The following is a 54,561-nucleotide window of genomic DNA, read 5'->3' as shown; positions in this document are numbered from 1 at the left end:
TGGCGAAGGTCGCCATGGGCGGCACGACGACGACGAGAGCCTGCGGCAGGATGACGCGCCCGTACGTCTGGAGACGGGGGAGCGCCAGAGCTCGGGTCGCCTCCCACTGGCCGACGGGCACCGCGTTCAGGCCGGCACGGTAGACCTCGGAGAGGTGGGCCGCGTAGATGAGGCCCAGGCCGACGACGGCGGCCTGGAAGGTCGTGAGCCGCACCTGGTCGCTGCTGAACAACGAGTAGTAGATGAGGAAGAGCCAGACGATCGGCGGGACGGCCCGCAGCACCTCCACGATCACCACTGCCGGCATCCGGACCAGCCAGAACGGAGAGCGACGCAGGATCGCCAGCGGCAGCCCCAGGACGGCCGCGATGGCGAAGGAGGCAAGGGTGATCTCGATGGTCTGGGGGATGCCCGCCGCCAGCTCTCGAAGGATCGTGTCCACGCCTAGCGGTTCCTGACCGCGTTGAGGAAGCGCTGGGTCCGTGGGTGCTGCGGATCCCGCATGAGCTTGCCGGCGGTGTTCTGCTCGACGACGCGGCCGTCGGCCATGAAGACGACGCGATCCGCCACGTCCTCGGCGAAGTGCATCTCGTGGGTGACGACCAGCATCGTCATGCCTTCGGCAGCGAGGGTGCGCATCGTGGTCAGGACCTCGGCGCCGAGCTCCGGGTCGAGGGCCGAGGTCGGCTCGTCGAACAGCATCACCTTCGGGTCCATCGCCAGGGCGCGCGCGATGGCGATCCGCTGCTGCTGACCGCCGGAGCACTTGCCGGGCTTGACGTGCGCGTGCTCGGCGAGGCCGACATGGGTCAGCTGCGCCAGGGCGCGCTCGCGCGCCTGCTCCTTCGGGATCCCCAAGGTGTGGACGGGGGCGAGCATCACGTTCTGCAGGGCCGTCAGGTGGGGGAAGAGGTTGAACGACTGGAACACCATCCCCACCTCCCTCCGGAGCAGGTCGAGCGTTCGACGGGAGCCGCCGACCTCGACGCCGTCCAGCAGGATCCGGCCCTTGCTCGCCGGTTCGAGGAAGTTGATGGCGCGCAGCAGGCTGCTCTTCCCGGCGCCGCTCGGGCCGATCAGCGCGACGACCTCGCCGGCGGCGACGTCGAGCGAGACGTCGTGGACGACCTCGTGGTGCCGGTAGGCGACGCACACTCCGTCGAGCGTCAGCAGCGGGCCGGACGCGAGGCTCCTGGCCGTCTGGTGCTGCGAGTGACTCATGAAGCTCCGCCTTCCCGACGTGATCTGGTCACCAAGTATGGGAGGGCGTGACAGCCGTTGCTATCGGCAAAAGTCAGCTACTTCGGCGGGGGTTGTCGACGATTGTCGATCCACCGCGATCAGCCGTCGGAACCCCTCCGGTCAGCCGTGCGAGCTTCAGACCGAGGTGCAGCGTGAGGCGATCCCCGCCGTCGTCGAGGTCGAGCCCGGTCACCTCCTCGATCCGCGCCAGCCGCTGGTACAGGGTGGCCCGATGGATGTGGAGGGCTTCGGCGGAGCGTCGCATGCTGCCCGCCAGATCGAGGAAGGTCTCCGCGGTGGCGAGGAGGACGTCACCGTTCCTGCTGGCTGCCAACCGGGCGAGGGGCATCGCAGGTGCGCCCAGGGCGAGCTCCTGCGGGTCCAGGCGGGCGAGCAGGCCGTACACGCCCAGCGAGTCCCAGGTCACCACGTCGTCCGTGCGGGACAGGAACCGCGCCGCGCGGACCGCGACCACGGCCTCCTGGTAGGACCGATGCGCATCCGTCAGTCGCGATCGTCGGTCGCCGACGCCCACCATGGCGCTCGTGCGCGTTCGCTCGGCTGCGTTGGCCATCAGGCGGTGCATGACCTTGTCCGGCTCCTGCGCAGCGCCTTCGGACGGATGGGCGACGAGGACGACGAGCTCGTGGGATCTCGGCAGGCACAGGATGGCGGGGGTCGTGCTCATGCTCGTGCCGTGCTGCGCCGTCTGGAGGAGTGCGTCGGACAGGCCTTCGCCGGTCGGATCCCTGGGCGCGATGATCCCGATGGTGACCTCCGTGTCCGGTGGCACCAGCTCCTCGTCGAGGGCCTCGTGCGCGGCCGCGGCACGCGTCGGCTCGTCCGCGGAGATCAGGTCGCGGAGCAGCGAGCTCGCCCGAGCCTGTCGGCGCTGCAGGAACAGCTCCCGCCGGTAGAGGATCATCCCGGTCTGATCGGCGACGAGCGCTGTGTCCCTCAGGTCCTCCGCGGTGATGCACTCGTCGTCGATGAGCCACAGATATCCGAGCAGCACGCCGGCGCAGCGCACGGGCGCGCAGATGCGCGGCTTCGCTCCCAGCCCGACGGGCGGCTCGATGCGTCGAGGGCCGTCGAGGTCCGCGATTCCCAGGGCGAGGACCTGGGCCTGGAGCTCCGGATCGACGCCCCTGCCGAGGATGGACTGCACCCGGACGGTGTCCTCGTCGCCGAAGTGTCGACTGGCGGCGATCAGGTTCAAGGCGACGTCGTCGAGGGCGACCGATCGCTGCAGGCGCTCAGCCAGCAGGTCGATGAGCTCTTGGAGGCTCTCCGACTTCTGCAGTGACTCCGCGCCCATCGACATCGGCCCGAGCCTACCGAGATGGAGGGGCCACCTCGTCCGCTCGAACCTCCTCGGGGAGTCAGGAGGGTTGGAGGGCCCAGACCTTGAGCCGTGAGTACCCCTTCACCGAGACCCGTCGCAGCCTCCGGAACCGGTACGACGCCCCGCGGGTCTCGTCGTCGTCGTGCTCCACGGTGCGGCCGGTGAGCGCCTCGTAGGTGCCGAGGTCGACGAGCACCGAGCTGGGCCGGGCGACGGAGGTGAGCCGGGCGGCGATGTTGACGACGGGACCGAACACGTCGCCCAGGCGGGTGACCACCTCGCCGTACGCGATGCCGGCGCGGACGGCCGGGAACGGGTCGTCGGGGTCGGCGCCGCGGCGGGTGAGCTCGAGGGCGATGTCGGCCATCGCCTCGGGGGAGTCGGCGACGATGAGCAGCTCGTCGCCGATGTTCTTGATGATCCGGCCGCCGCGGTCGACGGTGAGGCCGAGCACGGCGGACTCGAAGGACTCCAGCCAGGTCACCAGCTCGCGGTCGGTGAGGGTGCGCGAGCGGGAGGTGTAGCCGACGATGTCGACGAAGCAGACGGCGAGCGTCGCGGTCGGGCCGGAGGAGCGCTCGGCGAGGAGGCGCGCGCCGGCGCTGAGCAGGTGGCGGCGCCAGACGTAGCTCTGCAGCTCCTCGACCCGCGGCAGGGTCTCGTCGGAGATCGCGAGCAGCCCCTCCGTCAGGTCGGCGCCGGCCTCGGCGGCGACGGACGCGAGGAGCGCGACCTGCCAGTCGGCGAGCCGCGCGAAGCTGCGGCCCCAGGTGCGGACCAGGCCGTCCTGCCGCTCCTGGCTGAGGATGCCGAGCCGGATCAGGTCGCTGGTGAGCTGCAGCGCGCGGACGTCGGCGCTGGTGAAGGCCGCCTCGTCGTCGGGGACGTGGGCGAAGCCGAGCAGGTGCCACAGCTCGTCGGCGGTCTCCAGGGGTACGCCGGCGCGCTCGGCCACCTCCTGCTGGGTGAGCCACGGCGCCTCGCCGAGCAGGTGCTCCTCGAGCGCGTCGACGACCCCGCCGTCACCGGCAGGGTCGTCGGCAGCGGTCACGACGGTGCGGGCCCGGGCTCAGGCCGGGTCGCCGAGGCGCGACTGCGCGACCTCGACGAGCGCGTCGTGGAACGCCGGCCACTCGGCGTCCAGTTCGCGCAGGGTCTCGTCGGTGAGGTGGATCGTGTCGAGCGGCGTGAGCGCGACGATGGTGGCGTTGCGCAGCTTGTGGCCGACGATCGCGGCCTCGCCGACGATGTCGCCGGGACCGAGCTGCGCGATCTCGGCGCCGTCGCGCCGGACCGAGACGTTGCCGGCGAGGATGATGTACGCCTTGTCGGCGGGGGTGTCCTCCCAGATCGGCGACCAGCCCTCGGGGAGCTTCACCCGCCGCCCCGTCGCGCTGATCCGCGCGATCTCCTGAGGCGAGAAGTGCTCGAAGAACGTTGCCATGCTGACCCTTTCGCTGTGCCCGGCGCAGGCCGCCCGGCTCACCTTCTCTCTCCCCGACCTTCGTCGCCGACCCTAGTAGGCGCGGAGCCGAAGCGGGAGACACCTGTCACAACGTGTCAGGGATAGCCGGGTTATCCGGCGGCGCCGAGCGGGTCGCGGAGCACGGGGCAGCTCAGGCACCGGGGCCCGCCGCGACCGGACCCGAGCTCGGAGCCGGCGATGCGCAGCACCTCGATGCCGGCCTCCTCGAGCCGTGCGTTCGTGGCGTCGTTGCGCTCGTACGCCACCGCCACGCCGGGCTCCAGCGCGAGCGTGTTGTTGCCGTCGTCCCACTGCTCGCGCTCGGCGGTCACCGGGTCCAGGCCGGTGTCGATGCGGTGCAGCCGCTCGATCCCCATCGCCTTCGCCGCGGCGGCCAGGAACGGCTCGGGCGGGGCGACGACGAGCTCCGGCGAGCCCGGCTCGCGCGCCGTCACGGCGTACGCCGTCAGGGTGTCCGCGACGCCCGGGTACATCACGACCCGGTCGACGTCGACCATCGTGCAGACGGTGTCGAGGTGCATCGTCGCCCGCTCCTGGGCGATCGGCACTGCCAGGACGGTCGTCGCGAGCCCGGCCGTCAGGAGCTGCCGGGCGAGCCGCTCGGCGCCGGCGGGCGTGGTCCGCTCCCCGACGCCGAGCGCGACGACCCCGGGGGCGAGGAGCAGGACGTCGCCGCCCTCGACGTGCTCGTGGGCGTGGCCCTCGATCCGGCGGCCGCCGGCGAAGCGGGGGTGGAAGCGGTAGACGAGGCCGGTGAGCTGGGACTCCCGCCGCCGGGCGCGCATCGCCAGCGTGGTGACCAGCACGCGATCGGGCAGCCACACCGAGGAGTCGCGGGTGAAGAGCAGGTTGGGGAGCGGGTCGACGAGGAAGGCCTGCGGCGGGAGGAGCGAGGTGACCAGGCTGTGCACCGCCCGCCCGCCGCGCAGCTCGTCGTTGCGGATGCCGGCGACCAGCAGCCGGGTCAGCTCCTCGGGCGCCGCCTCGCCGAGGACACCGCGCAGGTGGTCGCGTACGGCGTCGCCGAGTGCCGGGCCCGCGGAGCCGTCGGTGGTCGTCTCGATCACGTGGTCGCGGGCGTCCGGATCGGCGAGGGTCTCGGCCAGCAGGTCGATCAGGTGCAGCACCTCGACGCCCCGCCCCGCAGCACCTCCGCGAAGGCGTCGTGCTCCTCCTGCGCGCGGGCGACCCACGGGATGCCGTCGAACAGCAGCCGGTCGTTGTTGCCCGGCGTGAGCCGCTCGAGCTCGGGGCCGGGCCGGTGCAGGATCACCGTCCGCAGCCGGCCGACCTCGCTGTCGGCGCCGTACTCCCGAGACTGCGACATGGTGGGTGCCATGGTGGGTGCCCTCAGCCGCGGAACGGGTCCGCGGGGTAGACGCCGAGCACCTTGATGTCGGTGGTGAAGAAGGTCAGCTCCTCCAGCGCCCGCTTGAGGCCGGGGTCGTCGGGGTGCCCGTCGACCTCGGCGAGGAACTGGGTCGCGGCGAACTCCCCGCCGACCATGTAGCTCTCCAGCTTGGTCATGTTGATGCCGTTGGTCGCGAACCCGCCGAGCGCCTTGTAGAGCGCGGCGGGCAGGTTGCGCACGTTGAAGACGAAGCTGGTGACGACCGGGCCGTTGCCCTGGGGGGCGGCCACGAAGTCCGGTGAGAGGACGACGAACCGCGTGGTGTTGTGGTCCTCGTCCTCGACGTCCTCGCGCAGGATCTCCAGCCCGTAGATCTCGGCGGCGAGCGGCGGCGCGATGGCGGCCTGGGTCGGGTCGGCCGCCTCGGCGATCTCGCGGGCGGCGCCCGCGGTGTCGCCGGAGATGACCGGCGTGAGCCCCAGCTCGCGGATGACCTTGCGGCACTGGCCGAGCGCGTGGACGTGGCTGTGCACGGTGCGGATCGTGTCGGCGGACGCCCCCGGCATCACCATCAGGTGGAACTGGATGCGCAGGAAGTGCTCGGCGACGATGTGCAGCCCCGAGTCGGGGAGGAAGTGGTGGATGTCGGCCACCCGGCCGGCGATCGAGTTGTCGATCGGGAGCAGCGCCAGGTCGCAGTCGCCGCTGGCGACGGCGGCGAAGACGTCCTCGAACGAGGCGCACGCCACGGCCTCCGCCTCCGGGTAGTGCTGCTTGCACACGATGTGCGAGTTGGCGCCGGGTTCCCCTGGTACGCGATGCGGGCCATGGGCCAAGGGTAGGGCGTGGGCGCGGCGGCCCGGCGTCCCGGATCCGGACGGGACGAGACACTAAGGGAAGCCTTCCCTTAGGGTGGCCCCTCGTGACCGCCGCCCTCACCGACCCCGGCCCGCCCGATGTGCGGGTCGGGCTGTCCCGTCGCCTCACCGCGACGGTGGTCGCCCTCGCCGGCGTCGCGGTCGCCTGCCTGGTCAGCCTGATGATCGGCAACCAGGCGCTCAGCCCGGGCACCGTGCTGCGGGCGCTGTGGAGCGACGAGAGCTCCGGCGCCCGCGACATCGTCCGCGGCCTGCGGATGGACCGCACGATCATCGGGGTGGCCGTCGGGCTCGCCCTCGGCGCCGCCGGCGCGCTGATGCAGGCGCTCGCCCGCAACCCGCTGGCCGACCCCGGCCTGCTCGGCGTCAACGCCGGGGCGGCGGCCGCGATCGTCACCGGCATCGCGGTCCTCCACGTGGAGAGCCCGCACGTGCAGATCTGGTTCGCCTTCGCCGGGGCCGCCGCGGCGTCGCTCGCCGTGTACGTCCTCGGCTCGGGCGGCCGGTCGTCGACGACGCCCCTGCGCCTGGCGCTCGCGGGCGCCGCGCTCAGCGCCGTGCTGGCGGCGTACGTCAACGGGATCGCGCTCTCCAGCCAGCCGGCGTTCGACAAGATGCGCTTCTGGCTGGTCGGCTCCCTGGTCGGGCAGGACCTCTCCGTCCTGGTCGACGCGCTGCCCTTCCTCGCCCTCGGGCTGGTCGCCGCGCTGGTCATCACCCCGCCCTCAACGCGATGGCGCTCGGCGAGGACTCCGGCCGCGCGCTCGGCGTCAACATCGGGCGGCTGCGGCTGGTCACCGCCGCCGCGATCACCCTGCTCTGCGGGACGGCCACCGCCATCGCCGGGCCGATCGTGTTCCTCGGGCTCGTCGTCCCCCACATCGCACGGTTCGTCGTGGGGCCGGACCAGCGGTGGGTCGTACCGCTGTCGATGCTCTACTCCGCGATCCTGCTGCTCCTCGCCGACACCGTCGGTCGCGTCGTCACCCGCGACGAGGTGGAGGCCGGGATCATGACCGCCTTCCTCGGGGCCCCGGTCTTCATCGCCCTGGTCCGCCGTCGTCGGCTGGCCCACCTATGACCGCCCAGGCGGGCCCCGCCCGCTGCCGCTGCGTGCCTATCGGGCGCGCGGGGTGTCGGTCGTGGTCACCCCGCGCTACCTGCTCGTCTGCCTCACCCTCGTCGTGCTCGCGCTCGTCGCCGGCGTCGCGGCGGTGCTCGTCGGCGAGGTCCAGATGTCCATGTCGCGGCTGTGGGTGACGATCCACGGCGACGGCAACACGCTCGAGCAGTACCTCGTCTTCGACTCCCGGCTGCCGCGGGTGGTCGGCGCCGTGGTCGTCGGCGCCGCGCTCGGGCTGTCCGGCTCGATCTTCCAGACCGTCTCGCGCAACCCGCTCGGCAGCCCGGACGTGATCGGCTTCGAGACCGGCGCCTCGACCGGCGGCCTGATCGCGCTGCTGGTCCTCGGCACCGGCTTCGCGGGGCCTCGGTCGGCGCCGTCACCGGCGGGGTGGCGACCGCGATCGTCGTCTACTGCCTCGCCCTGACCAACGGCGTCGACGGGCTGCGGCTGGTCCTCATCGGCGTCGGCACCGGCATGCTGCTGCTCTCGGTCAACTCGATGCTGATCGTCAAGGCCAACATCTACGACGCCCAGTCCGCTGGTGGCTGGCTGGTCGGCACCCTCGCCGGCGCGGGGTGGGACGAGCTGAAGTGGCTGGCGCTCGGCATCGCCGTCCTGGGCGCGGCCGCCCTGGGCCTCTCCCGTGCGCTGCTGCTCTCCGAGCTCTCCGACGAGAGCGCCGCCGGCCTCGGGCAGCGGACCGGGCGGGTGCGCCTGGCGGCGATCGTCGTCGGCGTCCTGCTGAGCAGCCTCGCCGTGGCGGCTGCGGGACCGATCGTGTTCGTCGCGCTCACCGCGCCGCAGATCGCGCGCCGGCTCACCGGGGCGAGCGGACCCAACCTGCTCGCCTCCGCGCTGACCGGGTCGCTGCTGCTGGTGCTGTCCGACCACGCCGCCCGCGAGCTGTTCCAGCCCCGCCAGGTGCCGGTCGGGGTCGTCACCGGCTTCCTCGGCGGCATCTTCCTCGCGTGGCTGCTGACCCGCGAATGGCGAAAGGGACGTGCATGAGCACTCACGAGCAGCGGCTCTGGACCGAGGGGGTGACCCTCGGCTACGACCGCCGGATCATCAGCGAGGACCTCACCGTCGTCATCCCCGACGGCTCCTTCACCGTCATCGTCGGCGCCAACGGCTGCGGGAAGTCGACGCTGCTGCGCGGCCTGGCCCGCCTCCTCAAGCCGGCCCACGGCGTCGTCCACCTCGACGGGCGATCCATCGCCGGCTACCACTCCAAGGAGGTGGCCCGCCGCCTCGGCCTGCTGCCCCAGGCGCAGGTGGCACCGGACGGCATCACCGTGGTCGACCTGGTCTCGCGCGGCCGCTACCCGCACCAGAGCATGCTCCGGCAGTGGAGCCGCGAGGACGAGGACGCCGTCCGGGAGGCGCTCGCCGTCACCCACACCACCGACCTCGCCGGGCGGCTGGTCGACGAGCTCTCCGGCGGCCAGCGGCAGCGGGTCTGGCTGGCGATGGCGCTGGCCCAGCGGACCGAGATCCTGCTCCTGGACGAGCCCACGACGTACCTCGACATCGCCCACCAGGTCGAGGTCCTCGACCTGTGCGAGGAGCTCACGAGCGAGCGCGGCTACACGCTGGTCGCGGTGCTGCACGACCTCAACCTCGCCTGCCGCTACGCCTCGCACCTGATCGCGATGAAGGACGGCTCGGTCGTCGCCGAGGGACCTCCCGCGGAGATCGTCACCGCCGACCTCGTCGAGGAGGTCTACGGCCTCCCCTGCGTGGTCACCACCGACCCCGAGACGGGCACCCCGCTCGTCATCCCCAGGAAGCTCCGGCTCGGCAGCACGCGCGCCGGTGATGCGTCGACATCCCCGTCGACCGGACAACAGGAGGAAATCCGATGAACCGACGGCTCGCCACCCGGCGCATGCCCCTCGCGGCCGCGACCGCGGTCGCCCTGATCGCCACCCTCACCGCCTGCGGCGAGGGCGACACCAACACGGCCGACGCCAAGAAGGACGAGGTGGGGAGTGCCAGGCGCCCGAGCCCGCCGGCACCTTCGAGTACACCGACGCGCGCGACAAGACCGTCACGCTGGACACGGTGCCCACCAATGTCGTCGCCCAGAGCAGCGTCGCGGCGGGCCTGTGGGACGCCGGCTACCAGGTCGACGGCGTGTACGGCGAGCTCGGCGACGACCCCGGCTCGGTCTTCCAGCGCGGCAACGTCGACCTGTCCAAGGTGGAGAAGATCGGCAGCACGTACGGCGAGTTCGACGTCGACGCCTACGCCAAGCTGCAGCCCGACCTGCTGATCGACTACTCCTTCGGCGGCGTGCTCTGGTACGTCCCGAGCAAGCAGGAGAAGCAGATCGAGAAGCTGGCCCCGATCATCGGCGTCAACGGCCAGCCCAAGGACATCGACGAGGCCATCGGCCTGTTCACCGACCTCGCCGCCAAGCTCGGCGCCGACACCACGTGCAACGAGGAGCTCAACGCGGCGAAGGAGACCTACCAGGAGGGCCTGAAGAAGGTCGGCGAGAGCGCCGGCGACCTCAAGGTGCTCATCGCCTCCGCGGCCGAGGACTCCCTCTACATCGTCAACCCCACCGACCTCCCGGAGACCCAGACCTTCGAGCAGGCCGGCGTGGACCTCATCGAGGCACCCGACCCCGACACCGGCAACGTCTTCACCCAGCTCAGCTGGGAGAAGGCCAGCGAGTTCGCCGACGCCGACGTGATCCTGCTCGACGGCCGCAACACCGAGGACGTCAAGAAGAAGCTCGAGACGATCGACACCTGGGCCAACCTGCCCGCCGTCCAGGCCGGCCAGGTCTACACCTGGTACGCCGGCGCGCCGTACTCGTACCAGTCCTACACCAAGATCCTCGACGAGCTCGCCGACGACCTGGCGAAGTCGCAGGACCTCGGCTGATCCGCAGCACCCTCCCGACGGATCGGCCCGGCCCGGCGCGTGCGAGCGCGCCGGGCCGTCGGCCTGTCGGCGATCATCTAGCGTTGCGGGCATGGCCGTAGCGCTCGCGATCCTCGCCCTCCTCGTGGCCCTCGCCGCCCTCGGCCTCGCCCTGCGGAGCGGCCGCCCGGCGCCGGGCGCGACCGCCGACGACCTCCCCGCGGACGCCGCCGGCCTGCGCCGCGAGGTCGCCGCGCTCCGCGCCGAGGCTGCCGGCGCCCTGCGCCATCTCGCCGTCGTCCGGTACGACGCCTTCGACGAGATGGGCGGCCTCCTGTCCTGGTCGCTCGCCCTGCTCGACGACGCCGGCGACGGCGTCGTGCTCACCTCGATCCGCGGCCGCAACGAGGCGCGCACCTACGCCAAGTCGGTCGCCGGCTGGAGCAGCGACCAGGAGCTGTCGCCCGAGGAGTCCGAGGCGGTCGCCCACGCCCGCCTCGCCCGCTCCTGAACCGCGCCCCATGCGTATTCGTCGTCGATCACGGCATTCAGCGACAAATACGCATGGGGCGCGGTGCCTACACCGTCCGCGGCACCCGCACCAGCACCCGGCCGTGGATGCACTCCATCCGCAGCTCCGAGCCGAGCCCGATCGTGTCGCCGTCGAGCTGGCGCGGCACCTCGCCCGACGCGCGTACGACGACCTTCCGGCCGGTCATCCGGGCCACCGACTCGCCGGCGTTGCGCTCGCGCCGGGTCACGACGCGCAGCACCAGCGGGATCCAGCTCAGGAACCGGCGCGGGTACAGCAGCACCACGTCGAGCTGGCCGTCGTCGATGGTGGCGTCGGGGAGCAGGTTCATGCCGCCCTGCAGGCTGCCGACGTTGCCGATGACGCAGGTGCGGGCGCGGTGCTTGGTGAACGGGCTGTCGTCGACGGAGACCTCCAGCCTCATCGCCGGGAACATCAGCCCCTTGAGGGCGGCGAGCACGTAGGCCAGCCAGCCGACCTTCTTCTTGAGCTCCTCGTTGACGCCCTCCATGATCGCGGCGTCGAAGCCCATCCCGGCCATGACCATGAAGTGCGTGGGCTCGATCCCGTCGCCGTCGACCTCGACCATGTCGATGGCCCGGTCCTGGCCGGTGAGCGCGATGTCGATCGCGGCCCGGATGAACAGCGGGATCTCCAGGTTGCGGGCCAGCAGGTTGCCGGTGCCCGCGGGTACGACGCCCACCGGGATGCCGGTCCCGGCCAGCTCCGCGCACACCTCGCGCACGGTGCCGTCGCCGCCGCACACGATGACCAGGTCGGCGCCGTCGACGGCGGCCTGCTCGGCCTGGCCGGTGCCGGAGTCCTCGACGGTGGTGAGATACCAGCGCGGCTCGTGCCAGCCGGACTCCGCCGCCAGCTGGGTCACCAGCGCCTGGAACTGCTCGACGGACTCCACCTTGATCGGGTTCAGTACGACGGCCAGGTTGCGCGCCGACGGGAACGGCTCGGGCAGCGGCTCGGCCTTCAGCGCGTGGCTGCGCGGCAGCGGGTTGTAGAGCGCCACCCCGAGCAGCAGCACGCCGACGCCCAGCAGGGTGCCGCCCACGACGTCGCTGGGGAAGTGGCGGCCGAGCAGGATCCGGTCCGCGGCGACGAGGGCCCACATCAGCACCGCGAGCGTCGAGAGGAGCCGGCGGATCGCCGGTCGTCGTACCAGCATGACGGCGAGCAGCACCACCAGACCGCTCATCGCGGCCGCGGCGGAGGTGTGGCCGGAGGGGAAGGCGTTGGAGTGCAGGAAGTACTCCGGGTCCTGCCAGATCGGCCGGCCGCGCCCGACCAGCACCTTGGTGCCGTAGGTGAGCAGCGCGGTCGCCGCCATCACCGCCGCGACCAGGATCCCGGCGCGGCGGTGGCCCCGTACGAGCAGCACGACGGCCAGCACGACGGTGATCCCGGTCATCGCGGGGGTGCCGAAGGCGATCTCGATCGCGCGCAGCGGATGCTCCAGCCAGGCCTGGCCGGCGGCCCACTCGCGGGCGGACTCGCCGTGGGCGTCGAGGTCCAGCAGCCACGACCACCCGGCGGAGACGGCGCCGGCCACGCCCGCGAACAGCGCGAGCAGGATCAACGAGGCCAGGAGCGGGGTCCGCCGGGGTCGGTCGAGCACTCCCGGAGGATAGGTCAACCGCTGTCGGGACCGCGCAGCGGCGGCGCGGCGAGCGCGGAGCGTCTCAGGCGCCGATCGTCCCCGGCGCCGGCTCGTACGGCGTGAAGAACGGGTTGGCCGGAGCGCCCTCGACGGTGAGCACCAGCGCCGGGACGGCGACCCCGTCGAGCTGCTCGCGGATGATGTCGGCGTGGCCCGCGTGGCGGGCGAACTCCTCCACCTGGTGCAGCAGGTAGAAGCGCAGGTGGATCGGCTGCGGCTCGAACCGGCCGTGCCAGGGCTCGGCCGGCGCCAGCACCTCGGCGCCGGGATCGGCGTCGGCCAGCGCGGCGAGCAGGTTGGCGCGGGCCGCATCCCAGGCGGCGAGGACCTCGACCGTCGTCTCGTCCTCGGCGAGCCGGAACTGCGCCAGGTAGTCCGCCACGCCGGCCTCGCTGGTGTCGTGCGCCGCCGCCTCGCCGCGCAGGCGCCCCAGCGCCCCTCGCATCCCGTGGAGGGTGTGCTTGAGCAGGCCGCCGATCGACAGCTCGCTGCGACACGGCGTGGCCCGGGCCTGCTCCTCGGTCAGGCCGTACGCCGCGGCCCGGATCGCGTCGAGCTGCTGGTCGATGTAGCGGGTCAGGCTGGTGATCTCGTCGTCGAGGGCGGGTGCGTACATGGGATCGCTCCTGTTCGTCGGGTGGTCCCGAACCTACGGCCGGGCACCGACACCGACGCGCCACGCGCCCCGGCTACCGTCGGGGTCATGACCTCCCCCTCATCCGAGCCCTCCTCTGAGCCCTCCTCTGAGCCCTCCTCTGAGCCCTCCTCCCCGCCTTCCTCGGCGACCCTCGGCCGCTCCGGCCTCGTCGTCTCCCGCGTGGGCCTCGGCTGCAACAACCTCGGCCGCCCGGGCGCCGCCACCGAGTCGCAGGAGGGCAGCGACCGGGTCGTCGGCGCCGCGCTGGACGCCGGGATCACCTTCTTCGACGTCGCCGACACCTACGGCGCCACACCCGGCCTCGCCGAGGAGCGGCTCGGGGCGGCGCTGGGCTCGCGCCGCTCCGAGGTGGTGGTGGCGACCAAGTTCGGCATGGACATGCGCGGCCACAACGGCCCGGACTTCGGCGCCCGCGGCTCCCGGCGCTACCTCCGCACCGCCGTCGAGGCCTCGCTGCGGCGGCTCGGCACCGACTGGATCGACCTCTACCAGTTCCACACCCCCGACCCGCGCACCCGATCGAGGAGACCCTGTCGGCCCTCGACGACCTCGTCCGGTCTGGGAAGGTGCGCTACCTCGGGCACTCCAACCGGGCCGGGTGGCAGATCGCGCAGGCCGAGTACGTCGCCCGCGAGCTCGGCGTCGAGAGGTTCGTCTCCGCGCAGAACCACTACAACCTCACCGACCGCCGCGCCGAGCTCGAGGTCCTCCCGGCCTGCCGCGCGTTCGAGATCGGCGTGCTGCCGTACTTCCCGCTCGCCAACGGCCTGCTCACCGGCAAGTACTCCTCCGGCTCCGCCCCCTCCGGGTCGCGGCTCTCGCGCACCCGCCAGCACCTGCTGGAGGATGCCGTCTCGCCGACGCTCAAGGCCTACTCGGCGTTCGCCGCCGCGCGCGGGGTCTCCGAGGTCACCGTGGCCATCGGCTGGCTGCTCGCCCAGTCGCCCGTCGCCTCCGTCATCGCCGGCGCCACCTCGCCCGAGCAGGTCGCCGCCAACGCCGCCGCCGACGCCTGGGTCCCCACCCCCGACGACCTCGCCGAGCTGGACGCGCTCTTCCCCGCTCCGGACCCGATCGCGCTGTTCTGAGGATGCAGGAATCACCGCTTAAGAGGTGCTTCCTGCACTTCTTGCCCGTTGCAACGGGCAAGAAGTGACAGTTTCGCCACTGAAGCGGCGATTCCTGCAGCACCGCCAGACCCAAACCGGGGCGCGGCGACGCGGACCCGGCGGATAGCCTGAGCGGCATGATCGACCCGCGCATCCTCCGCGACGAGCCCGACCGCGTCCGTGCCTCGCAGGCGAAGCGGGGCGCGTCCCCGGACGTGGTCGACCGTGCGCTGGAGGCCGACGCGGCCCGTCGTACGGCGATCGCCGCCTTCGAGGAGAAGCGCGCCGCCCAGAAGAGCTTCGGCAAGCAGGTCGCCCAGGCGCAGGGCGAGGAGAAGCAGGCGCTGCTCGCGCAGGTCAAGCAGCTCGCCGCCGAGGTCAAGGATCTCGAAGCAGCACAGACAAGCGCCGACGAGGCCTGGACCGACGCCCTCAAGGCGATCCCCAATGTCGTCGCCGACGAGACCCCGACCGGCGGCGAGGACGACTTCGTGGTCCTGGAGACCGTGGGCACCCCAGAGACTTCGCGAAAGAGGGCTTCGAGCCGCGCGACCACATCGAGCTCGGCCGCATCCTCGGCGCCATCGACCTGGAGAGAGGCGCCAAGGTCAGCGGCAGCCGGTTCTACTTCCTCACCGGCGTCGGCGCCCAGCTCGAGCTGGCGCTGGTCAACCTCGCCATGGAGCAGGCCCGCGACGCCGGCTTCACCCAGGTGATCGCCCCTCCCTCGTCAGAAGGGAGGCGATGGAGGGCACTGGCTACCTCGACCAGGGCGGCGGCGAGGACATCTACCGGATCGAGGGCGAGGAGATGTACCTCGTCGGCACGTCCGAGGTGCCGATGGCGGCGTACCACTCCAAGGAGATCCTCGACGGTACGACGCTCCCGAGGAGGTACGCCAGCTTCAGCCCCTGCTTCCGCAAGGAGGCCGGCTCGCACGGCAAGGACACCAAGGGGATCATCCGGGTCCACTGGTTCGACAAGGTCGAGATGTTCGTCTACGCCACCCTTGAGGACGCCGCCGCCGAGCACCAGCGGCTGCTCGCGTGGGAGAGGGAGTTCCTCGACAAGCTCGAGCTCGCCTACCGCATCGTCGACATCGCCGCCGGCGACCTCGGGTCGAGCGCGATCCGCAAGTTCGACTGCGAGGCGTGGATCCCGACCCAGGGCAAGTACCGCGAGCTCACCTCGACCTCCAACTGCACCGACTTCCAGACCCGCCGCCTCGACACCCGCGGCCGGTACGGCGACCGGACCGGCCCGGTCGCCACGCTCAACGGCACCCTCACCGCGATCACCCGCGCGATCGTCGCCGTCCTCGAGACCCATCAGCAGGCCGACGGCTCGGTCCGGGTCCCGAAGGCGCTGCGGCCCTTCCTGGGCGGGCTCGAGGTCCTGGAGCCCGTCACCCGATGAGCGCTCCGATGATCGCTCCGGCGAGCGACTGGCAGCCCCGCCTCGTCGCGCTCGACATCGACGGCACCCTGCTCAAGTGGGTCGCCGGCCTCGGCATGAGCCACGAGGAGGTCACCCCGGCCGTCCACGACGCCGTCCAGCGGGTCCTCGACTCCGGTGCGCACGTCGTCCTCGCCTCCGGCCGCGCGCCCCACAACATGACCGTGGTCGCCGACATGCTCGACCTCCACGGCCACGGCGAGCAGCTGTGGATCGTCGCCGCCAACGGCGCGGTCGTGCTGCGGTACCCGCCCGCCGAGGTCGTCCACGAGGTCACCTTCGACGCTCGCCCGGCCGTCGCGGCCGTCCTCGAGCAGCACCCGGACGCGCTGGTCGCGGTCGAGGAGCGGGGGATCGGCTACCGCGTGTCCGGCCCGTTCCCCGACGGCGAGCTCGGCGGTACGACGATCGTGGCCGCGGTCGAGGACATGGTCGCCGAGCCGGTCAGCCGCGTGATCATCCGCGACCCGAAGGCCACCGCGGAGGACTTCGTGCAGCTCGCCGCCAACCTCGGCCTCCACGGCACCGACTACGTCGTCGGCTGGACCGCCTGGCTCGACCTCGCGCCCGTCGGCGTCTCCAAGGCGTCCGGCCTGGAGTACGTCGCCCAGCAGCTCGGCGTCGACCGCGCCGACGTGCTCGCCATCGGCGACGGCCGCAACGACATCGAGATGCTGCAGTGGGCCGGCCGGGGCGTGGCCATGGGCCAGGCCGTCGACGAGGTGAAGGCGGTCGCCGACGCGGTCACCGACTCCGTCGACGTCGACGGCGCCGCGGTCGAGATCGGCCGCTGGTTCCCCGTCGCCGGATCTGGTGGGATGGACGGGTGAGACGCCTGCTTCCCGCCGCCCTGCTGGCGGCGTCCGCGCTGCTCGCCCTCCCCGGTGCCGCCGCCGGCACGGCGAGCGGCCTGCCCGCCGACTGCGCCGGCCTCGACCTCACCGACGAGGTGGCGGTCGACCAGCGGGCCGCGGCGTCCGACGACGTGTTCGTGGCCCGGGTCGACGCGGCCGCGCCGGTGAGCGGCTCCGGCCGGGTCGGGTACGGCGTGACGGTGGAGCGGTCCTACCTGGGCGACATCGCCAAGGGCCAGCAGGCCGCGGTGACCATCGACTGGCCGGTCGGCGCCCAGCCGGGCGTGCAGCAGGGGTCGTCGTACGTCTTCTTCACCGAGGACACCGTCGACGGCATCGTCGCCGACGCCTGCGGCGGGACGGTGCTGCTGCCGAAGGGCCTCACGCCGAAGATCGCGGACTCGCTGGAGCAGTTCCTCGCCTCCGTCGAGCCGCCGCCCGCGCCGACCCCGACCCCTGAGCCGGTGCGCTTCCACGAGCCCGCCGACCCGCTGGGCGACCCGCCGCAGATCGGACGGGTGCTCGCGTCGGGCGCCGCGATCAGCCTGATCGGCCTCCTCGGCCTGCTGCTGGTCTCGCGGCTCGGCCGACGTCGCTGAGCTCCGGCCGGCGTTACAGGTACATGCCGCCGGAGGACGACTGCTCGCCGCCCTCCTGCTCGGCCGTGGCCTGCGGGGCGCCGGGGGCGCCGGGCCCGCCCGGGGTGCCGGGCCCGCCGAGGCTCATGCCGGGCGGCAGCGCGCGGCGGATCTGCTCGAACTGGGCGCGGGCGGCCATCTGCTGGGCGTAGATCGCGGTCTGGATGCCGTGGAACAGCCCCTCCAGCCAGCCGACCAGCTGGGCCTGCGCGATCCGCAGCTCCGACTCCGAGGGGGTGGAGTCCTCCGTGAACGGCAGCGACAGCCGCTCCAGCTCCTCCACGAGCTCGGGGGCCAGGCCCTGCTCGAGCTCGGCGATCGAGGAGCGGTGGATGGCCGCGAGGCGGCTGCGGCTGGCCTCGTCGAGGGGCGCCGCCTTCACCTCCTCGAGGAGCTGGCGGATCATGCTGCCGATGCGCATGACCTTGGCCGGCTGCTCGACCAGGTCGGTCAGCGCCCGCTCCCCGTCGTCGTCGCCGTGGTCGGCGGACCCGGCCTGCTCGACGGCCGAGGCCGGCACGGTGCCGATCGGCTGCCCGTCGGGCCCGACCACGACGATCTGCTCTTCGCTCCCGGAGGCGTTCTCGGTCATGCGCCCCAACCTACCGTTCGGGGGTCAGCAGCACCTTGCCGACCGCCTCGCCCGACTCGATCATCCGGTGGGCGTCGGCGACGTCGTCCAGGGACAGGACGGCGGACACGACCGGCCGGATCGTGCCGTCGGCCACGAGCGGCCACACGTTCTCGACGACCGACGCGCAGATCCGGGCCTTGCCCTCGACCGGCCGGGAGCGGAGGGCGGTGGCGATCACCGCGCCGCGCTTGGACAGCAGCTGGCCGATGTTCAGCTCCGCCTTCGCCCCGCCCTGCATGCCGATGATGACGAGCTTGCCCTCGTCGGCGAGCACGTCGACGTTGCGACTGAGGTACTTGGCCCCCATGTTGTCGAGGACGACGTCCGCGCCCGCGCCGCCGGTCGCCGTACGCACGACCTCGACGAAGTCCTCGTCGCGGTAGTTGATGGCGACCTCGGCGCCGAGCTCGCGGCAGCGGGCGAGCTTCTCCTCGCTACCCGCGGTCGTGAAGACCCGCGCGCCGGACGCGGCGGCGAGCTGGATCGCGAAGGTGCCGATGCCGCCGCCCCCGCCGTGCACCAGGAAGGCGTCGCCGGGACGCAGCCCGGCGACCATGAACACGTTCGACCACACCGTGCACGCCACCTCGGGCAGCGCCGCGGCGGTGACCAGGTCGACGCCGTCGGGGACCGGCATCACCTGCCCCGCCGGTACGACGACCCGGCTCGCGTAGCCGCCACCGGCCAGCAGCGCGCACACCTCGTCGCCCACCGCCCAGCCGTCGACGCCCTCGCCGAGCGCCGCGACCGTGCCGCTGCACTCCAGGCCGATCACGTCCGACGCGCCGGGCGGCGGCGGGTAGTAGCCCTGGCGCTGCAGCAGGTCGGCCCGGTTCACGGCCGTGGCGGCGACGTCCAGGAGGATCTCGCCCGGCCCGGGGGCTGGGTCGGGCAGCTCGGTGACGACGAGGGTCTCGGGCCCGCCGGGGGCGGTCTGGGTGACGGCGCGCATGCCCCTAGTCTGGCCGGTCCGCGCGCCCCATGCGTTCTCGTCCCGAATTAGGGCGTTCCGCGACGAATACGCATGGGGCGCGGGGATCAGACCAGGGAGTCCTCGTCGTCGTACTCCGCGGCGGCGAGCTCGTCGACCTCGACGTCCTCGACCTCGACGTCCACTGCGCCCGCGGGCCGGTCCCAGGACTCCGCGAGCGTCTGCGCCTTCGCGGCGAGCAGCTCGACGGCGTCGGGGTCGGCGCCCTGCTCGCCGGCGGCGAAGCCCAGCAGGAAGGCGGTCACGGGACCCGCGGCCGGGTGGACGTTCTCGTGCGTGATCCCGGCGAGGTCGCCCAGCAGGCCCTCGTCAGCCTCGGCCTCGATGTCCAGGGCGTCGCACAACTCGTCGATCCAGTCGTGGAGGTTCACCCGACCAGAGTGATACGACCGCCGGTCTCTGACAAGGCCTGGCGGTAGTCCGGGATCACTCCAGAGACGGTCCCTCGGAGGCGACGTCGCGCAGGTCGCTCCAGGTGTCGATGTCGCGGGCCTCGCCGCCGGCCGGCGCGACCTCGACGAGGTCGAGCGGCTCCAGCAGCGCGCGGACCGACAGGCCGTGCTGCCCCTCGTGGTCCGGACGTACGGCGTCCAACCGCGCCGTCTCCACCACGAACGCCAGCTGCCGGCGACCGGCGCCGTCCGCCAGCACCGCGCCCTCGTGCCCGACCGCCGCCTCGTGCAGCCGCCGGAAGGTGCCGGGCGTGAGCCGCGGCATGTCCACCGCGAGCACCGCGATGGTCGGGAACGTCCGCAGCAGCACGTCGCGCCCGGTCAGCAGGCCCGCCGCGGGGCCGCCGTACCGGGGCTCCTCGACGACGAAGGTCACCGGCCGCTCGGTCGGCACCTGGTGCCCGACGACCACCACCTCCCCGGCGTCGACGACCGCGTCGAGCGCGTGCTCGAGCAGGGTCCGGCCGTCGACCTCGATCGAGGCCTTGTCGAAGCCGCCCAGCCGGCTGCCCCGGCCGCCGGCCAGCACGACGGCGGCGAATCCGGACAGTCCGAGCTCGATGACCACCCCAGAAGTCTCCCAAACCGGGGCCTACGCTGGCACCGTGACGACCCCCACGCTCCGCCTCGCCCTGGTGCAGGCCGCGTCGGCGCTCGACCCCGCGGCCAATCGCGACGCGCTCGCCCGGCTGGCCGCGGAGCACGCCGGCGACGCCGACCTCGTGGTGTTCCCCGAGGCCTTCGCCCGCGACTTCGGGGAGGCCGGCTCCGACATCAGCGCGTACGCCGAGCCGCTCGACGGCCCGTTCGGCGCCACCCTCGCCGATGCCGCGGCCGCGCAGGGCACCACGGTCGTGGCCGGCATGTTCGAGCGCGGGCCGGACGCCGAGCGGCCCTACAACACGCTCCTGGTGCGGGGGGAGGCGACGGCGTCGTACCGGAAGGTGCACCTGTACGACTCCTTCGGCTACCGCGAGTCCGACCGCCTCACCGCCGGCCCGCTCGAGCCGGTCGTCGTCGACCTGCACGGCTGGCGGGTCGGGCTGATGACCTGCTACGACCTCCGCTTCCCCGAGCTCGCCCGGGCGCTGGTCGACCGCGGCGCCGAGGTGCTCGTCGTACCTGCTGCGTGGGTGGCCGGCTCGCGCAAGGTGCACCACTGGCGCACCCTGCTGACCGCGCGCGCGATCGAGAACACCGTGTACGTCGCCGCCGCCGGCCAGCCCGCCCGGCGCTACTGCGGGCACTCGCTGGTGGTCGACCCCTTCGGCGAGGTGCTCGCCGAGGCCGGCCCGGGGAGCCCCGACGAGCCCGAGGTGGTCCGGGCCGTCGCGGAGCGGTCGGTGCTCGAGGAGGCCCGTCGGGTCAACCCCTCTTTGGAAAACCGTCGTCTGTGCTGATTGCCCGAGCGCGTCTCCGGCGACGCGAAAGCCAACAAGTTCCCGGAGGTCGCCTCCCGCCGCGCTGCCGGGCGACGAGTAGGCTGCTCCTCCGTGTCCCGTGCCCCCTCCCGTGTCCCGCTCGAGCAGCGCATCGGTGAGTTCGGGGCCTCGCGGGCGCCGCTGGTGACGTGGTTCACGCTGGTCGTCCTCGCCACCGCCGCGCTGGTCTGCGCGATGGTGCCGGTCGGCCCCGAGTGGCTCGGCACCGCCGGCGCGGTCACCGTCGCCACGACGTTCACCTGGGGCCTCGCCGCGCGCACCGGCGGCCGGTCGCTCGTGTTCGCCCCGCTCGCCCTGGGCTGCGGCCTGGTCGCCGTCGCGAGTGACAACGACCTGCTGCTGACCGGGGCCGCGGTCGGCACCTCGGCCGTCGCCGCCGTCCTCGGCGTGATGATCACCGTCCCGGCGGCCGGCATCGCCACCGCCGCCAGGGAGTGCGTCGTCGGCCTGCTCGTCGCCGGCGTCGGCGCGATGGCGACCGTCGGCTTCGAGCCGGCGATCCAGAAGGAGCGCTTCGAGTACGTCGGGCTCGGGCTCGCCTTCGTCGGCGCGAGCGTCCTCGTCCACCGCCTCGGCGCCGGCTTCCACGGCCTGGGCCGCCGGGGCCTGGTCATCGTGGGGATCGGCGCCGTCGTGCTCGCCATGACCCTGCTCTACGCCGAGCTGCTGCGCCGCTACGGCTCCACCGGGCTGGTCGACCAGCTGCTGGACTGGGTGTCGTGGAGCCGGGAGAACCTCGGCGCGTTCCCGCGCCCGATCGCCACCGTGCTCGGCGTACCCGCCCTCGCCTACGGCTGCCACATGCGGGCCCGCCGCCGCCAGGGGTGGTGGGTGTGCGCCTTCGGCGTCGCCGCCACCTCGCCCACCGCGACCGCCCTCGCCAACCCGGCCGTCTCGGTCGAGGAGGCCACCCTGTCGGTGGTCTACGGGCTGGTCGTGGGCCTGGTCCTCGGCTGGCTCCTCATCCGCCTCGACCTCGCGCTGACCGGCAACCGGGGCCGGCGCAGCCGGGTCGCCGAGCAGGCGGCCGCCGTGCGACCGGAGCCCGGGCGGTTCGCGCCGCTGTTGTGAGGCGGTCCCGTCGCGGCTGGCGGAGAGGGCGGGATTCGAACCCGCGGTAGGTCTCCCTACGGCCGCTTTCAAGGCGGCTCCGATCGGCCACTCCGGCACCTCTCCCAGGCCCGGTACGACGCATCCGCCGGCCGGGCACCCGCCCGAGTCTAGTGGGGGCGCACCCCGCCGCTTTGCCCCGTCCTCACCCGGCGTTGAACAATGCGGCCCATGAGCAGCGCCCAGCCGAACCGGGTCACCGACTACCGTCTCGCGCCGCCGGTGACGGCGCGGTTCGTCGGCGCCTACCTGGTCCTGCTCGCCGTGCTCCTGCTCGTCGTCACCGCGGTCGTGGTCGCGGCCGACCTCAACGCCGACCTGCTGGTCCTGGTCCTCGGCGCCGGCCTCCTGGGCCTGATCGCGCTGGCCTGGTGGCTGCGGTCCCGGCTGGTCGTCGTCCGGCTCACCGACGCCGGCTACCGGGTGCGGGCGATCCGCGCGGCCGGGGCGACCGAGGCCCGCTGGAGCGAGGTGGAGGACGCCGTCGCCGCCGCGCCGTCCGGGATCGACTGCCTGGTGCTGCGGCTGCGCGACGGGCGCAGCACGACCATCCCGGTGCAGCTGGTCGCCGGCGACAAGGACGACCTCGCGCGCGACGTACGGGATCACCTGGAGCGTGCCGCCCGCTGACCCGCGGGCCGATTGGGACGCATCCCGGCGGTCCTTGTAGCCTTGCCTCGCTGGCCGGTCCGCGACCGGTGCGGTGGAGGAGGCGTCGCCTAGTCTGGTCTATGGCGCCCGCCTGCTAAGCGGGTTTGGGGCTACAACCCCATCGAGGGTTCAAATCCCTCCGCCTCCGCCAAATGAATCAGGTTGGAACCCTCGGTGAGCGAAAGCTCGCCGGGGGTTCTTTCGCTTCCGGTCCCGGCGGTCTCGGCGCCGCTTAGGGCCGCGTGGGCGCCGTCGGGGGCTTGGGTGGCGAGGACGGCCCCGATGAGGGGGTTCAGGGGCCCGTGGGCCGTGACCGGGCCCGTGGCGGCGTCGTCGGGGCGGCTGTCGACCTCGAATGGCCCGAACACGGCGGTGTTGAGGAGTTGGCGGGCCTGGTCGCCCACGCTGGCGTAGAGCCGTTCGGCGTGGCGGAGTAGGTCGATGACTTGTTCGAGCCGGTTGTTGACTTCGTCGGTGGTGGTCTGGGTGGTGTCGATGAGGCGTTTGGCGTCGGTGATCTCGGCCGCGATCTGGGCCTGGCGCTCCTTGAGGACCTCGACGGGCAGCGCGTCGGCCATGTAGGCATCGAGCAGCTTCTGGCGGTGGCGTTCGAGTTCGGCCAGGCGTCGTCGTTGATCGGCCAGGAGTCGTGCTCCGGATTCGGCACTGCGGTGTAGGTCGTCTCGTGCGCGGGTGCTGAACTCGGTGATCTGGTTCTCGGTGAACCGGACGGCTCTCCAGGCGCGGGTGATGGCGTCCTCGACCTCGGCCACTGCTAGGTACGGCAGGTCGCAGTCGGTGCGTCCCGTGTGCCGGCCGAGGCAGAAGAAGTAGTCGTAGTCCCCGCCCGGCCTTTGGCGGTGCCGTAGCCCATGCGTCCGCCACAGCGGGCGCATTGCAGGCTGCCTTTGAGGTAGTGCTGGTGGCGCCAGGACCGGTCGCCGGCGATGCGCCGGTTGGCAAGGATGTCCTGGACCTGCTGCCAGGTGGCTTCGTCGATCAGTGGTTGGTGGGCGCCTTCGTAGAGCACGCCTTTGAACAGCAGCATGCCCTTGTAGTAGGACTTGGTCAGGAGCCGATGCACCTGGCTGCTGTTGAGAGGCTTGCCCACGAGCTTGGCGGTGGTGCGGGACTTGAACCCGCGTTCTTCGAGCGCGTCACGCAGGCTGGAGATGGACCAGTCGCCGGTGGCGTACTGCTCGTAGGCCCACACCACGTGCGGGGCGCGTTCGGGGTCGATCTCGACGGTGCGGACCTCAATGCCGTTGACCCGTTGGGTGACATTGAGATAGCCGAGGGGTGCGACGCCGTTGGTGCCACCGCGGCGGACCTTCTCGGCCATCCCCTTCTTCGCCTCGTGGGAGAGGTTCTTGGAGTAGTGCTCGGCGATGGTGGCCATGATGCCGTGCAGCAGCGACCCGGACGGTGAGTCGTCGATCTGTTCGCTGGCCGACACCAGCGTGGTGCCGGCCACGGCGAAGATGGTCGCGATCTCGGCGTCGTCGATGCGGGACCTGGCGAGTCGGTCGAGCTTGTGGACGATGACGTAGGAGATGTCGCCCTCCCGGACGCGGGCGAGCATGCGTTGCAGGCTCGCCCGGTCGGCGGAACGGGCGGATGCCCCGGCGTCGACGTACTCTTCGATGGCCTCGGCCCCGAGCTCGCGGGCCTTGCGCAGGCAGGCCTCGCGTTGGGCGGGGATGGAGTAGCCCTCGGCTTCCCCGTTCTTGGTGGCCTGTCTGGCGGTGGAGACCCGCAGGTAGATCAGTGCCTTGACCGACGCAGTCGCGTGGGCGGTCGTGGAACCGAAGTACTCGGTCAGGGCGTCGCTGGGATCGCCGTTCACTACTACTGGGCTCCTACTCGCTCGTCCGGGTGTTCTTGGTGCTGCGGCGTGGACGCGGTGTTCCCGTCGCCTTGGCCACCTTGGCGGCCTGGGTGTTCGCCGCCGGCGTGGTCTCGCTCGTAGCGGTGGTGATCGCGACGGCTTGGGTTCCCATGAACCCGGCGATGGCTGCTGCTCGTGCGGCGGCTTCGCGTTCGATCTCCTCGCGTGCTGCGTGAGCGCGTGCGAGAAGCTCCGGGTCGTCTTGGGCGTTGGTGATCCGGTGCTCGATGGCGGTGCGGATCTCCTCGGCGATGCTGGTCTCGTTGAGCTGGGCGATGAACCGCAGCTGGGCGTGGACGCCCTCTTCGAGCCGAACGGCAAGCGTCTTGTGACGCTGCTCGTGTCCTCGTTCTCGTTCTGCTTGTTCTGCCGAGATGTTGGTCTCGGGTGTTCGGGTGGTTGGTAGTTGTTCGTTCATAGGCGTATGCCTCCTTTCGTTACTTTGTTGTTGGCGACGCGCCTGCGTCGCGTGGGCTGCCCGGCCCTGGATGGCCCGGGTCGGGCGGCGGCAGCGCCCTTGGACAGTGACGCTCCGATCGCGCCCGAAGTCCAGTCCGAAACAGGCCCTTGACCTGCGAAAACGTCGGATCGCCGGGGGGTCGGCATCTGACGTAGTTTTCGCATCAGATGCACCGGCTGCCGTGGGTGTCTCCGGCAGGTCTTCTGGTGGGGCGCCGGGGTGTCAGCGCATGTAGACGTAGAGCCCCTGATCGGTGCGGATGACCTCGTAGTGGTCACTGGCGAAGCCGTAGATGGCGTCGCGGTCGAAGACCAGGAACTGCTGGAGCTCCAGGTGGCCGCGCAGCAGCCAGCTGGCTTCAGCGCCCCAGTCGAACGAGGCGATGGTGTCCTCGACCAGGGCATCCTTGTCGGGGAAGAAGTCGTAGTACGCCTCGGTGAAGTCGCGCTCGAGTCCCGCGATGTCGGTTGTACGTGGACCTTCCCCGTTGTCCCGTATGTAGTTGTCGACGCCGCCGAGGGCCAGGTAGATGGCGAACGCGGTGCCGTGGCGCTCGTACAGCTGCGCGACGAGCGCACCTGCTGCCGGGCTCGGTGCGTGCTCGATGACGTGACGGACGTACTGGTCACTGTCCGGCTCCGTATGGAGGTCGGTGGCGTTGGCAGCGAGTCGCTGTTCGGCACGGTGCCGCGGCTCGTAGCGTCGCTGCGAGACGCCTCCAGGTTGGTTCTGTTCGTGGTTCATGGTGTTCCTCCTTTCTGCCCACCCGTTGGGTTGTCGACGGTCGCTCCCGCGTCCGCGCCAGTGCCTGCGCCCGTGCTCGCATCAACGCCTGCATCAGTGCGTGCTCCGGTGCTGGGGGTTTGCCGGATCGATGCCAGGTACTCCTCGGGGCTGGTGACGCGGAAGACCTCGGCAGGCCGGTCCAGGCCGGGGGTGGTGGCGACAGCGGCCGATAGCGCCGCTCTACGGGCTGGGCTGGGGCTGAGCCACACCACAGCCGGGAACAAGCCGTGTTCGGCCTGGTAGGCGCCGGTGGCGGCGTAGTCGGCGTAGACCCGGCACTTGGCCTGGATCCGTGGCAGGTGCTCGGTGCCCAGATCGATCTCCAAGAAGGCGTGTTCTTCGTACTCGCCCTCCTCGTCAGCCATGATCGCCACGGCCGTGAGGTCGGGCTTGAGCCATCGGGTTTCGCCGCCGGGGCCGAGGAAGCTGCGCCAGTTCCTCGGCTCAGGAACCAGCTCTTCGACAGCGAAGCTCGCCACGTCCCTGCTCGCTTCGAGGAGACCGACAGCGACGTCGTTGACAGCGAGGGTGTGGTTGACGAACGTGACACCGGGCTCCATGTAGCGCCGCCGCCTTCGACTACCCCACTGCCCGCTCTGCTGATCGGCGTGCCGGTGGAGGGTGCGCAGGTAGCGTTCGCCGGTGGCGGCGAGCTGCCAGATGTAGCTGGCTGAGCCTCTGCGTACCCCACCGATGCGCCGCTCCAGGGCCGCCACCAGCCCGAGTCCTTCCAGCCGCTGCATGGCCCTCGCCGTGGCGCGTGCCGCCGCGAGAGGCGTGGCGTGATCGGCGAAGTGAAGCCGCTGGAGCTGGCGGGTGTCGAGCAGCCGGAACTCCTCAAGGCTGCCCAGGACTCTCTGGTCACGTTCGCTGAGCTGCTCGGCAAGCTCCAGCAACTTCGGCCCCGTCATGCCTGCCCTCCCTGACCTGCCGTGGGAGCTGTTGGCGGCGCTTGTCGACCCCGCGGTGCGGGGTCGGTCCCATCCCGGAAACGGGATGGGACGCGGGGTGACCGGCCAGAACGCAGCGTGTTCAGGGTCGCGAAGCGTCGGGCGAACCGTCGCTTGCCTTCCGCGAGATTCCTCGCCCCTGCGGACGTTCCTGGGTGAACAAGGAAGTTGTTCAACCCGCGATCCATGCTGTGGTTCGCCTGATGCACGACGTGATTCATGACGCTCATGACGCGGGCCTCCGGCGCTTGCGGCCCACGACCGCCGGACCGTTCTCGGCGGTACTCGGTCGATCGCTTCCACCACTCGCGCCATCGCCAGCATCGGCCGGAGCGTTGTTGGCGGTGCCGCCTGCCGCGGAGTCTGGGACAAGCTGGCTGCCGTAGCGCTGTCGTGCTGCTTCGCGGATCCGGTCCCCGAGCCCGGTCGGCTCTGGGGGTGGAAGGGTCTTGAGGGAGCACCACTGCTGTTGCTCCCCGCCGGCGACGACGGTGGCGTAGGCCTCGTGCTTGCCAAGCGCGAGGAAGTCCAGAGCATCCAGCTCAGGCGCCATCCGAGCGTAGGCAGCCGCGTCCTTCGGATCCCCGGGCCGAAACACCAGCTTGGTGCGGGCGTTGGAGTCGACAGCGGCGAGCATCCCGGCAGGCATCTGCGCCCGGAACTGGTGCGCCAAGTTCCACGAGACACCCATCGACCGCGACGCGTTCAACGCGTCGTCGAGCGAGGTCGGCAGATGCAGGTAGTTCTGCACCTCGTCGACCCAGACTGACGCCGGATGCTTCTCCGGATGCGGCTCAGCAGCACGTTCCAGGGTCGCGGCCCACATCTCGGCCACGATCAGGCCACCGAGCAGCTGCGCGGTGATCGGCCCGATGAGACCTTCGTTGAGTGCGACCAGCAGGATCTTCTTCTCCTTGAACACGTCCCGGAGCCGGAACGCCGGTCGGGGTTGCCCGAGGATCCGCCTGACGGCGGGGCGCATCAGGTACTGGCGCCACTTGTTCGACGGTGCCGCCAACGCCGCCGACTGTGCCTGTGGTGACAGGGCTTCCCAGGCTGCCCAGAACGGCCCGAGTGCCGGATCCGTGGTGACGTGCCCGACGACCGTGCGCCGGAAGCTCGAGTCGGTGAACAGCCGAGGGAGGTCGAGCAGCGTGTACGGGTCACGTCCCTTGGCGCCCTGGCGGACACCGGCTCGTGCCAAGGTCAGTAGCCCGGCATGGGTGATGTCCTGAGTCCTCGGCCCCCAGCCCTCAGCGAACACCGCAGCGAACACCGCCAGCAGCCCGTCCACGACCACATCTGGGTCGCGGCCATCTGTCCCGGCGCCGATGTCGAGAGGATTGAACCCAGGCACCTGCTCTTCGCGGGGGTCGAGGACCACGACATCTCCAAGCCGGTGCTCTGGAACGGTCCGTTCGGTGACGTCGCGGACCAGCTGCCACTTCGGATCGATCACCACCACCGCACGACCCGCATGCACGTCGTCGCCGATCAGGTGGAGTAGCGCGGTCGACTTCCCCGCCCCGGTCGGTCCGGTCGCGATCAAATGGAACAGCCCATCGGCAGCGGTGAGGGGGATCGGCTTGGCGTCGCCGGGCACGTTGCTGACCCCAAGAGATCGACTTGAGCCGTCGGCCGTTCGCAGCCTGCTGGAGACCGGCAGGAGCTTCGGGTGCAACGACGGTAGCCCGGGCAGCTCCCCGTCGCCGAGGGGCCAGGCCATGAGCCCGACCAGCTCGGCAGCGGCCGGGGCGAAGTCCCAGCTCCGTGGCGGCTGTGCCTGGTCCAGCCGCTGGTTCGAGTCCCGCACCAGCGACAGGTAGGTGTTCGGGGCCTTGGCAACCGAGATCCCCGCCAGCAGCCCGACCAGCAGACGGTGCCTCCTACTGCTCTGCGGCCCGTCGTGTTGCTCGGTGTGCTGCCCGTCTTGTTGTTCTGGGTACTGGCTGTTGTCGGTGGTGCTGGTGATAGCCCCAGCCGGATACAGGTCGCCATACCGGCCTGTAGTGCACGCTGGGAGTGCTGCCTCACCACCGCTGCCGGCGCATCACGCACTCCCGTGGTCGGCAGCGTCCACCACGGCTGGCCGGGATCGGCCAGCTTCCCGCGGACATGCCTGGGCGCCCGCCGTGGGCCGAACACCAGCTGCAGCACCAGTTCCTCACCGGCGTACAGCTGCTGGTTCAGCGCCGAGAGGATCGCCGTCGAGATCGCCTCCGGCCGCTCCACCGCCAGCGCCAGACCCCGCGGCCGGACCTTGACCCGCGCCGCTGTCGTGACCGGCCGACGTGCTTCGAGGGGCTCAGCGTCGACCAGCAGCCCCGGCAGCAGATCGTGCAGGGTGCGACGCAGCCACCGCAGGTGAGGCGGCGTGGTGCCGATCCAGTACGAGACCTGGGACGAGCCGTGCGCGTCTGCTCGGCTACGAACCTCGAACACCACCGGGGCGCTCGTGGCGTCCGACGCCAGCCGGACCAACACCTGCTCCAAGGCCGCTGGCGGCAAGGGACGCGGTGGGTAGATCCGCGCGAACACCACCTTCCCGCCTCCGCGCGGCAGGCTCTGCGGGTCGCTACGGCCGGCCATCACGTCCCTCCCGTCCTCGCTCCGGCCCCGCTCTTGCCCATGGCTTGGGTCTGGGTGGTTTTGGTCCTGTAGTCGGGCGGCCCGTTCGGCCTCTACCTTCGCGAGCTCACGCTGCGCCACCAGAAGCGCTCGCGACACTCGAGCGGTGTCAGGCGCAGGCAGCCGCTGGCTGCGCACCACGACCTTCCGTTCGCCGCGTCGCTGCCGGTCGCGCTTGGAACGCTTGCGTGACGGACGCTCGGCCGGCCACCGCTCCTGCACCTCGTCGTAGTACGCCTCTCGCTCGTCATCCGCGATACCCCCGGTGACGGCTTGCGTGAGGGCTCGGACGACAGCTCGGACGATGGCTCGGGTGCCTGCGGTGGGAGTGGCGCGGCTACCACGACTGCCTCCGCCGCCAGACCAGCAGCCGCACCAGCACGCCGACGCCCGCGGCGATCGCCGCCAGCACGAGAAGCCAGACCCACACGGTCTGCAGGAGATGCACCGCGATCGTCAGAGCGGCCGCGGCGGCAAGGATCGTGAAGCAGACGGACACGAACCAGCCCAGTGGATCGAAGCGTCTCGGCTCAGTCATGACGCCCCTCCCGCAGAGGCACGACCGCTGCTCCCTCGGCTGGGTCGGGTCTTGCGGTCGCTCGGGACCGGGTAGCCGGGGATGGCGATGTCGCTGTTGATCTGGTTGCCCCACGCATCCCACCCGGGCTGAGGTCGCCGGGCGAACAGCTCCAGATACGGGCCAGGGGAGACGCGCTCGATGAGCGCATACTGCTCTTCCGGCTTATGGCTGTGGTCCTGGACCGGGGCGTTGATCCACGTCGGCTGCGCCCGGTACTGCACCGGCGCCTTCCCGCGAGTGGCGAACAGCAGATGCTCGGTCGAGTTCCGCAGGTAGTTGCCCAACCCGAGACGGAACTTCACCCACGTCAACGGCGAGCGGACCGTGAAGCCCCACGCTTCAGCCACCTCATAGCCACGGGGCAGCGTCGCGTTGGTGACCCACAGCCACAGATGCGCGTCGTCCTCAGCCATGTCACCGACCGGCATCGCCATGATCCGATCCAGAGTCATCAGGTCGTAGTGCTGCTCGGCTCCACGGGCACCCTTCTGCTCGATGTCCCACGGCGGGTCCGCCAAGATTGTCCGATACCGACGCCCCGAACCAGCCAGATCCCGATCGGTCAGGTGGGCGGCGCGAGAATCGGCACCACCCTTGCTATTGCTATTGGTCATGAAAGACCTCCTTTCATGCCCTGCTCTTTCACTGGCAGCGCTCGCGATGGCATGACGAACAGAACGCACGACATGAATCGCCGCACGAACAGATAGGTCGGCCAGCACCCCGGGCCGCTATCGGAAGACTCCGACGCCCGGCTGCTACCTCTCAGGGCTCAACCGCTACTAAGCGGGATTGCTTGCCAAAGTGCAAGAGATATGTTCTGCGATACGACACCCGACGCGACGTAAGCAGAATCGGCAGCCACCAGATAACAGAGGTAGCCGACCACATTCCGCGGTGACGTCGAGTTGGTCATTGTGGAATAGACAACGCTCCTCGCGAGAGAGCGCTCTCCATTCCCCAACTCACGGGGCTACTCGACCAGTCCTACTCGGTCAGGCAGAGGTCCGAAACGGCGCCCCAGCTCATGCACAGCGCCGGGCTGCTCGGCGCCATTGCCTCGGCGTGCTGGTCATCGACGGCGTCCATGACTCAGCCCGCCAGATTCCGCCACGACTGCCCAGCCGCGTCGTTCATCGCCCGACGTGCCCGCTGGTACTCGCCGGCCAGACGACGGTCAGCCGCGATCAGCTCCCGACGCACCTGCTCCGCTGCCTCATGGCGGTCGCGGTGGTTGGCGATCACTGTCCCGATGCCCGCGACAGCCAGAAGCCCCAGCGCCACGAACTCCATCACCGACCACCGCCCTGGTCCGAGTCGCTGTCCGAGACCGCGTTCGAGTCCGTGCTCTTGTTCCCGCGGTCGGCTCTGCTCTGCTCGATGACAGCAAGTAGACCCCGCAGCGTGGTGTCCGAGCCGGCCAACTGGTCGGCGTAGTCTGACACCTGCCGGTTGACAGCCGTGACGTGCTGCGCGAACTCTGCCGCCACCGCCTCCCGGTCGGCATCCGTCAGGGCGTGAGCTTCCGGTTCTGGGCACACCCGCTGACGGAGCGCAAGGTAGGTCAGTCCCGCACCCGTCAGGCCAGCCAGGACAAGGTCGTGGCCGATCACAGCGGGAACTCGCTGCCGAACTGGCGCTGGATGCGCACCGCCTTGTCGACGTACCCGATCTCGATGCGCGTCAGGACCGCATCCAGCACCGGATCCCCGTTGGCAAGCTGCTGGCGGTACTGGTCCAGATCGACCGCCCGCTCCATGATCCGGCCCGTCAACGCCGCCTCCGCGTCGACCTTCAAGCCCGCGAGCTTGGTCTCGCGGACCAGCCCCGCCACGGCCTTGTTGTGCTGCCGCTCCTCGCGGCTGACGATGATGGACTGCTGGGGCTTCGCCCAACGCTCCAGTTCACTGCTCATGTGTGACCTCCTGGGTCCGATCCCGATTGGCCTCTCCAAACGGGCATGGCACAAGCCTGATCTGCGAGGCTGCTGGTCAGATAGGCGATCGGAGGGCCAGAAGTTGGACACCGCAGTGGACACCGACCCGGTGCTGGACGAGCTGAAGAAGCTGCGCGAAGGCCGCGGACTCAACGCTGGTCGCCTATCCCGATGCCCCAACCTGGTGGCTGCCCTTGGCGCCCAAGACTCTGGCACTGCCTACGACGCGCTCCTGGCGATCCTGAGACAGATGGGCGACGGTGAACGCGTTCGGTCCCTTCGCGTCGACTTCGGGGTTGACCTCGAGGAACTGCTGAAGCGACCGCCCAGCACCAAGGAATACGACTTCCTCGGAGACCGTCGCAGCGGTTACGGCACCGTGATCGGCAGAGGTGTCAAGACGCTCAGCCGGTGGTCAGACAAGACCATCGGCGAGTTGCGCGGCCGTCTCATCACTGACCGGTTCAACGGCCGTGTCGTCGTCACTGCCGGGGTGCAGGATCGCCGGGTCACTGGCATCGAGGTGCTGTGCTACGAACGCGACGACACCAACATGAGCAACGGGCGGGCGATCGGGCACCCCAATCCGGAAGCGTCGTCCCTACCGTTGGTGATGTGCGGCATCCCCAGCCACTGGCAGCCACTCAGCATCCAGTTCGTCGTCGCCTTCCTCGGTGACGACTGCCCAACAAAGGTGTGGGCCCTGGCCTCGGAGAGCGTCATGAACGTCTGCTTTGGTCACCAACGCTTCGAACTGGAGATCTCGGAAGGGATGGCTCGATGTCGCATCGATGGTCCCGACCACGACCACGTGTACGGGGTGTGGTGGGAGTGGTGATCGACATGCGCCTGGCGAGCCCAACGCGGTGCGGATTCTGCGACAGATCGAAGACGAAACCCTCGTGCGGCAGTTATTCACATTTGTCCACAGCAGTCCCGTGCCTGTGAGTAACGCGCTCGCGCAGTCCAGTGGTGACCTGCGGGGACTGTGGATTACAAGCCGTCCTATGCGCTGTCGGAGCCCGGCACTACAGTCGTAGACACGCCGGAGTGCATCCCCACGCTCCGCCACGGGTCACCACAGACTGGTTCCGCGAGACCAGAGTGACCTAACAGACCCTCCAGATAGGACCAGCGCGCGTTCGCTCGCGGGCTGGCCACGCTTGGCAGATCACACCACCTGTGCCATAATCGAACATACGTTCGACTACAATCCAGTGGTCCGGCGGGAAGGAAGGTGATGTGGAACAGCGATCAAATAGACGTGAATGGACAGAGAGTGAGATTCGAATGACGGCGACCCAAGAGGCCTCGCTCGAGGATCGACTTGTCGAGTACATCAAACAAGGTGAGGATTCGTCGAGAGAACTCCCTGAACTAGCAGTCGGCGCAGCTGACCAGTTGCGGGTTAGCCCGACAGAAATCGAAGATGCACTGTATTCGGCCTTAGATGGCGGACGTGTTCGTTTCAGCAAGTTGGGTAGCGCGATTTCTATAGTCGAGGAATGGAGCCGTGCCCGCTAGCGCTAGTGGTAGAGGGGAAGTCGGAGGCCTGGCCCTGTTGCCCGATGACACCGTTGCGTTGCGTGACACAAGGATAAAGCCGTCGGAAATCGATCCTGACGACCGCAGGACCCCCAGTCAAAAAGACGTCGACCGCCTCTTCTACAGCACTTCCTTTATGCGCCTCAATGCGGTTACGCAAATTGTTCCTCCGGATCCTTTGCGACCGTTAGTGCACAACCGCATGACTCACTCGTTGAAGGTCTCTCAGATAGCCCGCACGATTGCGGCGCAAAAGGTTGTTGAAGCCCAAGAAGAGACCGATGCGGGGCGCGCGCTTCGAAGGCGTATCCTTCATCTCGGCGGATTGGATGCGTCTGTCGCAGAGGCTGCTGGCTTGGCCCACGATCTTGGGCACCCCCCATTTGGGCATGCCGGGGAGAAGGCATTGGATCTGTTTGTGCAGAGAGACCAGTTGGATATGCCTGACCAGCCCTCGCTTACCGTGGAAGACGGTTTCGAGGGAAATGCACAGGCGTTTCGGATCGCGACTCAGATCGATCCGATGTTTGGCGCAGGCGTTGGCTTGAATCTTACGGCGGCGACGCGCGCCGCAATTCTCAAATATCCTTGGGCGCGAGTTGACCATCGGCACCCGGCCCACGACGGAATGCTCCCTCGGGTGGCGGAACTACGCAATGAAAAATTCGGATACTATCGGATCGATTCGGTTCAATTTGATTACGCCCGAGCGTGGCTACCCGCTGAATTGCGAAGCGTGGATTCACCTCGGCAATCGCTCGAAGCGTCGATAATGGATGTCGCGGATGACATAACGTACGCCGTGCACGACTACGAGGACTACCTTCACATGGGCGTTATACCCGTAGATGAGGTGGCCGAAGATCTCAGCCTATTTCTTGCCACTAAGGGACCGAAAGGCCCGCTCGTAAGCTTAGCGGAGCGCCTTAACGGGAAATACGAGCGGTTCTCTGCCGAGTCGTTGTTGTCAGCTGCCCTTATCCACTCGAAGTCCCAAACCAAACGTAAATACGACAGATTTCAGCGGAGTGGAATTATACGCGACCTGCTAAACTCGGTGCGGGTGACGGAAGACCCGGTGGGAGATGTTGGCGCACACGTCAGCCTCGGAGACCTAGAGTGGCACAGGGTTGAGTTGCTCAAACATTTTGTGAGGCAGTATGTCATTGGGCGCCCTGAACTGGCTTTGATGCAAGCTGGGCAATCTCAAGTCTTGCGCAATGGACTTAGAGGCCTGGCTCACTGGGGAAATCTGGACCCAACTAGATTGCCGGTTGTGTTGCGAAAGCTTCTAGAGGAGGTTTCGGAATTGGGGCAGCACGACGCCCGAGCCTATGTCGATTTTACCTGCACGCTAGGGGACACTCAGTTCGAGCACTTTGTTTCGGTGCTCACCGGGGGAGTTGGACCGAGGTTTTCGACATCAAACTTCGCATAACCGTGGCTGTTACTGTCAGAGGCTCTTTCGCCTGTTCCAGGGGCGGAATGCGAGAGTGTCATTATCGTAGGATCGGTTCTCGGAGACGTCTTCGGCGGCCCACTCTGGCTTGCTGATTGCCGCCACCCCGAGCGCACTTGGCAACTCTATCTCCGCTATTACTAATCCTTCGTTGTCGAAGTGGAAGACGTCTATGTCCCAAGCGAGACCGTCTGATGCAAGGTAGCTAGTGCGGGTCTTGACCACGATGTGTCCTCCGGACGCCCTGAATAGGTCGTCGGTGGCGTTCTTGACTTCTGAGACACTGGGCATCCCTTTGGCCTGCGCCAGAAAGAACTCAAACTCGGCGCGTTGGAACCCGGACCGGGGTCCCTTAATGGCAACTTCGGTTCCTGCCGTGTTGTCGTCCTCTCCCGTGCGACGGACTCGTAGAATCCAACCGTCGCCGAGCGTCCAGTAGGCCTGTCGGATCAGTTCGCTGGGACCGCTCATTCCTTCTGGCACCCGGTCGAGGCGGAATCTGCGTTCGTACTCCACGAGAGCGTTCCTATTTCCGGCTCTGGTTCTCAGGCCAAGTCGTCCAGGGGTTGGTGGCGAGATTCTCGTTGTTGTATCGCTGGTCGCTGGTGATCTCTTCGCTACACCATTGTGGCCGGCGCAGCAGCGCAACGTCCTTCTTGGAGCCTTCGAATTCGGCGATCATAAGCCCGGCGTTGGCGCCGCTGAACTCGTCGATCTCGAAGGTGTTTCCTTCAGACACGATCAAGTAGCGGTGCTTCGTGATCACATTGGGAAAGGCGCTGATGACCTGACGTGCCACGTATCCGTCGATCTGACGCTCCTCCTCGACCCGGGAGCCCTGGTCGTCCTTCGGTCCCTTCCAGGTGTCAACGAAAGGCCCGTCGTGGATTGTGCCGTCATTATCGCGGAGCTGTGTCCACCTCACCCGATAGGCCCAGCCATTGGCCTGCGCGACGTAGGCCTGGATGATCTCCACGCCTTCGTGACCATTGACGATGCTCGGGTCCGAGACTAGGAAGCGGCGCTCATGCTCGATCTTCGGCTGTTCGCTCATCTGTTGTCCGCTCCTTCTCTAGGCTGATCGAGGTGTTCCAGCCCCGCGTCTCGGAGCTCATTCGCGGTCCACGAGGCGATCGGGTGCCGCGCGAGTTGGTCGTTCCTAAACCGCGGGTCATCGGTGACCTCCTGAGCCCAATCAGGAGGGATTAGCCGCTGCACTGCTGGTCGTTCCCCTTCGTACTCGGCCAGGACGAGACCGGCGTTGTCGCCCTGGAATACATCTATCTCGAACTCGGAGTGCTCACCTGCGTCGAGTATGTAGCGTTCCTTGACGATCACGCTGCCCTCGGCGGAGGCGATGACTGCTTCGGCGTCGTGATGCGGGATCTCGGTGTTGACCTCTACCCGCCTGCCTCCCACGGCGGGTCCCTTGAACGTCAGGGTCGCGGGTGGCTCGATTGGTCTGCCGTCCGAGGTAAACCCCCGAGTCTGGCGCACGCGGATGGAGTAGCCGGCGTCTGCTGGGTCGACCCAGAGGTACGCCTGGGTGATGGTGAAGTGTGTCGTGCACTGGTCGAGAGGCAGATCGTCGGTGACGATGAACTTCCGCTCGTGCTCGTAGGAGGCCCGGCGGAACTGCTGGCCGAGGATGCGTTCACGCAGGATCTCCATGCGCGCACGCTGGGCCTGTCGACCTCGCCCGGACTTCTCGGTCCCCCAGCGCGCTCGTGCGGCCTGGGGCGTGATCTGAACCGCGTCGGCCAACTGCCGCCAGGATGCTCCATGGGTCTCGCGGGCGAGGTAGCCAAGGGCGAGCACGCTCTGATCCGCCTCCTGGGCTTCCAGCTCCTGTGCTGTCATCTCGCGAAGGACATCGGAAAGCTTCCGGAGGTGCAGAAACTCATCGAAGTGGAGGCTGTCGCGATCGACCATGTCTCAACTGTACTGATTGCCAAGGACAACGTAGTGGATCCGAGCGGTCGCGCCGCTGCATGCAGTAGCAACCGTTGACAGCACCATGTAGCTACTGCATCCTTGTCATGGAAACAGTCGGAGTGTTGGTTCGTCGCGAGGCGCAAGGAGCCGAAGATGAAGCTACGTCGCAGGAATCGGCAGGCGGGCGGGTCCACGTCGGCGGCTGGCGGAGGCGCCCCTGCTGCTGGCGAGGTTTGCTGGTGGGATCTTGAGGCGTCGTCCAAGTACGAGCCCCTGCTCGCCGCTAGCTTCAAGGCAGGTCGGCAGATGGCTGAGCCGGACAGACCGGGCACCCCGGCGCCCGCCTGCTTCACGGAGGCGGTCGCCTGGGTGACTGAGCTAGGCGCTTCGCGGGTCCAGGCCTTCCATTGGGATCACCGTGCTGATGTCGAATTCGTGGTGGCCAATAACAACCTTGTCCACTACTACGGTGAGCTGGACTCCCGCCTGATCAGCCCGGACGCCTCCCGTGAGTTCCAGCAGCGACTCGCGGCATCGAACGCTGAAACTGCTCGCCAGGTCAGAGGTCGGATTGCGAGGTACAAGTCCGAAGAGCAGGCTTTGGACTATGAGCTGAGCCGCCTCGCGGAGGCCGCGCGGCGGCTGCTTTCGGCGATGCGTGGCGAGTTCATCCGAGGTTGGTTCCATCGCGATGACATAGACATGGTGACCTTCCCGGCGATCGACCCGGACGCCTGGAAGTACTCAGGTCACAGCGGCATCGATCTTGGTGATGCCTTCGATCCGCTGGGTGACCTTCGCCGGCCGAGCCCGGACGCCTTGCTGTCACCGGAGCCACGGGATCATCACCCACTCGGCTTGGCGGCCGGTGCAGCATCCGCGTCGGAGTCAGATCGATGAGGATCGTGCACATGCCGTGGCGGCTCGGAGTTGGCGCCCTCCTGAGCCTCGGGTTGATGTCTGCGTGCGGGGGGCCGACCGACGGAGATCACACCGTTGTCAACTTTGATGTGTCCCGTTCGGCGAACAATGCCAAGGCCAATCTCGTCAACGAGGCCAAGAAGGTCTTGGCAGCTCAGGTATCGGCGATGAAGGCCGGCGACCGCGTCACCGCCGTCGGCTTCAACTTCGCGCCTGGCACGTCGTGCAAGCCTTTGGTGTTCACGATCGCTGAGGACGCGAACAGCGAAGAGGAACGCGTGCAACGCGCGGCCAACACTGGTGGTCTGCCCGCAGCTTTCGACGGCTACATCGAGTGCCTGACGGGCGAGTCTGGTTTCGCAGGCAAGGGCTCGGCGATCTTCGGCTCGATCCCCACTGCACTCGACAAGGCTCAGGCCGACCGGTACCCGATCGACGCAATCATCACGGTGACCGAGGGGTGCAGCTACGGAGAAGGCGTGCCGGTGTGCAATCCGAACTGGCTCGCCCGTGACGACCTGGCAACGGCGGTTGTCGAGAAGCTGCCCGCCGAACTCAAGCCCGACCTCACCGGCATCAGCCTTGCCTGGGTCGGCCTTGGCCAGGGCACCAAGTTGCAGGCTCCTGATATCGCGCGCTTAGCAGGCGTCTACGCGGCGTACGCCGGTGCAACCAATGCGGAGGACAAGGAAGTAGAACGATGAACCGAAACAAGCACTCGAAGCTGGCTAGTGGCGCCGTGCCAACAGATCAGGATGCGGCGCGCGGCCCACAGACCCCGAAGGCAGCGTTGGCAGTCCTGGCTGGCTGGGTGTCGACGATGGTCGGCCCTTCGGAACTCCGGGTGATGCCCCAGCTCGTCAACATCGCGGAGGCGACCGACGCCTCCAACAATGCTGGCGTGGCGGACGCTCGAAGCAAGCCCTTCGACATCTACTCCGAAGCCCCCCGGCTATCGCTTGAGCAGGCAATCCTCCCGACTCTCCTCGGCGTGCTAGACCTGATTGGCATCCGTGCCCGCGACATCTTGGCTGCGTGCCGAAACGGCAAGCTGACGCCGCTCCCGCAACCGACACTGCCGGCGGTTTGGTACCGGGCGATCTCGCCACTGACCTGGATTCTGCTGGTCATCGGCGGGCTGATCGAGATGTGGCTCGGCGCCCAGTTGTGGGAGCGCCTGATTAGCGCTGATGACTCGTGGTCCTGGGTCGTTGGGTTGGCGTGGGGGTCGGTCATCGCCGCGGGCATGGTCGTGATCGCCCGCATGGTGTGGGAACAGCGCCCAGGGCTGTTGCAAGAAAGGGGCTTGGTGATTGCCTTCGCTTTGGCCGCCGTCTTCGGCTTCGGCTTGGCCATCTATGCCTACGCCCTGGCGGGCGGCGCCGAGCCTGAGCAGTCTGGCGGCATCGAAGGCGGCACGACGACCGGAGCAGACGTCGCAAGTAGTGGCGTAGGCGTCAACTGGATATTCGCGCTGGTCTACTTCGGAGCGATGGCCTTTATCGCAGCCATGCTGGTGTTCGCACACCTTCGTGACATGAGCCAAGAAGCCAAGGAGCGTCGACGGGCGAAGCGGGACGCCTGGAGCCAGGTCCTAAGCCCTGAAGATCAGATCCGACTGGCGATCGAGCTCCTTGAGGCTTGCCTGGCCCTCGTGCACCAAGCAACAACGGTCATCCAAGCTCTCGCGTCAGCGTACGTTGGTGGTGCCCGCATGACACTCGCGCCAGAGCTGAACAGCATGTGGAACACGGACAGGCTGGAGCGTCTCGAAATCGCGCCTCCCGCGTGGATGGGCGACATCCGGCAGGAGATCCGCGTCCTAAAGCAGCGGCTTGAGTTGCCTCACGACGAACCTCCGGCGCTCAGCGGGGCCGCGTCCTGAAGACAGGACTGTTGCGCGGATAGGTGACAACCTAACCCCGCGCTGGCTCCCTCTGCGTGGGTGGTTTCGAAAAGCCATGCGGCGAAGTCTGGCATCTCGAGTTCGGTGAAAAACTGGCGGCACTGACGAAAAAGTGGATGGCTTCCCCTGGATCAGAGGCCAACCGCGCGCGAATCGCGACGCGAAGCCGCGGATCACAGATGCTGAGCGTGTCGATATCGTAGTCAAGGTCTTCGGGTACGCGCGTCACACCTTGTCGGACGAGTGATCGGATTCGTTCAACAAACAAGCCCGCAAGCCTGTCCATTTCCTTCGGTGAACGCTCACCGAACTTTCTATTTGGTTCCTCAGTCATTCGCTTTCCATTTTAACGAACCTTTGTATTGACGGCCAGTGTGGCGGCACAGTGCGGTATTGGCAAATAGGCGATGTTCCGTCATAATCACAAGCAGAAATGAACAACCGCTCTACCCTCCTCTCCCGCATTTACGCCCTCAAGATGACAATCGTGGCATTGCTGGTCTTTGGAGTCGGTGTTGCTCTTCTCACTCTGGCCCGCGCCGTTGGCAACGACCCGTCGTGGGACTGGCTGAGCTTCTGGCCACTCGGTGAGCTCGGCGAGATCCTGGTCGCCGCTGGCCTCCTCGGCACCTGGGTCGATCTACTCATCAGCCGTGACCGGGACCGAGCGATGACGGAGAACAACCGTGCCGTCCAACTTGCGCTGATGCCGGACACCGTCGACACCGTGCTCCGTGCCTTCGCCGCCAAGCCCAACGACATGAAGCGCGTGGCGACACCGGAGTTTCTCGACCAGTTGGCAACCAGTGCCCTGACGCTCCGTCTCGGCGACGAGCAGTTCGCCCGCGAGATCTACGAAGAGGTTCGTGACCAGGCCATCCGCGCGCCAGAGCGCTGGCACAACGACAGAGCCCCGCGGGGTGGTGGGCTTTGAGGTGATCCTCGGTGCCTACGAGTCGCTGCCCTCGATGGCGGCGACGGGGTCAGTATCGCTGGTCTCGTAGAGCTTCGCCATCGAGCCTTCAGACAGGTAGCGGCGATCGGCGGCGATCCACTCGTCGTGCATGTCGATCAGCACGGCTCCGACCAGCCTGATGACCGCAGCGGGGTTGGGGAAGATCCCCACGACGCGGGAGCGGCGCTTGATCTCCTTGTTGACCCGCTCGAGCGGGTTGGTCGACCAGATCTTGCGCCAGTGCTCGCGCGGGAACGCGGTGAAGGCGAGGACCTCGGTCTTCGCGTCGTCCATGTAGGGACCGATCTTGGGCCACCTGAGGGCGAACTCCTCACGGGTGCGGTCCCAGGCCGCGTCGATGTCGGCTGGCTTGGCTTGGGCGAAGATCATCCGGAACGCTGCGGCGACGTAGTCGGCCTGACCCTTGGGGACGTGGGCGAGGAGGTTGCGGGCGAAGTGGACACGACACCGTTGGTGCGCGACGCCCTGGAACGCTCGGGACAGGGCTGCGACTAGCCCGGAGTGCTGGTCGCTGATCACCAGTTGTACCCCGCCCAGACCTCGCTGCTTGAGGCTGAGCAGGAACGCTCGCCAGAACGTCTCGTCCTCGCTGTCGCCGACGTCCAGTCCGAGGATCTCCCTGTCCCCACGGGCGGTAACGCCGGTCGCGACGACCACGGCCATGGACACGACTTGGCCACCCTTGCCGGGCTTGTTGCGGACGTGGAGGTAGGTCGCGTCGAGGTAGATGTAGGGGAACTCGACGTGGTCCAGGGTGCGGGTGCGGAACGCGCCGACGGTCTCGTCGAGGTTGGCGCAGATCCTGGAGACCTCGGACTTGGAGATCCCGGAGCCGCCCATCGCTTCGACCAGGTCGTCGACGCTGCGCGTGGAGATGCCGTGGACGTAGCACTCCATCACCACCGCGTAGAGCGCCTGGTCGATGCGGCGGCGGGGTTCGAGGATGATCGGGAAGAACGATCCCTTGCGGAGCTTGGGGATCCGCAGCTCGACGTCGCCGGCCTTGGTGGTCAACGGCCGCGTCCGGTGGCCGTTGCGCTCGTTGGTGCGGTCCTCGGTGCGCTCGTAGGGCGCGGCGCCGATCCGTTCGGTCGCTTCGAGTTCGATCAGCTCCTGGAGCGCGACACGGACCGATTCACGGATCAGGTCGACACCATCACCGGCACGAAACGCGTCGAGGATCTCGGACAGGGCAGACTGGGGCAAGGCCATCGGAGGGACTCCTTCTTCAGTGTGTTCTTGGTCGTTCACACCGAAGATCCCGCCGATGGCCGCCTACGTGCTGACGCCTCGCCGCTGGTCCCTCAAACCCCACCACTCCCGGGGACTCTTACGGCACAACCTGGACATCAAGATCAGGCTCTCATCTATAGATGAGAGCAGCACCAGAGGTGCTGCTCGTCCTTCGCCACTACGCGGAGTGAAGCACGAGGATCTCTTCGACATCTTCGTGGAGTGGGAGTACACCACCGTCCCGAGCCACGCTGTGCGCAAGTTCGCCTGTGTCTCCGACCGGGACGAGTTCTACGAACTCATGACCGACATCCCGGCTACTTGGGCATGGTTCATGCCCGAACGCACTGGTGTCTCCGCCGCGGAGGCGGCGTCCTTCGAACTGCTCGAGTTCAGCGTCGACGGCGAATCACGACCAATCCGCCGCTCCCAGCGCAAGACCGGCCAGACCTACACCGTCTCGGTTGGCGACGATATCGTCCACGCTGGACGGTCTGTCCGCATTCGTCACGTCTGCCGCACCGTCGGGGCCAAGAGCGCCCACCGGCTGTTCACTGAGCTTCCCGCGCCGACGCGCGGGCTATCGCTCGAACTCGACTACACCCAAACCGACATCGCGCACCTGTCCGTCACCGACGCCGTCACCAGTCTCTCGAAGCCGAGGATCACCCGGATCCCTGAGCAGTTCGCCGGCCGCGAAGTCCAAGTCGACCTCGACGGCTGGCTCATGCCCAGGTCCGGGTTCACCTTCGTCTGGACGCTCAGCTCCGAAGCGCCCGCGCCCACGAAGCAAGCCGGCTCCAAAGCCGCGTAAGACCGGTCTCCCGGTCCACCGGCGGCACCCACGTTCCACCCATGTTGGTCCTCTCCTCCTCGTCGTCCCCGGCCGATCCGGGAATCGCGACGATAGGATGGATAGTATTGGGATTCAAGGTCTCTGGATGGAAAGTCTTGAGACCGATGGGCTTGGAATGTGCCCCGTCCCGCTGGCAAGCCCCCGCTGTCCTCGGCAACCGCCGAGTTCGGCGCGCGCGTACGCCGGCGACGGGCCCAGCTCGGCCTGAGCCAAGAAGCGCTGGCCGACACCTGCGAGCTCCACTGGACCTACATCGGCCAGGTCGAGCGCGGCCAGCGCAACATCTCGCTCCACAACATCATCCGCATCGCCGAAGCGCTCCAGATCGATCCTGGCCGCCTGGTCCAGGGCCTGGCTTCCACGACGTGACGAAGCCGCCGGTTTCCCTGCGCCGCCGGTGGTCAGAGGCTTGCCAGCTGTGCAGTCATCGCGCGGACCAACCGCCGAGCGCTTCCGATGCTCAACTCAAGTCCGACCGATGCGTTCTCGGCCTCAACGACCGTAAGCCACGGTTCCGGCGACTCCACAGGCTGCGCTACGCCGACGATCAGTTCGGCGGCGGTCATATCCAACGCCCACTGGCTGGCCGTTCGTACCCGTCGTAGGAGAGTGACCGGCACCCAGAGCCCTCGACGCTGTGTGGCTCGGGATCGCCGGGTACGTCTTCACGGTGGTCCTGGCTGCACCACGGCGGACAATCAGTTCGACCAGCGTCTTCTTCTGTCATAGGAGGACTCCCTTCCCTGCTCGCCATATGTGAGGCGGGACGAGAAGCTAGATCGACAGTCCGGCGAAGTCGAGCACGACCGGGAAGAATCTCAGAAAGATCGCCGCCGGTTCAGAAATGCGAGTCGGAGCCGCGCGGAAAGCGAATCCGCGAACTGCGTGGCCGCTCTTCCGTTTGGCCCAACCGCTACCCCTGGTCATAAGATGGCGTCAGAAATCTGATGGTCCTCCACTCGAAAGGTGTCTCGGCATGGCGCAGCGTGTAGTAACTCAACTCATCAGCGATCTCTCTGGTGAGGAGATCAAATCCGGCAAGGGCGAGAGCATCGAATTCGCTTACCGCGGCGTCTCCTACCGCATCGATCTCACCAACAAGGAAGCGGCTGGCTTCGACAAGGTGATCGCCACTTACCTGGAGCACGCCACCAAGACCAGCGGACGCCGGAAGACCTCCGCCGCCTCCTCGAAGAGTGGCTATGTGGCCAAGGATGTCCGGGCGTGGGCTGCTGAGCAGGGCATCGACGTGCCGGCGCGCGGTCGCATCGCTGCCGATGTGGTGGAGAAGTATCAGGCCGCAACCTGACGACAATTCGACGACGGGTACGTCGCCGGTGTAGCGCCGGTCCCAGTCGGCTACTCCGGCGGTCAGCCGCCGACCGCCACCAACGGTCGATCGATGTCGAGTTGCTCCTTGCGGTCAATGGCCTGGCTGAGTGATCGGGCGCGGTCGAGTCGCTCGCCGTTCAGGTACATGTATGACTGAGGCGGTCGCAGGGCTTCATCAAGGTCCGTCAGACGAAACGCGCGGGTGAACCGCCGAGGCTTTCGAACACGGATCACAAAGGCGGCGTCAGTGTCGAGGTAATAGCGCTCGAAGTCGTGCTTCTTGATGCCGCCCACGCGCTGGTACGTCGTCCACGCGCGTCGGGGCGTCAGTCTCTCGACTCCAGCAACCTCGAACATGCCCACGACCTGTTGGATCGGAGCGGTCGCATAGATGACAACGTGGGTGACATCCTCGGGCAGCCCTTGCCGGCGGAACTCCACCTTCTTGGTGCCGTTGAGGATTGCCTGTGCGTAGTCAGGGTGGATAGAAAACAGCGCTACGCGTCCAGTCGCCGTGCGAGCCATTCTGTTCCCTTCGCATTGGTCTGTGTCAATGATTGTGGCCAAGATGTGAGGGCACCGTTGCCGAGCAGTTCATCGAGGTGGATCGGGGCTGACCGAAGAACGCGGTCCTGGCGGAACATGATCGCGAGAACGTCGCGTTTGCGGGTCAGCTGCGTGATCTCGTCGAGCGAGTAGACGGTGCGGCGGCCTACCGCCGCGACGATCTCGGCTGGGTCGCGGCTGACAATGGTACTTTCGCAGACTCCCACCACATGCACCGCCTTCTCGTCACCGCTCCGATAAAACAGCAACGGGTCGCCTGAACGTAGGAGGCGACTCGGCGCGTTGCACAGATACGCCTTCCGCAGCGCGTTTCCGAACGGCTGGGTGGTCAACCCGAGTGTCGCTGGGAAGAGCGCGTCTTCGTCGGCCGGCTCAGCATCCGGGAACAGCAGCCGGTGCCAACGAGGCTCGATCGGGATCACGAAGGGGCGCCTGCCGGTGATGCGTAGAGCCGGGGGCCCGTATCTGACGTGGTACTCCAGCGGGTCCAGGACACTCGCGTCGTCTCCGCCATGCGGCTTGGCGAACACCAGCTCGCCGACCGACGTTCTTACGCCGTCCAAGGCCCGGAACCCGAAGTCCTCGAGGAGGGCTATCAGGACCTCGTGCTTCGCCAGGACGGTCACGTATAGGCCGGTGTAGCGCTCGGTGTGGGTCTGCTCGAAGATCGCCTTGAGCAGCAGCTCGCCGTACTTCTGGCCGCTGTACCCGTCCGCGACCTTGAACGTGCACACCTTCAACTGGGGACCGGGAAGCCCGAACTCTCCGGTTGGCTCTCGCTTCAAGATCGCAAGAGCGGCATGTTCTGCTTCCCCTTCGATGAGGAGAGCGTCCCGCTGTCCTCTTGCGACCTTCTCGAACCAGGCCACGAACCCCCGGTAGTCGGACTTGAGTCCGTCGAAGATCGGATCGTTGATGTTCAACTGGTGAGCCTTGATGCGGCGAACCGATGGCGGTGGACGAGGCAAGTCGGCGTGTAGTGCCCGGAGCATCGCAATTGCATCTGACAGCGTCAGTACGCGGTCCGCCACGCTCATGCGACGGGCCTTGCGGTGCAGGCCGGCGTCCTCGGTGACGAGGTACTCGGCAGCGTTCCCGACCACCGCAGCCAGCAACAGCTGGTCGACCTCATCATTCGAGCCCGCTGCTGGCCTGCCCAGTACGGCTTCCTGGTCGACGGAGATCTGTGGTGGGGACACAAGAGGCGTGTAGCGCCCGAAGAGAGTCAGGCGAGCTTGTCGCTTCGCAGTGTCGCGGATGCGCGCAAAGTCCACTCGTGAGCCGTCATGAGTGCGGACATCGTGATGATGCGTCGTCGCGAGCCTCATGAACTCCATGGCGAACTCAGCGCCCGCCTCCAACTCATGGGTCAGCGGGTCGCTGGTGATCGCGACATTGCTGTCGATGAGGAACAGCACGAGATATACCCTGCCCTGAAATCGCCGTTCGGTTGCGCGGATCCGCCGTATCGGAGACGACCGACCCCGCAGCGGCCGGGTCGCAAACCTGTTGCTGCTGTCGCGGGGGCGCCGGTCGTCGCGATTTGCAGACCGGAGCATCGGCTCACAGGGGCGTGTGCAAGTGGTGACCGGCCTTGCACGCATGCCATGCATCGCACAGGTGTTCGATCGATTGATAGAGTGCGGGCGGCCCCACGAGGCCAAATTGTCTGCACGCCCAACGTCGGAAGCCGAGTGAGCGACCAATGACCGCAACGCCCGAGGATCGCAACCACCCCAGGCAGTCGATGATCAAGATCGTCTATTGCGACGAGGAGTCCGTATCGGACTACCTCGACATCTCTGCTGGCGGCAAAGAGTCGTCCACCAGCGAGCAAGTCAAAGAGCGTTCCAGGGAAACGCATAGCGAGGTCGAAACCAAGATGATCGCGAAATTCAGTTGGCTGCCGTTCCTCGGCGCGTCGGCTGAGACCGGGGCCGGGGCCGCGCTGTCCGCTGCGGGCCGCAGCATCCTGAATAAGACGCTCTCGAACACGATCCTTACCGACTACCTCGACAAGACGGATGGCGATGAACGGATCCGGCAGCTGCGTGGCCTACGCGTCAAGGCGCTGGACGGCTCGATGGCGTATGCGAAGATGTACACGCCGTACATGGTCATCGCAAAGACTGAGGACCAGGGCGTCGACCTTTCTCGCCTCGATGAAGCCCTTGAGCGAGCTAAGGGTTACTACGAACTTGTCGGGGAAGACGAGGACGGCACGAAGTGCGTGCTCCGCTTCAACATCAAAGCGTTCCGTAACAACTACGGCCTGACCGACCTGGGCAGGATGCGGCTCGTGTTCCACGGCGTTCTCGTCGGCAAGACCAAGGAACGTGAACTCCTGATGGAGTCGGAGATGGAACCCACCGACGGGGCAGAGGTGCTGAGCGCTCGGGATCTACTCGATCGCAGGACGACAAGCTCTGAACTCGAACTCGACGTTTACGACGTACTTCTAGCCGGGGTGGAGCATGTCGAGTGATCCAAAGATCACGATCTACTACGGCCCACTTGCGTGGTTCAAAGAGAAGTCGGAGCCCAAGCGGCCCGTAGCTCTTATGGATCTAGTTCGAGAACGCGATGAGGCAACGCGGGTCATCACGCACCGAGTCACTCAGCACGGTGCCGAATCCGACGAAATGGTGGAACTGCCAAAGCCGAAGCGCCCCGGCCATGTCGCCGCCCAGTCGGGTGATTATGCGAGTCTCAACGATCACGTGATCACGAACTTCGCCGGGTGGATACGTGAACTCAACCCGAAGCATCTCTACCTTCACAACCCGCCGTTTCACGTTCACAAGCAACTTGAGCGAAGTTTTTCGGTGAAAACCGAGCGCTACAACTATCCCGTGGTCACCCGCGAGACGCTCGTCAAGTTCCGCGACCACTACGCCGAGCACCTGGTCGGACAGGTTTCGGCGAAGGAGGCACTCCTGGCGGCGCTCTACCCGCTCACTCGTCAGGGTCGTAGCAAGCCCGTTGTTGTAATGCTCTACGGTCCCTCCGGTGTGGGCAAGACCGAGTCAGCGGAGTTCATAAACAAACTGCTCATCGGCACTCTCATGCGCAAGCAGTTCTCGATGTTTCACAACGATCAGTTCGCTTCGTACGTGTTCGGAGGCAAGCTTTCAGAGTCGTCCTTCGCTCACGATCTCCTGGATCGTGAATCCGGCGTCATCCTGATCGACGAGTTCGACAAGGCTAATCCGGTGTTCCACAGTGCCTTCTACCAACTCTTCGACAGCGGCGTCTTCGAGGACAAGAACTACAGTGTCACCCTCGGTCCGGAGCTAATCATTTGCACGTCGAACTATGACTCTGAGCAGGACGTCCAGCGCGCCCTCGGGGACGCGCTCTATTCGCGGTTCGACGCTCTCATTCGGTTCGAGCCTCTGTCGGCGGATGAGATCAAGGAGATCATTGACCGGCTCGTCAACGCTCGCTTCGAGAGTCTCGATGCCGAGGAGAAGAGCCACGTTGACCTCGACGTTGTGCGTGACCTACTGCACTCGGCGGCCGGGCGGATGGGTAACGTCCGGAAGCTGAGCAAGGTCGTTGAGGAGCTCATCTCGTTGATGCTCGTTCGCGCCGTGCTGGACGGGCAGACCCGCAGCCCAACCGAGACTGAGAAGGGTATAGAAGGAGCCTCGCTGCGTGGCGGGCTTCGAGATTGATTCTTGGTACCTATGCGCCTGCTTGATCACTACGGGCGACGACCCCCGTGGGCTGCATAGTCGCCGCTATCCGCTCACGGCCATCGCGGCCTTGAGGAACGATTCCCTCTGCTCGGGCAACACCGGCCGTCCGAGATACTGGCCGAGTGCATCCAAAAGGAGCATCGTCCCGATCAACACTCCGGGGCTGTGGTGGACGGTGAGCCAGCCCGGCGTGGTGGGTGTACCGCTGTCAACGAACATGTCGAGCCAGGAAAGGACATCGGCGGAGTGCTCGGCGTGGTTCACCGACGATCCCTTGGTCCACGAGTACTTGCCAGCGATGCCCTCGTCGCCGGGGATCTCCTTGAGCAGTCCGTCAACCGACAGGCGCGTTCCCACAGACGGAGCGAGATTTCCGTTGATCACCTCCCACTGCCGGGCTCGTGCGTGCTCAAGGATGGATTGAATAGCGGTCGCCGCGTCCTCCTCGCCTGGCTCTCCCGTGGTCACTCGTTTGAACAACTGGTTCTGCTGCTCCAGTACCCGCACCGTTGCAGAGAGCCTGGCCAAGCGTCTCGTCAGACCGCGTTGTGCACGGACGGTGGAATCCCGGCCACTGCCCAGGAGGCCGACAACCCAGATGCACGCCTCGAAGTAGCCCCGGCCAACTGTCACTCCGCCGACGAAGGATGACTGCGCGCCAACGATGGTGCCGAAGCCGCGGAGTTGATCGGCGGCTGATCTGAGGTGGACTCCGACCTCGTACTTGATCAGGTCCGCGACTGACTCATCCACGCCGGTGATGGTGATAGGAGTGGCCTGGACGTCATCCCACCGAGCGGTTCCCTCCCTCGCGGGCCATTCTGCAGCCGCGAGTAGGCGAAGTCCTTCAGCAAACAGATCGCACTGGCTGACGAAGGTGGCCCGAAGTTGCGCCATCCGTTTGCCGGAGCGATCCAGCTCCGCGAGCAGGTTTGCGGCCCACTCTTCAGTGATCTCCTCCGAATCGCCTTCCATCCGACGACCCTAATGTGTTGCTTCTCGCAGGATGTGTACCTGAGGCATGATCCAACCGGTGCTGGTTCCTGATCAGCGTGTCGGTGGACTGTGACAGCGTCGGGCTGTAGGGCGTAGATGGCCCGCCGGCTGAAGCGGTTGTTCCACGTGGAGGTCCTTGATCGTGCAGTCGCCGTGTGGGTGGTCGGGTGCGATTACTGCGCTACTCATCCTCGCTCAGGTTCAGCACTGCCTTTCGCGCCGCAGTGTGACTACACCCGTACCGCTCACCCAACCTCTTCCAGGTCCAGCCTGCCTCGCGAAGTGCCCGCGCCTCGACCAACTTGCCGCACGGCATCCCTGCCGGCGCTGGCCGGACCGCTACGCCATTGACCGCGAGCCACCGCGACACCGTCTCGTGCCGCACGTTGTACTTCACCGTCAGTGCTTTGATCGTCATACCCCCCTGATAGTCGGCTACCAAGGAGGCCACCTGGTCCTGGTTCAAGCGACGCTGCCGCTTGAACCTCGCCGCTGGGCGAAGCCGATCGAGTGACGGGGCGGCCGGCACTCCGGCGCTGACAATCTTCGCCGTCTGATCCCAGAGCGATTTGTTCCAACCTTGCGTCAGTTGGGCCGCCGACAGCACGAGACCCCCGGTCGTGACGACCGGGGGTCTCGCCGATTCGGAGAAATCTCTGCATGATGGGGTTTGGAGCTGCGGTTCGGGGGAATGTCCACTCGACTCTCGGGCCGAGTCGCGGGTCCTCGGACCCCACACTGGAGGGAACCACCATGAAGAACCTCACCCGGAAGACGGCCTTCGGGATCATCGCCCTCATCGCCGCCGCCGGCGTCGTCGCGATCCCGGTGTCGGCCGAGGCCGACACCGGCTGGGGATGGCGCGTCATCCCCAGTCACCACCAGGCCAAGTAGTCACGTAGGCACCACGAGATCGCGGCACCGCCCCGGCTACCGGGGCGGTGCCGCCTCGTCGTCCTTGCCGGCGATGCCGAGCTTGCCCATGGTGTAGCCGAGCTGGAAGCGCGTCTCCGCGTCGTACTCCTCCTTGAGCTCCGCGACATAGCCGGCGTACGTCCGCGGGCTGACGCCGAGCCGCTTCGCGCTCACCGCGTCGGCGTGCCCCTCGATCAGCATCCGGATCGTCATCGAGCGCTGCTCCGACGCGATCTCCTTGGTGACGCTCTGGCCGGCGCTCGCGAACGGGCGCCCGCGGGCGAAGGCCCGCTCGAAGACGTCGACGAGATAGGCCACGATCGCCGGCTCCCGTACGACGACCGCCGTCGCCAGGCTGTCGGCCGCCGGGATCAGCGCGACCCGGCGGTCGACCACGATCATCCGGTTGAAGAACTCGTCGAGCGTGCGGACCTCGGCTCCGTGCTCGGTCACGGTCGCGACGTATTTGTGCGTCGCCGGGTGCCGCCGCGCGCTGTGCTGGTAGAGCGTCCGCATCGCCAGGCCGCGCTTGAGCGCCGCCACGTCCCGCACCGCCGCCTCCGCCACCGTCTTCGCGCTGCGCGTCGCCTGCGGCTGGGCGGTCAGCAGCTCCTCCTGGGCCTCGCTGACCAGGGTCGTGAGGTAGGGGTTGATCGCCTCGCCGTGCAGGTACAGGAACGGACCCGACTCGCTCGCCGCGGGCGAGCGCCGCCAGCTCTGCGCCAGGTGCGAGAACGCCGACGCCCACCGCGCCGACTCCTGCAGCAGCCGGGCCCCCTCGTTCCCCAGCGGCGTCACCACCCGGGACTGCGCGTTGCTCGGCTCCAGCGGCCGCCAGGTCTTCCGCGACGCGTCCAGCTGCAGCAGGCCGAGCTCGACCAGCAGGTCGAACGCCCGTCGTACCGACGACGCCTCGACCAGCCGCGGGTCGTCGGCCGCCAGCCCGCCCTCCGCCAGGATCTGCTCGTACAGCCCGGTCGCCTCCTCCTCGAAGAGCGCCCGGTCCTCGGGCTCGTAGGAGGTCATGGCGTCATGCTTCCACACCCCCGGCCGCCGTGATTCGGCATCTGCGCGCCGCCTCGGCTATTCTCGTGCGGTCGCCTCGGCGGCGAGCGCCTGTAGCTCAACGGATAGAGCATCTGACTACGGATCAGAAGGTTTGGGGTTCGAATCCCTACAGGCGCGCAGATCGGCCCCTGATTCACCTAGGAATCAGGGGCCTTCGCTCATTTCGCGGTACACGTCGGACATGCAATCCGGCAGCCGCTCCTCGCGCCGTGCTTAGCGGGGCGTTCGAACGTCCCCATCGATGGTAGCCTGTCGACAGGCGACCAAACTAAGAGGTCGATCGACGAGTCTGGCGGAGGAGCGATGAGCGAAGCGTCGTCGGGACTGGTGGGCGCGTGGACGCTCATCGACTACACGACCACCGACCTTGCCGGTGGTCGCGTTCGACACCCCTTGGGTGCCGGTGCTCGCGGTGTCCTCGTCTACACGGCCGATGGGTACATGTCGGTCCAGATCGCTGCTGACGACCGTTCGCACTACGCCACCGACGAGCTGCATGGCGGGACCGGGGCCGAGCGCGCTTCGGCGGCGGCGGGCTACCTTGCCTACGCGGGTCGGTTCGAGGTCAGTCCGGAGGGGATCGTGACCCACCTGATAGACATCTCGCTCTTCCCCAACTGGTCGAAGCGCCAGATCCGGCGCAGGGCCACCCTCCGCGGCGACCTGCTCACCCTGGGGATCGTCGAGCCGATCACCGTCGACGGGGTATCGCGAACCGGCATCTTGACCTGGCAGCGCTTCGCCCCGTCGCCGGTGTCGGCATCGGTGTGATCGCCAGCGGGATGTTCCGGCCGCGGTTGGCGGTGGCATCCGTCGTGTGCCTCCCGGTCCTTGCTCTGCCTGCGATCCTGCCGAGGCCCATCGTGCTGTCGGCATGGCTGGGAACCGCGGCCATCGCGCTCCACTGGCCTGATCGCTACCGGGAGGACCGTCGCCGGATCGCGGCGGCCTATGCCCACGGCTTCGCTGTCATGACGGCAGTAGCACTTCTCGGTCCTCTGCTCGGAGCGCCCGGATGGTCGATGGCGGCTGTCGGCCTGATGGCGCTCATCACCTCGCCGGCCGCGAGCTGGCACCCGCCCGTCGCCTGCCTGCCGTTGTCGGTCGGGATGACCACGCCGTCGGCCACCCTCGGCGACTGGGCGCTCCTTGCCGTGCTCACCTCGGCGCACCTGTGGTGCCTCAGTGGCGCCGCAGGCGTGCTGTCGCCGCGGCGTCGGACGCGCTGTGAGGGAGGGGCTGACCCAGAATGACGCACTGCTGTCGGCGGGACGTCCTGCGACAATCGCAGCCGGGGTGCCGGGACTCCTGAGAGGAGATCGCCGAGCGCCTCGGCAGTACGAGCAGGGATACTGTTCGGAATCTCGTGCCTCCGACGGTCGGTGGGCAGTGTGCAATTCGGGAGAGGGTCTGATCTCATGGTTCGTGATTCCCCACGCTGGGGATCGATCTCCGTCGAGGAGAACGCCCCGCAGCGGGCGCCCTCCCTGGCAGAGCAGACCTACCAGACGCTCAAGCGCTGGATCGTCGAGGGAGACCTCGAGCCCGGCGTCGCGCTCAGCGAGAACGACCTCTCGCGTCGGTTCTCGATCAGCCGTTCGCCGCTGCGTGAAGCGATCCGCCGACTTCAGGAGGACGGTCTGCTCAATGCGTCGGGACCGCGGGGATTCACCGTGCCCGACCTCAGTGTCGACCTCATCCGTCAGGTCTACGGCGTGCGACTGGCCCTGGAGTCCGCAGCGGCCGCATCCGCTTCGATCCCCGACTCCGAAGTCAAGGCGGCGGGCGCCGAACTGCGTGCGCTCGGCAAGGAGGTCAAAGCCGGCAAGTTCGAGAACTTCACGCGCTCGGACTTCGAGTTCCACGACCTCTTCGTGCAGAACTGTGGCAACCCGATGCTGGTCGACCACGTCGACCGGATCCGAGGACACGTCCGGCGGATCGCGAACTTCGCCGGACAGCTGGCGGAGCACTCGCGGGCCTCCTATGCCGAGCATGTCGTGATCCACGAAGCGATGCAGTCCGGGGACAATCTGGCGCTCCGCGACGCCGTCGAAGGACACATCAGAGGCGTGACCGACCGTCTCGTCCTGCAACTCGAGGCGCGCGCTAGTTAGTACGCCGGCTTCTCGAGGTTCGACATCGCCGTCCGAGACTCCGCGACCAGCGCCCGTGAGGCGCGCATCAACAGGCTCGAGTCGGAATCGAGCGCGATCATCGTGAAGCCGAGGCGTCTCCACGTGGCCGCGGCAGACGGGCCGCCCGCGAAGACGCCGGCGACGATGCCGGCATCGTCGCAGGCGCGTGCCACCTCTGCCCCGATCCGGAGCATGGCGTCGTCGGACGTCCGCGCTGGGTCACCCCACAGCGAGAGCCCGAGATCCGCCGGCCCGAGGAAGATCCCGGAGACTCCCGGGGTGGCGGCGATGGGGTGGAGGTTCTCGAGGCCGGACCGGTCTTCGATCATCACATAGCAACGCGGGAGCGGCTCGTCCTCCCCGGCTGCGGTCGGGGCTCCCAGCTTGGCGCGCAAGGGTCCGAAACTGCGAACGCCGTCGGGAGGGTAGTGGCAACGGGAGACTGCCTCGTGTGCACGGCTCGCCGTTCCCACCATCGGCACGATCACGCCGCAGGCGCCGGCGTCGAGCGCGTGGCAGATGGCTGCGTCGGAGGGCTCGGGTACCCGCACCACCGTCGGACACCCTCGCAGATCCAGTGCCTGGACCATCGGCAGCAGGGCGGTGCGGTCGGGAAGGCCGTGCTGCATGTCGATGCAGCACCAGTCGAATCCAGCGCTGCCCATCACCTCGGCCACATAGGGGCTGTCGACATGGCACCAGCCACCGAGCCCGTTCATCCCGCGACGTTCCAGCCCCGCGCGTTGTCGCCGAATGCGCGGTAGCCGCCGTCTGTCACGGCCACAGTGTCCTCGAGTTTGATGAATCCGCGCCGGGAGTGGCAGAGCGTCGTCTCGATCGACAGGACCATGCCTTCCTCGAGCGGACGTCCGCCGTCGGCGTTGGGGTACGGGACCGGACCGGTGTCCGTCAACCGCGGGGCCTCGTGGCTGATCAGGCCCATCCCGTGCGCCAGGAAGGTCGTCTCTGCTCGGAGGGGCGAGCTCGTCAAGGCCTCGTCGGCCGCCACGTAGATCTCCTGGCCGAGCGCTCCCGCCCGGATGGGCACGCGTGCGGCGAGTTGGATCCGGTCGATCTCCGCAAGCAGATCCTCGAGCTCCGCATCAGGCTCGCCCAACACCGCCATCCGTGCCACGTCGCCGATGTAGCCTCCGAAGTTGCCGCCCGAGTCGAGGCATACGGGGTCGCCGATCGTCCAACGGTCCTCCGACGCTCCGCGGTTGAGGCTCTTGCCCATGTTGACGAGGCAGTACTCGAAGGTCAGCCCACGATCCGTCTGCTCCCG

The 54,561-nt window shown here is 68.0% G+C and carries 60 protein-coding genes, 3 tRNA genes and 3 pseudogenes (2 of these 66 running past the window's edge); 30 read left to right on the top strand and 36 right to left on the bottom strand.

Going from position 1 to position 54,561, the window contains the following annotated elements; genetic code table 11:
* The 8 genes from FIV44_RS13440 to FIV44_RS13410 form a co-directional block, all read right to left on the bottom strand.
* Positions 1–442, bottom strand: the 5' portion of a protein-coding gene (locus tag FIV44_RS13440; RefSeq protein ID WP_141004879.1) for an amino acid ABC transporter permease. The gene continues 206 nt to the left of window position 1, outside the view; 442 of the gene's 648 nt are visible here — the first part of the coding sequence; the start codon lies at positions 440–442; the stop codon falls past the left edge of the window.
* 2 nt (positions 443–444) lie between these two features.
* Positions 445–1,221, bottom strand: a complete 777-nt coding sequence (locus FIV44_RS13435) for an amino acid ABC transporter ATP-binding protein (RefSeq protein WP_141004878.1) — start codon at positions 1,219–1,221, stop codon at positions 445–447.
* A gap of 73 nt (positions 1,222–1,294) precedes the next feature.
* Positions 1,295–2,566, bottom strand: coding sequence for a PucR family transcriptional regulator (locus tag FIV44_RS13430; RefSeq protein ID WP_141004877.1), 1,272 nt, complete (start codon positions 2,564–2,566; stop codon positions 1,295–1,297).
* 58 nt (positions 2,567–2,624) lie between these two features.
* On the bottom strand, positions 2,625–3,638 hold the full coding sequence (locus tag FIV44_RS13425; protein ID WP_141004876.1) for an adenylate/guanylate cyclase domain-containing protein: 1,014 nt from the start codon (positions 3,636–3,638) through the stop codon (positions 2,625–2,627).
* A gap of 18 nt (positions 3,639–3,656) precedes the next feature.
* Entirely contained in the window at positions 3,657–4,031 is a 375-nt protein-coding gene (locus FIV44_RS13420; protein WP_141004875.1) for a Crp/Fnr family transcriptional regulator, read from the bottom strand.
* 131 nt (positions 4,032–4,162) lie between these two features.
* Positions 4,163–5,200 carry an arginine deiminase family protein gene (locus FIV44_RS13415; protein ID WP_342778896.1) on the bottom strand — a complete coding sequence of 346 codons (1,038 nt, stop codon included), beginning with the start codon at positions 5,198–5,200 and terminating at the stop codon, positions 4,163–4,165.
* Positions 5,188–5,412, bottom strand: coding sequence for an arginine deiminase family protein (locus tag FIV44_RS33570; protein ID WP_342778895.1), 225 nt, complete (start codon positions 5,410–5,412; stop codon positions 5,188–5,190). Before FIV44_RS33570 ends, FIV44_RS13415 begins: the two co-directional genes overlap by 13 nt.
* Positions 5,413–5,423: 11 nt before the next feature.
* Positions 5,424–6,260, bottom strand: a complete 837-nt coding sequence (locus tag FIV44_RS13410; RefSeq protein WP_141004874.1) for a prephenate dehydratase — start codon at positions 6,258–6,260, stop codon at positions 5,424–5,426.
* Positions 6,261–6,463: 203 nt separating this feature from the next.
* Between FIV44_RS13410 and FIV44_RS13405 the strand changes: the two are divergent.
* From FIV44_RS13405 to FIV44_RS13385, 6 genes and pseudogenes are all read left to right on the top strand, one after another.
* Positions 6,464–7,383 (top strand): annotated as a pseudogene (locus FIV44_RS13405) (FecCD family ABC transporter permease).
* A 61-nt stretch (positions 7,384–7,444) separates the two neighbouring features.
* Positions 7,445–7,852, top strand: a complete 408-nt coding sequence (locus FIV44_RS33180; protein ID WP_181411158.1) for an iron chelate uptake ABC transporter family permease subunit — start codon at positions 7,445–7,447, stop codon at positions 7,850–7,852.
* Complete coding sequence (locus FIV44_RS30475) at positions 7,816–8,436, top strand: FecCD family ABC transporter permease (protein WP_181411157.1); 621 nt, start codon at positions 7,816–7,818, stop codon at positions 8,434–8,436. The genes FIV44_RS33180 and FIV44_RS30475 overlap by 37 nt, the downstream gene beginning before the upstream one ends.
* The gene (locus FIV44_RS13395) at positions 8,433–9,293 is read left to right on the top strand and encodes an ABC transporter ATP-binding protein (RefSeq protein WP_141004872.1); all 861 of its coding nucleotides are present in this window, start codon (positions 8,433–8,435) and stop codon (positions 9,291–9,293) included. Before FIV44_RS30475 ends, FIV44_RS13395 begins: the two co-directional genes overlap by 4 nt.
* Positions 9,294–9,492: 199 nt before the next feature.
* On the top strand, positions 9,493–10,323 hold the full coding sequence (locus FIV44_RS13390) for an ABC transporter substrate-binding protein (protein ID WP_141004871.1): 831 nt from the start codon (positions 9,493–9,495) through the stop codon (positions 10,321–10,323).
* Positions 10,324–10,414: 91 nt separating this feature from the next.
* Entirely contained in the window at positions 10,415–10,813 is a 399-nt protein-coding gene (locus FIV44_RS13385; RefSeq protein WP_141004870.1) for a DUF4446 family protein, read from the top strand.
* Positions 10,814–10,880: 67 nt separating this feature from the next.
* On the opposite strand, the gene FIV44_RS13380 is transcribed toward FIV44_RS13385, so the two are convergent.
* The gene (locus tag FIV44_RS13380) at positions 10,881–12,464 is read right to left on the bottom strand and encodes a bifunctional phosphatase PAP2/diacylglycerol kinase family protein (RefSeq protein ID WP_141004869.1); all 1,584 of its coding nucleotides are present in this window, start codon (positions 12,462–12,464) and stop codon (positions 10,881–10,883) included.
* Positions 12,465–12,528: 64 nt separating this feature from the next.
* Positions 12,529–13,122, bottom strand: coding sequence for a mycothiol transferase (locus tag FIV44_RS13375; protein ID WP_141004868.1), 594 nt, complete (start codon positions 13,120–13,122; stop codon positions 12,529–12,531).
* Positions 13,123–13,209: 87 nt separating this feature from the next.
* On the opposite strand from FIV44_RS13375, the pseudogene FIV44_RS34050 reads away from it, so the two are divergent.
* The 4 genes and pseudogenes from FIV44_RS34050 to FIV44_RS13355 all read left to right on the top strand — a co-directional run bounded on the left by FIV44_RS34050 (position 13,210) and on the right by FIV44_RS13355 (position 17,181).
* Positions 13,210–14,252 (top strand): annotated as a pseudogene (locus FIV44_RS34050) (aldo/keto reductase).
* 158 nt (positions 14,253–14,410) lie between these two features.
* Positions 14,411–15,689, top strand: a pseudogene (gene serS, locus FIV44_RS13365) (serine--tRNA ligase).
* Positions 15,686–16,558 (top strand): HAD family hydrolase, encoded by an 873-nt coding sequence (locus tag FIV44_RS13360; RefSeq protein WP_246086941.1) that lies wholly within the window; start codon positions 15,686–15,688, stop codon positions 16,556–16,558. The pseudogene serS and the gene FIV44_RS13360 overlap by 4 nt, the downstream one beginning before the upstream one ends.
* Positions 16,555–17,181 carry a hypothetical protein gene (locus FIV44_RS13355; protein ID WP_141004867.1) on the top strand — a complete coding sequence of 209 codons (627 nt, stop codon included), beginning with the start codon at positions 16,555–16,557 and terminating at the stop codon, positions 17,179–17,181. Before FIV44_RS13360 ends, FIV44_RS13355 begins: the two co-directional genes overlap by 4 nt.
* Before the next feature lie 13 nt (positions 17,182–17,194).
* On the opposite strand, the gene FIV44_RS13350 is transcribed toward FIV44_RS13355, so the two are convergent.
* The 4 genes from FIV44_RS13350 to mobA all read right to left on the bottom strand — a co-directional run bounded on the left by FIV44_RS13350 (position 17,195) and on the right by mobA (position 19,865).
* On the bottom strand, positions 17,195–17,812 hold the full coding sequence (locus tag FIV44_RS13350) for a bacterial proteasome activator family protein (protein WP_141004866.1): 618 nt from the start codon (positions 17,810–17,812) through the stop codon (positions 17,195–17,197).
* A 10-nt stretch (positions 17,813–17,822) separates the two neighbouring features.
* Entirely contained in the window at positions 17,823–18,806 is a 984-nt protein-coding gene (locus FIV44_RS13345; RefSeq protein WP_141004865.1) for an NAD(P)H-quinone oxidoreductase, read from the bottom strand.
* Positions 18,807–18,892: 86 nt separating this feature from the next.
* Positions 18,893–19,216, bottom strand: a complete 324-nt coding sequence (locus tag FIV44_RS13340; RefSeq protein WP_141004864.1) for a DUF6457 domain-containing protein — start codon at positions 19,214–19,216, stop codon at positions 18,893–18,895.
* 55 nt (positions 19,217–19,271) lie between these two features.
* Complete coding sequence (mobA, locus tag FIV44_RS13335) at positions 19,272–19,865, bottom strand: molybdenum cofactor guanylyltransferase (RefSeq protein WP_141004863.1); 594 nt, start codon at positions 19,863–19,865, stop codon at positions 19,272–19,274.
* Positions 19,866–19,902: 37 nt separating this feature from the next.
* Between mobA and FIV44_RS13330 the strand changes: the two genes are divergently transcribed.
* Together FIV44_RS13330 and FIV44_RS13325 are read left to right on the top strand one after the other, a co-directional pair.
* Entirely contained in the window at positions 19,903–20,697 is a 795-nt protein-coding gene (locus FIV44_RS13330; RefSeq protein WP_246086940.1) for a carbon-nitrogen hydrolase family protein, read from the top strand.
* Positions 20,698–20,790: 93 nt separating this feature from the next.
* Positions 20,791–21,810, top strand: a complete 1,020-nt coding sequence (locus FIV44_RS13325; RefSeq protein ID WP_141004861.1) for a hypothetical protein — start codon at positions 20,791–20,793, stop codon at positions 21,808–21,810.
* A 17-nt stretch (positions 21,811–21,827) separates the two neighbouring features.
* On the opposite strand, the gene FIV44_RS13320 is transcribed toward FIV44_RS13325, so the two are convergent.
* Positions 21,828–21,915: transfer RNA gene (locus FIV44_RS13320), tRNA-Ser, on the bottom strand.
* A 105-nt stretch (positions 21,916–22,020) separates the two neighbouring features.
* Between FIV44_RS13320 and FIV44_RS13315 the strand changes: the two genes are divergently transcribed.
* Positions 22,021–22,479, top strand: coding sequence for a hypothetical protein (locus FIV44_RS13315; RefSeq protein WP_141004860.1), 459 nt, complete (start codon positions 22,021–22,023; stop codon positions 22,477–22,479).
* Between the two features lie 78 nt (positions 22,480–22,557).
* Positions 22,558–22,651: transfer RNA gene (locus tag FIV44_RS13310), tRNA-Ser, on the top strand.
* Here the strand turns inward: FIV44_RS13310 and FIV44_RS13305 are convergent.
* The 11 genes from FIV44_RS13305 to FIV44_RS13255 all read right to left on the bottom strand — a co-directional run bounded on the left by FIV44_RS13305 (position 22,611) and on the right by FIV44_RS13255 (position 31,707).
* A complete protein-coding gene (locus tag FIV44_RS13305) occupies positions 22,611–23,273 on the bottom strand; it encodes a hypothetical protein (protein WP_141004859.1) in 663 nt (220 codons plus the stop codon). The two genes, FIV44_RS13310 and FIV44_RS13305, sit on opposite strands and share 41 nt — an antisense overlap.
* Before the next feature lie 2 nt (positions 23,274–23,275).
* The gene (locus FIV44_RS13300; protein ID WP_141004858.1) at positions 23,276–24,346 is read right to left on the bottom strand and encodes a recombinase family protein; all 1,071 of its coding nucleotides are present in this window, start codon (positions 24,344–24,346) and stop codon (positions 23,276–23,278) included.
* A 13-nt stretch (positions 24,347–24,359) separates the two neighbouring features.
* Positions 24,360–24,806, bottom strand: coding sequence for a hypothetical protein (locus FIV44_RS30470; RefSeq protein ID WP_181411156.1), 447 nt, complete (start codon positions 24,804–24,806; stop codon positions 24,360–24,362).
* A gap of 264 nt (positions 24,807–25,070) precedes the next feature.
* Entirely contained in the window at positions 25,071–25,592 is a 522-nt protein-coding gene (locus tag FIV44_RS13290) for a hypothetical protein (protein ID WP_141004857.1), read from the bottom strand.
* Positions 25,589–26,545, bottom strand: a complete 957-nt coding sequence (locus FIV44_RS13285) for a replication-relaxation family protein (RefSeq protein ID WP_141004856.1) — start codon at positions 26,543–26,545, stop codon at positions 25,589–25,591. The genes FIV44_RS13290 and FIV44_RS13285 overlap by 4 nt, the downstream gene beginning before the upstream one ends.
* A gap of 265 nt (positions 26,546–26,810) precedes the next feature.
* Positions 26,811–28,397: a type IV secretory system conjugative DNA transfer family protein gene (locus FIV44_RS13280; RefSeq protein WP_141004855.1), complete on the bottom strand. Its 1,587-nt coding sequence runs from the start codon at positions 28,395–28,397 to the stop codon at positions 26,811–26,813.
* Between the two features lie 1,152 nt (positions 28,398–29,549).
* Positions 29,550–29,750 (bottom strand): hypothetical protein, encoded by a 201-nt coding sequence (locus FIV44_RS13275; protein WP_141004854.1) that lies wholly within the window; start codon positions 29,748–29,750, stop codon positions 29,550–29,552.
* Complete coding sequence (locus tag FIV44_RS13270) at positions 29,747–30,514, bottom strand: MT-A70 family methyltransferase (RefSeq protein ID WP_219996436.1); 768 nt, start codon at positions 30,512–30,514, stop codon at positions 29,747–29,749. Before FIV44_RS13270 ends, FIV44_RS13275 begins: the two co-directional genes overlap by 4 nt.
* 370 nt (positions 30,515–30,884) lie before the next feature.
* A complete protein-coding gene (locus FIV44_RS13265; protein WP_141004853.1) occupies positions 30,885–31,085 on the bottom strand; it encodes a hypothetical protein in 201 nt (66 codons plus the stop codon).
* Positions 31,085–31,405, bottom strand: coding sequence for a hypothetical protein (locus FIV44_RS13260; protein WP_141004852.1), 321 nt, complete (start codon positions 31,403–31,405; stop codon positions 31,085–31,087). The genes FIV44_RS13265 and FIV44_RS13260 overlap by 1 nt, the downstream gene beginning before the upstream one ends.
* Positions 31,402–31,707: a hypothetical protein gene (locus FIV44_RS13255; protein ID WP_141004851.1), complete on the bottom strand. Its 306-nt coding sequence runs from the start codon at positions 31,705–31,707 to the stop codon at positions 31,402–31,404. The genes FIV44_RS13260 and FIV44_RS13255 overlap by 4 nt, the downstream gene beginning before the upstream one ends.
* Before the next feature lie 115 nt (positions 31,708–31,822).
* Here FIV44_RS13255 and FIV44_RS13250 point away from each other — a divergent pair, with 115 nt between their 5' ends.
* On the top strand, positions 31,823–32,566 hold the full coding sequence (locus tag FIV44_RS13250; protein ID WP_141004850.1) for a hypothetical protein: 744 nt from the start codon (positions 31,823–31,825) through the stop codon (positions 32,564–32,566).
* Between the two features lie 723 nt (positions 32,567–33,289).
* Positions 33,290–34,711 carry a deoxyguanosinetriphosphate triphosphohydrolase family protein gene (locus tag FIV44_RS13245; protein WP_181411155.1) on the top strand — a complete coding sequence of 474 codons (1,422 nt, stop codon included), beginning with the start codon at positions 33,290–33,292 and terminating at the stop codon, positions 34,709–34,711.
* 15 nt (positions 34,712–34,726) lie between these two features.
* Here the strand turns inward: FIV44_RS13245 and FIV44_RS13240 are convergent, their stop codons facing one another.
* The 3 genes from FIV44_RS13240 to FIV44_RS13230 are packed head-to-tail and all read right to left on the bottom strand — an operon-like array spanning position 34,727 to position 36,664.
* Positions 34,727–35,248, bottom strand: coding sequence for a CYTH domain-containing protein (locus FIV44_RS13240; protein ID WP_141004848.1), 522 nt, complete (start codon positions 35,246–35,248; stop codon positions 34,727–34,729).
* Between the two features lie 10 nt (positions 35,249–35,258).
* Positions 35,259–35,786, bottom strand: coding sequence for a CYTH domain-containing protein (locus tag FIV44_RS13235; protein ID WP_141004847.1), 528 nt, complete (start codon positions 35,784–35,786; stop codon positions 35,259–35,261).
* Positions 35,783–36,664, bottom strand: a complete 882-nt coding sequence (locus tag FIV44_RS13230; protein WP_141004846.1) for a CYTH domain-containing protein — start codon at positions 36,662–36,664, stop codon at positions 35,783–35,785. The genes FIV44_RS13235 and FIV44_RS13230 overlap by 4 nt, the downstream gene beginning before the upstream one ends.
* Before the next feature lie 156 nt (positions 36,665–36,820).
* On the opposite strand from FIV44_RS13230, the gene FIV44_RS13225 reads away from it, so the two are divergent.
* From FIV44_RS13225 to FIV44_RS13210, 4 genes are all read left to right on the top strand, one after another.
* Complete coding sequence (locus FIV44_RS13225) at positions 36,821–37,567, top strand: hypothetical protein (RefSeq protein ID WP_141004845.1); 747 nt, start codon at positions 36,821–36,823, stop codon at positions 37,565–37,567.
* Positions 37,564–38,292 carry a hypothetical protein gene (locus FIV44_RS13220; protein ID WP_141004844.1) on the top strand — a complete coding sequence of 243 codons (729 nt, stop codon included), beginning with the start codon at positions 37,564–37,566 and terminating at the stop codon, positions 38,290–38,292. Before FIV44_RS13225 ends, FIV44_RS13220 begins: the two co-directional genes overlap by 4 nt.
* Positions 38,289–39,473, top strand: a complete 1,185-nt coding sequence (locus FIV44_RS13215) for a hypothetical protein (RefSeq protein WP_141004843.1) — start codon at positions 38,289–38,291, stop codon at positions 39,471–39,473. Before FIV44_RS13220 ends, FIV44_RS13215 begins: the two co-directional genes overlap by 4 nt.
* Before the next feature lie 508 nt (positions 39,474–39,981).
* Positions 39,982–40,428, top strand: coding sequence for a hypothetical protein (locus FIV44_RS13210; RefSeq protein WP_141004842.1), 447 nt, complete (start codon positions 39,982–39,984; stop codon positions 40,426–40,428).
* A 15-nt stretch (positions 40,429–40,443) separates the two neighbouring features.
* Here FIV44_RS13210 and FIV44_RS13205 read toward each other — a convergent pair whose 3' ends face one another.
* Positions 40,444–41,682 carry an IS256 family transposase gene (locus FIV44_RS13205; RefSeq protein ID WP_141003212.1) on the bottom strand — a complete coding sequence of 413 codons (1,239 nt, stop codon included), beginning with the start codon at positions 41,680–41,682 and terminating at the stop codon, positions 40,444–40,446.
* A gap of 208 nt (positions 41,683–41,890) precedes the next feature.
* Between FIV44_RS13205 and FIV44_RS13200 the strand changes: the two genes are divergently transcribed.
* The 3 genes from FIV44_RS13200 (at position 41,891) to FIV44_RS13190 (ending at position 43,868) form a co-directional block, all read left to right on the top strand.
* Positions 41,891–42,517, top strand: a complete 627-nt coding sequence (locus tag FIV44_RS13200; protein ID WP_141004841.1) for a hypothetical protein — start codon at positions 41,891–41,893, stop codon at positions 42,515–42,517.
* Between the two features lie 159 nt (positions 42,518–42,676).
* Entirely contained in the window at positions 42,677–42,928 is a 252-nt protein-coding gene (locus FIV44_RS13195; protein ID WP_141004840.1) for a helix-turn-helix domain-containing protein, read from the top strand.
* Positions 42,929–43,535: 607 nt separating this feature from the next.
* Complete coding sequence (locus FIV44_RS13190; protein ID WP_141004839.1) at positions 43,536–43,868, top strand: histone-like nucleoid-structuring protein Lsr2; 333 nt, start codon at positions 43,536–43,538, stop codon at positions 43,866–43,868.
* 62 nt (positions 43,869–43,930) lie between these two features.
* Here the strand turns inward: FIV44_RS13190 and FIV44_RS13185 are convergent, their stop codons facing one another.
* Both FIV44_RS13185 and FIV44_RS13180 read right to left on the bottom strand, forming a co-directional pair.
* On the bottom strand, positions 43,931–44,416 hold the full coding sequence (locus tag FIV44_RS13185; RefSeq protein ID WP_141004838.1) for an ASCH domain-containing protein: 486 nt from the start codon (positions 44,414–44,416) through the stop codon (positions 43,931–43,933).
* Positions 44,389–45,876: a PIN domain-containing protein gene (locus tag FIV44_RS13180; protein WP_141004837.1), complete on the bottom strand. Its 1,488-nt coding sequence runs from the start codon at positions 45,874–45,876 to the stop codon at positions 44,389–44,391. The genes FIV44_RS13185 and FIV44_RS13180 overlap by 28 nt, the downstream gene beginning before the upstream one ends.
* Before the next feature lie 287 nt (positions 45,877–46,163).
* On the opposite strand from FIV44_RS13180, the gene FIV44_RS31350 reads away from it, so the two are divergent.
* Both FIV44_RS31350 and FIV44_RS13170 read left to right on the top strand, forming a co-directional pair.
* A complete protein-coding gene (locus FIV44_RS31350; RefSeq protein ID WP_219996435.1) occupies positions 46,164–46,943 on the top strand; it encodes a DUF6414 family protein in 780 nt (259 codons plus the stop codon).
* On the top strand, positions 46,933–48,135 hold the full coding sequence (locus FIV44_RS13170; RefSeq protein ID WP_141004836.1) for an AAA family ATPase: 1,203 nt from the start codon (positions 46,933–46,935) through the stop codon (positions 48,133–48,135). Before FIV44_RS31350 ends, FIV44_RS13170 begins: the two co-directional genes overlap by 11 nt.
* 66 nt (positions 48,136–48,201) lie before the next feature.
* Here the strand turns inward: FIV44_RS13170 and FIV44_RS13165 are convergent, their stop codons facing one another.
* Positions 48,202–49,134 carry a hypothetical protein gene (locus tag FIV44_RS13165; RefSeq protein WP_141004835.1) on the bottom strand — a complete coding sequence of 311 codons (933 nt, stop codon included), beginning with the start codon at positions 49,132–49,134 and terminating at the stop codon, positions 48,202–48,204.
* A gap of 774 nt (positions 49,135–49,908) precedes the next feature.
* On the opposite strand from FIV44_RS13165, the gene FIV44_RS30465 reads away from it, so the two are divergent.
* Positions 49,909–50,049, top strand: coding sequence for a hypothetical protein (locus FIV44_RS30465; RefSeq protein WP_181411154.1), 141 nt, complete (start codon positions 49,909–49,911; stop codon positions 50,047–50,049).
* Between the two features lie 36 nt (positions 50,050–50,085).
* Here the strand turns inward: FIV44_RS30465 and FIV44_RS13160 are convergent, their stop codons facing one another.
* Positions 50,086–51,096, bottom strand: a complete 1,011-nt coding sequence (locus FIV44_RS13160; protein WP_141004834.1) for a phospholipase D-like domain-containing protein — start codon at positions 51,094–51,096, stop codon at positions 50,086–50,088.
* Positions 51,097–51,182: 86 nt separating this feature from the next.
* On the opposite strand from FIV44_RS13160, the gene FIV44_RS13155 reads away from it, so the two are divergent.
* The 4 genes from FIV44_RS13155 (at position 51,183) to FIV44_RS13140 (ending at position 53,255) form a co-directional block, all read left to right on the top strand.
* Positions 51,183–51,255: transfer RNA gene (locus FIV44_RS13155), tRNA-Arg, on the top strand.
* Positions 51,256–51,441: 186 nt separating this feature from the next.
* Positions 51,442–51,909: a lipocalin-like domain-containing protein gene (locus FIV44_RS13150; RefSeq protein WP_141004833.1), complete on the top strand. Its 468-nt coding sequence runs from the start codon at positions 51,442–51,444 to the stop codon at positions 51,907–51,909.
* A 32-nt stretch (positions 51,910–51,941) separates the two neighbouring features.
* Positions 51,942–52,391 (top strand): hypothetical protein, encoded by a 450-nt coding sequence (locus tag FIV44_RS13145; RefSeq protein ID WP_141004832.1) that lies wholly within the window; start codon positions 51,942–51,944, stop codon positions 52,389–52,391.
* Positions 52,392–52,556: 165 nt separating this feature from the next.
* On the top strand, positions 52,557–53,255 hold the full coding sequence (locus FIV44_RS13140) for a GntR family transcriptional regulator (RefSeq protein WP_141004831.1): 699 nt from the start codon (positions 52,557–52,559) through the stop codon (positions 53,253–53,255).
* On the opposite strand, the gene FIV44_RS13135 is transcribed toward FIV44_RS13140, so the two are convergent.
* A complete protein-coding gene (locus FIV44_RS13135; protein ID WP_141004830.1) occupies positions 53,252–53,995 on the bottom strand; it encodes an HpcH/HpaI aldolase family protein in 744 nt (247 codons plus the stop codon). The genes FIV44_RS13140 and FIV44_RS13135 overlap by 4 nt on opposite strands.
* Positions 53,992–54,561, bottom strand: partial view of a M24 family metallopeptidase gene (locus FIV44_RS13130; protein WP_219996434.1) — the final stretch only. The gene runs 645 nt beyond the window's last position; the window shows 570 of its 1,215 coding nt (coding positions 646–1,215); its start codon lies beyond the right edge, outside the window; the stop codon is at positions 53,992–53,994. Before FIV44_RS13130 ends, FIV44_RS13135 begins: the two co-directional genes overlap by 4 nt.

Source organism: Nocardioides humi (assembly GCF_006494775.1).
Classification (GTDB): domain Bacteria; phylum Actinomycetota; class Actinomycetes; order Propionibacteriales; family Nocardioidaceae; genus Nocardioides; species Nocardioides humi.
The sequence above is the reverse complement of the archived record's forward strand: the minus strand, read 5'-3'. Positions and strand labels throughout refer to the sequence as shown.

Bases quoted from the DNA above. Each gene is read 5' to 3' on its own strand.
- FIV44_RS13395 (WP_141004872.1), top strand. From the start codon at position 8,433: ATGAGCACTCACGAGCAGCGGCTCTGGACCGAGGGGGTGACCCTCGGC.
- FIV44_RS31350 (WP_219996435.1), top strand. From the start codon at position 46,164: ATGACCGCAACGCCCGAGGATCGCAACCACCCCAGGCAGTCGATGATC.
- FIV44_RS13315 (WP_141004860.1), top strand. From the start codon at position 22,021: ATGAGCAGCGCCCAGCCGAACCGGGTCACCGACTACCGTCTCGCGCCG.
- FIV44_RS13205 (WP_141003212.1), bottom strand. From the start codon at position 41,682: ATGGCCTTGCCCCAGTCTGCCCTGTCCGAGATCCTCGACGCGTTTCGT.
- FIV44_RS13140 (WP_141004831.1), top strand. From the start codon at position 52,557: ATGGTTCGTGATTCCCCACGCTGGGGATCGATCTCCGTCGAGGAGAAC.
- FIV44_RS13185 (WP_141004838.1), bottom strand. From the start codon at position 44,416: ATGGCTCGCACGGCGACTGGACGCGTAGCGCTGTTTTCTATCCACCCT.
- FIV44_RS13230 (WP_141004846.1), bottom strand. From the start codon at position 36,664: ATGGTCGATCGCGACAGCCTCCACTTCGATGAGTTTCTGCACCTCCGG.
- FIV44_RS33570 (WP_342778895.1), bottom strand. From the start codon at position 5,412: ATGGCACCCACCATGTCGCAGTCTCGGGAGTACGGCGCCGACAGCGAG.
- FIV44_RS13285 (WP_141004856.1), bottom strand. From the start codon at position 26,545: ATGACGGGGCCGAAGTTGCTGGAGCTTGCCGAGCAGCTCAGCGAACGT.
- FIV44_RS13220 (WP_141004844.1), top strand. From the start codon at position 37,564: ATGAGGATCGTGCACATGCCGTGGCGGCTCGGAGTTGGCGCCCTCCTG.
- FIV44_RS13135 (WP_141004830.1), bottom strand. From the start codon at position 53,995: ATGAACGGGCTCGGTGGCTGGTGCCATGTCGACAGCCCCTATGTGGCC.
- FIV44_RS13225 (WP_141004845.1), top strand. From the start codon at position 36,821: ATGAAGCTACGTCGCAGGAATCGGCAGGCGGGCGGGTCCACGTCGGCG.
- FIV44_RS13290 (WP_141004857.1), bottom strand. From the start codon at position 25,592: ATGAACCACGAACAGAACCAACCTGGAGGCGTCTCGCAGCGACGCTAC.
- FIV44_RS13235 (WP_141004847.1), bottom strand. From the start codon at position 35,786: ATGAGCGAACAGCCGAAGATCGAGCATGAGCGCCGCTTCCTAGTCTCG.
- FIV44_RS13360 (WP_246086941.1), top strand. From the start codon at position 15,686: ATGAGCGCTCCGATGATCGCTCCGGCGAGCGACTGGCAGCCCCGCCTC.
- FIV44_RS30470 (WP_181411156.1), bottom strand. From the start codon at position 24,806: ATGAACGAACAACTACCAACCACCCGAACACCCGAGACCAACATCTCG.
- FIV44_RS30465 (WP_181411154.1), top strand. From the start codon at position 49,909: ATGAAGAACCTCACCCGGAAGACGGCCTTCGGGATCATCGCCCTCATC.
- FIV44_RS13435 (WP_141004878.1), bottom strand. From the start codon at position 1,221: ATGAGTCACTCGCAGCACCAGACGGCCAGGAGCCTCGCGTCCGGCCCG.
- FIV44_RS13345 (WP_141004865.1), bottom strand. From the start codon at position 18,806: ATGCGCGCCGTCACCCAGACCGCCCCCGGCGGGCCCGAGACCCTCGTC.
- FIV44_RS13275 (WP_141004854.1), bottom strand. From the start codon at position 29,750: ATGACTGAGCCGAGACGCTTCGATCCACTGGGCTGGTTCGTGTCCGTC.
- FIV44_RS13255 (WP_141004851.1), bottom strand. From the start codon at position 31,707: ATGAGCAGTGAACTGGAGCGTTGGGCGAAGCCCCAGCAGTCCATCATC.
- FIV44_RS13170 (WP_141004836.1), top strand. From the start codon at position 46,933: ATGTCGAGTGATCCAAAGATCACGATCTACTACGGCCCACTTGCGTGG.
- FIV44_RS13190 (WP_141004839.1), top strand. From the start codon at position 43,536: ATGGCGCAGCGTGTAGTAACTCAACTCATCAGCGATCTCTCTGGTGAG.
- FIV44_RS13350 (WP_141004866.1), bottom strand. From the start codon at position 17,812: ATGACCGAGAACGCCTCCGGGAGCGAAGAGCAGATCGTCGTGGTCGGG.
- FIV44_RS13265 (WP_141004853.1), bottom strand. From the start codon at position 31,085: ATGGAGTTCGTGGCGCTGGGGCTTCTGGCTGTCGCGGGCATCGGGACA.
- FIV44_RS13385 (WP_141004870.1), top strand. From the start codon at position 10,415: ATGGCCGTAGCGCTCGCGATCCTCGCCCTCCTCGTGGCCCTCGCCGCC.
- FIV44_RS13420 (WP_141004875.1), bottom strand. From the start codon at position 4,031: ATGGCAACGTTCTTCGAGCACTTCTCGCCTCAGGAGATCGCGCGGATC.
- FIV44_RS13165 (WP_141004835.1), bottom strand. From the start codon at position 49,134: ATGGAAGGCGATTCGGAGGAGATCACTGAAGAGTGGGCCGCAAACCTG.
- FIV44_RS13375 (WP_141004868.1), bottom strand. From the start codon at position 13,122: ATGTACGCACCCGCCCTCGACGACGAGATCACCAGCCTGACCCGCTAC.
- FIV44_RS13160 (WP_141004834.1), bottom strand. From the start codon at position 51,096: ATGACCTCCTACGAGCCCGAGGACCGGGCGCTCTTCGAGGAGGAGGCG.
- FIV44_RS13150 (WP_141004833.1), top strand. From the start codon at position 51,442: ATGAGCGAAGCGTCGTCGGGACTGGTGGGCGCGTGGACGCTCATCGAC.
- FIV44_RS13215 (WP_141004843.1), top strand. From the start codon at position 38,289: ATGAACCGAAACAAGCACTCGAAGCTGGCTAGTGGCGCCGTGCCAACA.
- FIV44_RS13430 (WP_141004877.1), bottom strand. From the start codon at position 2,566: ATGTCGATGGGCGCGGAGTCACTGCAGAAGTCGGAGAGCCTCCAAGAG.